This is a genomic window from Nocardia implantans, from assembly GCF_035544775.1.
Lineage (GTDB): Bacteria > Actinomycetota > Actinomycetes > Mycobacteriales > Mycobacteriaceae > Nocardia > Nocardia implantans.
Genome location: NZ_JAYKYQ010000005.1, coordinates 285112 through 342782 on the forward strand (window position 1 = coordinate 285112; position 57671 = coordinate 342782).

Consider the following 57671-nt stretch of genomic DNA (forward strand, 5'->3'; position numbering starts at 1 on the left):
TCCGGATCGCTGGCCCAGCCGCCCGCGTCGCCGTCGGCCAGGCTGAGCGCGCCGCGGACGGTCAGCCAGCCCACCGCGTCGACGAACGCGTCGCGGTCGGCGGCCCGGTCGGTGGCCAGTTCCAGTCCATCCACCCGGTTGGCGTAGGCGGCGACCTGATCGGCCAGCTCCGACAGCGTGATCTGATCCCCGGCGCGCCCCAGCGCGGCGAGCGCGAGGGCGAGGTAGGCGTAGCGGCGGCGGTCGAAGACTCGCTCGGCAGGTGTGCGTGCGGGCCTGCCCGTGTCCAAGCGGTCGATGACCGGGAAGACCCGCGCGGTGGTCTCGGTGACTTCCAGTCGGTAGCCGAACAATTCGGCCAGGTCCTCGCGCAACTCGGTGGCCCAGCGGCGGATCAGCGGCAGTGCGATCCGGTCCGGATAGGTGCGGGTCACCAGGTGATTGGCCAGGATCACCCGGGCGGCGCGTTGATAATTGTCCAGCGTGAGCGCATCGATGGTGCGTGCGTGCATCAGGGCCGCTCCCCGTGCGGGCGTGACCGTGCCCCGGTCGTCTGCTCGATCTTCAGCGAGCGGTTGTTCAATCGCAGCAGCCCGCGGGTGGTGCGCACGACGGTCGGACCGTCGTGCTCGGACACCGTCAGGGTGACGCCGCTGTCGGAACCGGTGGTGCCCGCCACCCGGCCCCGCACCGGAACCCACGCGGTCGAGGCGGCGTCCAGCAGCCGCAGCAGCACTTCGGTCTCCCGGTCGTCGAGCACACGTTCGTGCACGTCGCCGGAGGCCAGCGACCTGGCGGCCTCGGCGCGGGCCCGCTGCGCGTCCAACTGCGCCGAGCGCAGACGCCGGATGCCCGCGTCGTTGCGGTGGATACGGGCGGGCGCCCCGGCCGAGGGCGGGCGCCCGGTCTCGGCGAGCGTGCGCGAGATCTCCAACGGCGGTGCGTCCCACCAGGATCGAATCGCCGGGATCACGTCGGCGTCCGGGTGCTCCATCGCCAGGTGCCGCGGTTTGCCGAGCCCGAACACCGCGTCGAACAGCGCGTGGGCGCTGTCCACGGTGGGCGCCGCGGTGAACCAGCCGGCCAGATGCCGCAGCGCCGACTCCCGGCTGACCCCGCCGCGGCGCGTCTCGGTGACCCGCCGCAGCAACGACAGCACCGCGGCGATGGCGCTCATGGTGGCCTCGCGCAGCCGTTCGGCTTCCGTCGCCCCCGCCTGGTCACCGCCGCCGGAGGCCACGAACCAGGTCCGCAGTCCGTCCCACCTGGCCTGCCAATCCGACCGGCGTTCCTCGACGCTCAGCAGCACCCGCTCGTCGCAGCGCGCCGCGCGGACGATCAGGTCCTCGACGCCGGTCTCCTCGATCTCGGCGATCGCCGCGGCCAGCCGGGGGGTGAACCGGGCCAGGTCGAGGCTGAATTCCCGCATGTGCGCCAGCAGCGCGTCCTTGTGCGCGAGAAACGATTCCGGCGTGATCTCCGTGGTGCGGACCAGGTCGCCGAGTCCCAGATAGAAGTGCGCGGCGCGCGCGGCCAGGTCCGACAGCGCGGTGTCGAGACGGCGCAGCGTGCGGTAGACGCGCTCGGCGTCGCCCGCCCGGTTGACCTCGGCCAAAGTGTGCAGATCGGCCAGCAGCTCCGGCAGCACCAAGCGCGACAGCGATGCTTCGTCGAGACGGGCGCTGAGCACCCCGGCGACTGCCTGGTAGGCCTGGAAACCGGCCTGGGAGAACTGGTACACGTAGTGCCGATTGCGGTATTCGGCCAGCGTCGCGGCGCGGGTTCCGTCGTAACTGCGCTCCAGCACGCCCCACTGGTGCAGCTGGTCGAGCAGCGGGCCGATCTCCGCGGCGGTCAGCGGCGCCGCGGTCCGGCCGACAGCCGCCGGGGACGGGTCCGGCGCAGCGGTTTCCGGCTCGCCCTCGGGTGGACGGGTACGCGCCTGCGCCGAATCCACCCCGGTATTCGCGACCGGTTGGTTTGTGCCGACCGGCTCGGCCGGGTGCGGCGTGTTCCCGATGCGCTCGATCCACTCCGCGACGTCGTCGGCGTGCAACAGCACCACGTAGGCCGCCCGCGCGCCGTCGAACGCGCGCAGCACCCGGAGGTAATCGGCGCGGCGCTCGGCGGTGGCGAAGGAGAACAGCCGCAGCCGGTCGTCCCAGTGGGCGTCGGCCCAGCCGTCATCGGAGTCGGTCACCGGGAACAGGGTAGTAGCGGGCCGATCGCCACCCGCACGACGTTCCGGAGTCCGGCGTGGCCGCGTCCGGTTCGTCACCGTTCGCCGCGACCGCGGCGCAGGTCGGCTCACTCGACGGACAACGAACGCAACTGATCCAGGTACGCGCGGGTGCGCGGGTCACCGGGGAACCGCTCGATGATCTCGCGCGCGACTTCCCCCGCGATCCACATCAGCGAGGGCACCGACCGCCTGCTGCCCGCGAACGCGCGCATGCCCTCGGTCACCGCTAGTTCCAGGTCACGGTCGCGCACCGCGACCACGGCCAGGGTCAGATGCGCTTCGGAGACCCGCATCGGATTGCGCACGCTGCCGTCCGGGCGGGTGGCGTTGCGGATCACTTCCCGCGCGTAGGTTTCGGCGAGCCGATCCTCGCCCGCGACCCGGCAGCAGTCCATCGCGTAGAAGTCGAACTTGTTCGCGTCGATGACGAAATGGTTGTCCAGATTCGCCGGATGATCGAGTCGCTGCAAGATAGCTCGGCCCTCGTCGAGCGCCGCTTCCACCTCGCGCGGATTGCCCAGCCGCGCCCACGCTTTGGCGCGCTGGGCGGCGAGCTGCACACCGACGCGCAGATGCTGGCTTACTTCCAGCGTCGGCTGAACGGTCTCGATGACGCCGCGGTAGTTGCCCTGGGTCAGCGCGAACCATGCGGTCATTTCCGCTGCCCATGCGGCGATCTCGATGTTCTCCGCCTCCTGTGCCAGTGACTGGGCGGCGCGGCGAGTCGCCTCCGCGGCGGTGCGCCGGCCGAGGTCGTAGTCGACGCAGCCGACCAGCAGCGCCACCCATCCGGCGAGCACGAGGATCTCGCGATGCTGCGCGAGGGTCAGGCGACCGTCCAGCAACGAGGTGATCCTGCGCAGCCAGGCGGTGCCCTCGGTGTGCAGGTCGTGCGGGTCGGCGTAGGAGTACTCGCAGCACAGGCGTTCGGCGGTGATGCGGATGGCCTCCAGGGTCACCGAGGACACATCCGACATACGGAGGCGTCCGATGAACTCGAGGGTGTCCATGCCGGTCGCCGAGAGCAATTCGTCGTCCCGGTTCGGCCTGGCCTTGGGAAAGAACGCCGCGGTCACCGTGTCGAAGGTGGCGGCGATGATGGGCGCGTAGAAGTCGTCGGGGCGTGATTCGCCCGATTCCCAACGGCGCCAGTTGCGTAGGAGAGTACTGTCGGTCGGCAGGTTGTGCGAAGACTTTCCACGCATCACGCGAACAGCGTCGGCTTGCGACCACCCCCTCGCGTCACGCTCGGAACGCATTCGGACTGCCCAGACGGGTCGATCGTCGGTAGCGGCCACGTCTGTAGTATCGCACCAGTTAACGTTCGGTGGCCCGAAGAGGGCAGGCAGATGTCCGTGTGTTGCCAGCTACTTTCGCCGGCCCGCGTTGTGCATGCTTGAACTGGCGCCAGAAGTTTGCCAGCCCCTCCTGTAAGAGCAGTTGCAAGTACATCTGCTCTTGCACGAAGCGCAAATACCCCGTAAAACGGGTGGATCCACATAAGAGAACAGCGATCCCAATCCAACGGAGGTTCGGGTGGAAGCGTTGATCTATGGATACTTGCGTGACGATCTGGCCGACGGCCACAGCAAGGAGCTCGAGGCCGCGATGAGCAGCCTCGCCCGGGAGGAAGGGCTGTGCTTCGCCGCAACGTTCCATGAATCGACCGGCGGTGACGGGACGGCTTTCGCCGAGCTCACGGCGGAGCTCAAGCGCGCGGACGCGCACCATGTCGTGGTTCCCTCACTCGATCACTTTGCCGGCCAGACGATTCCGCGCGACATCCTGATCGCCAAACTGGCTCAGGAGGCGGCGGCGCGGGTGTGGACCGTGGAGAGCTGACCGTCGCGACCGAAACGCCCGATACCGCACCGACCCCCAGCGTCGCAGCCCGGTCACCGCGCCGGTGACGAGTACACCCGCTGCCAGGGAAGCGAGCAGCCCCGCCAACCGGTGCTGTTCGAACAGCGGGTATACCTGCCAGTGCAACAGATAGACGAACAGCGAGCCGTCGGCCAGCACCGCCGCGCAGACGGCGACGACGCCGGGGACCCGGACCGCGGACAACCACACCAGCGCGAGCAGACCCGCCATGATCAACCGTTCCCGCTCGGGAACACCGAAATAGCCGGGCACCGTGATCAGTACGACGGCGCTGACCGTCATCCGCTGCCACATCGACGTCGCCTTCGCCGCCGCCCAGCCGAGCGCGAACAGCCACACCGCCAGCGGAGAGAACGGAACATCCTTCGCCGAATACAGACCGAACGCCTGGTATCGAAAGACGAGGCTCAGCGCGACCAGCGCCATCGCGAACCAGAACGGCTCGGCCCGCTGCCACCGGTCCACCAGGGGAATCCGGATGAGCAGCCCGGCCGCCAGCATGAAATACACCAGCACCTCGAGAAACCACAGGTGCCCGGCGGTGGCGCTGTCGTGCGGGCCGAGGATCTTGTTCAGTAACAGGACATTCTGCCAGCCGTAATAGTCGGTGCGGGTCAGGGTCAGCGCGACCCAGACCGCCGTGGGCACCGCGATGTATCCCACGGCGCGCATGGTGTGGCGCCATCGCTCGGCAGGCGGCGCGGCGGTGACGCCGAACCGGGCGAAGTTGAAGCCGGCCACGCCGAGCAGCACGTGCGCCGCGCCCCAGAGCACGAACACTCCGGCGTGCGAGCTCACGATGAGCACGATGCCGATCGCGCGCAGCAGCGTCCCGGTGTCGAGCGCGCGCCCGAAACGCCTCCGCCCCGCCGGTATCCGTTCCAATTCCGCTACGGACGTGTTCGGCCAGTCCGTGGGCAGGCGGCCGAGCGCCCGCTCCAGGCGTGCCGCGGTGGTCACGTAGGTGAGCGAGTTCCCGCCGAGGTCGACGAACGTGCTGTCCGGGTGGATCCGCGCGGGATCTATGCCGAGCGTCGTGGCGTAGACGGCGCGGATGTCGCGCACCTGCGGCGCGGCTTCGGCCAAGCGGCGGATAGCGGGGTAGTCGGGTTTGCCGTTCGGTAGCCGAGGGATTCGTCCGACCGAGTGGACCCGGATGGCGGCTGCGGGCAGCCCGGACAGCCGGGCGGCGAGTTCGGTGGGATCGGACCGGGAGGCCTCCACGGCGACGACGAGGTGGGCGTCGTCGTCGGTGCAGCACGCCGTGCAACCGGCCTCCGCGAGCCCGGATTCGAGACGCTCCAGATCGATGCGCAGTCCGAAGATCTTGGCGAACCGGCTACGCCTGCCGACCACCTGATACAGGCCCTCGGGTGTGCGCCGGGCCAGGTCGCCGGTGCGCAGGGCATCGACCGTACGGCCGAGTGCGAGGTCGGCGGCGGACGTCGCGTACCCCATCATCACATTGGCCCCGCGATAGACCAGTTCGCGCGATTCGTCCCCGTCGTCGGCTTCTTCGACCGGCTCGAGGGTGAATTCACCGCCCGGGATCGGGATTCCGATGCAGTCGGGGTGCGCGTCGGCCAGATGCGCGGGCAGATAGGCCATCCGGGCGGTGGCCTCGGTCTGGCCGTACATGACGACGAACTCCCAGCCGCGTTCCCGGCCGAGCGCGGCGTATTCCCGTACCCGCTCGGGCGCGAGCCGCCCACCGGCCTGGGTGACATAGCGCAGGTGCGGCAGGTCCATGCGGGCGAAACCGATACGGTCGAGCAGATCGATGGTGTAAGGAACAGCGGCGAACGACGTTGCGCGACAGTCCCGGAAGGCGTGCCAGAACTGGGTATCCAATACCGACTGGTCGGTGAGCATGAGGCTCGCCCCACGCCACAGGTGGCTGTGCACCACCGACAGTCCGTAGCAGTAGAACATCGGCAAGGTGGTGGCCGCGCAGTCGTCCGGTCCGATGGCCAGGTACTCGGCGATGGCCGCCGCGTTCGAGCGCAGGTTCGTCGCCGACAGCCGGACCAGCTTGGGCGATCCGGTGGACCCCGAGGTGCTCAGCAGCAGCGCGAGATCCGGATGCAGGCGATGCGCCGAGTGCTGCCGGACCACTCGGGTGCGTCCGTCCTCGATGAGCACGTCCGGGTCGTAGGCGTCCCGCAACTCCGCAGTGATCCGCTCGGTCAGCAAGACGACGCATCCGGCGTCGAGCGCTGCGAGGTAGGCGACGAGCGAGGCGAGATCGTTGCGCGCGGCGAGCGCGACGAGGCGGCGGGCGGGGCCGAGTTCGGTGGCGAAGGCTTCGACGAGCGACGCAAGCCGAGCGTAGGTCACCTGCCGGGGGACCGAGGCCCGGTCGCCGCCGTTCGCGCCCGCGCGGTCGGGGCACCGGACGGCGATCCGCTCGTCGAAGGTGCGCAGACGCTCGACGATCGGATGGGCGGTCACCGGCGAAAGTGTAGGAGGCGGTCGTTCCGACCCGGAGGTGGCCCCCCGGCGAACTTCCGGTGAACCCGGCGGGCGGCGCCGAACGCGCCGCCGCGCAACCGATCAGAGACCGAAGCTGCCCGGACCCCGTCTGCGCAGGTACTTCTCGAATTCCGCCGCGATGGCGTCGCCGTCGATCTTGGCCATCGCCTCGTTCACGTCGACCGCCGCGTCGCCGCGCTCCTCCAGCGAGCGCACGTACTCGCTGATCTCCTCGTCGCCCACGGTCATCTCGTTCACCGCGGTCTCCCAGTCCTCGGCCTGCTTGGGCAGCTCACCCAGCGGCACCTCGATGTCGAGCACGTCCTCCACCCGGTGCAGCAGCGCGATGGTCGCCTTCGGATTGGGCGGCTGGGAGACATAGTGCGGGACGGCGGCCCAGAACGACACCGCGGGGACCCCCGCCTTCACGCACTGGTCCTGCAGCACGCCGGTGATCCCGGTCGGACCCTCGTACCTGGTCTGTTCCAGGTTGAACCGCTCGGCCGCCTCCTTGCTGTAGGCCGAGCCCGTCACCGGCACCGGGCGGGTGTGCGGAGTGTCCGCCAGCAGCGCGCCGAGAATGACCACGGTCTGCACCCCGAGCTGTTCGATGAACTCCAGCAGGTCGCCGCAGAAGCTGCGCCAGCGCATATTCGGTTCGATGCCGCGCAGCAGGACCACGTCGCGGTCGCTGCCGGGCGGCGAGCAGACCGACAGCATTGTCGACGGCCACTGGATTTCCCTGGTCACACCGTCCACCTGACGCACCGTCGGCCGGTTGACCTGATAGTCGTAGTAGTCCTCGGAGTCGAGCTCGGCCAACGGCTCGGCGTCCCAGATCAGTTCCAGATGCTCGACGGCGCCGCTGGCCGCGTCACCGGCGTCGTTCCACCCCTCGAAGGCGGCGACCAGTACCGGATCCCGCAACGTCGGCAGTTCCGGATCGGGAGTTTCACTGGCGTTCACTCGGTCAGCCTACGGCGTGCGGCGAAATGGCGTGTCGTATGACGGCCGGACCGGGTGGCGTGTTTCCGCGCGCGGACAGGGCGGCGCCGCACGGCGCGTGTGGTCCAGGACACCGAGGCGCGACGCCGTGGCCTGGATCGTCGGCCCCGCCCACTACGCTGGAGCGCATGTCTGCGTCCATCCCCGCCGAGTTCGACACCACGCTACTCGACACGCTGCGCCGCCGTGTCGTCATCGGCGACGGTGCGATGGGCACCATGCTGCAAGCGGCCGATCTGACCCTGGACGATTTCCGCGGGTTGGAGGGCTGTAACGAGATCCTCAACGACACCCGCCCCGACGTGCTGCGCGGTATCCACCGCGCCTACTTCGAAGCGGGCGCCGACGCGGTCGAGACCAACACCTTCGGCTGCAACCTGCCCAACCTCGCCGACTACGACATCGCCGACCGGATCCGCGACCTCTCCGAGCGTGGCACCAGGCTGGCCCGCGAGGTCGCCGACGAGATGGGGCCGTCCTCCGACGGTACGCCACGCTATGTGCTCGGCTCGATGGGGCCGGGCACCAAGCTGCCCACGCTCGGTCACGCCCCGTTCGCCGCGCTGCGCGACGCCTACACCGAGGCCGCCCTCGGCATGCTGGACGGCGGCGCCGACGCCATCCTCATCGAGACCTGCCAGGACCTGCTGCAGGTCAAGGCGGCGGTGACCGGCAGCAAGCGCGCGATGGCGAAGCTGGGCCGCCGGATCCCGATCATCACGCACGTCACGGTGGAGACCACCGGCACCATGCTGGTCGGCAGCGAGATCGGCGCGGCGCTGACCGCGCTGGAACCGCTCGGCATCGACATGATCGGCCTGAACTGCGCGACCGGCCCGGACGAGATGAGCGAGCACCTGCGCCACCTGTCGCGGCACGCGCAGGTGCCGGTCTCGGTGATGCCGAACGCCGGCCTGCCCGTGCTCGGCGCCGACGGGGCGGTCTACCCGCTCACCCCCGAGGAACTGGCCGTGGCGCTGCGCGGGTTCGTCACCGAGTTCGGCCTCGCCCTGGTCGGCGGCTGCTGCGGGACCACGCCCGAGCACATCCGCCAGGTCACCGCCGCGGTGCGCGAGGTGGAGCCGACCCTGCCGCCGATCGCCGAGCGGCGCGCGCCGGTGCACGAGCCGAGCGTGTCCAGCATGTACACCGCGGTGCCGTTCGAGCAGGACGCCTCGGTGCTGATGATCGGCGAGCGGACGAACGCGAACGGTTCCAAAGCGTTCCGCGAGGCCATGCTCGCCGGGGACTGGCAGAAGTGCCTGGACATCGCCAAGGACCAGACCCGCGACGGCGCGCACATGCTCGACCTGTGCGTCGACTACGTCGGCCGCGACGGCACCCGCGACATGGCGGAGCTGGCGAGCAGGCTGGCCACCGCCTCGACGTTGCCGATCATGCTCGACTCCACCGAGACCCCGGTGCTGCGGGCCGGGCTGGAACACCTCGGCGGGCGGTGCGCGGTCAACTCGGTGAACTACGAGGACGGCGCCGGTCCCGATTCGCGTTTCCAGCAGACCATGCGCCTGGTGGCCGAGCACGGCGCGGCGGTGGTCGCGCTGACCATCGATGAGGAGGGCCAGGCCCGCACCGCGGCGAAGAAGGTGGAGATCGCCGAACGGCTGATCGCCGACATCACCGGCAACTGGGGGCTGGCGGAGAGCGACATCATCATCGACACGCTCACCTTCACCCTCGGCACCGGCCAGGAGGAGTCGCGCCGCGACGGGCTGGAGACCATCGAGGCCATCCGCGAGCTCAAGCGCCGCCATCCTCGGGTGCAGACCACTTTGGGCCTGTCCAATATCTCCTTCGGCCTCAATCCGGCCGCCCGGCAGGTGCTCAATTCGGTCTTCATGCACGAATGCGTCCAGGCCGGTCTGGATTCCGCGATCGTGCACGCCTCCAAGATCCTGCCGATCAGCCGCATTCCGGAGGAACAGCGGGAGGTCGCGCTGGATCTGGTGTACGACCGCCGCGCGGAGGGTTACGACCCGCTGCAGAAACTGATGGCCCTGTTCGAAGGCGTGTCCACCTCCTCGTCGAAGGCCTCGCGTGCGGAGGAACTGGCCGCGCTTCCGCTGTTCGAGCGGCTGGAGCGGCGCATCGTCGACGGTGAACGCGCCGGGATGGAAGCCGACCTGGACGCGGCGATGACCGAGGTGCCGCCGCTGCAGATCATCAACGAGACCCTGCTCGCCGGGATGAAGACGGTCGGCGAGCTGTTCGGGTCCGGACAGATGCAGCTGCCGTTCGTGTTGCAGTCCGCCGAGGTGATGAAGGCCGCCGTCGCCTACCTCGAGCCGCACATGGAGGCCACCGACGACAGCGGCAAGGGCCGCATCGTGCTGGCCACGGTGAAGGGCGACGTGCACGACATCGGCAAGAACCTGGTCGACATCATCCTGTCGAACAACGGCTACGAAGTGGTCAACCTCGGCATCAAACAGCCGATCGGCACCATCCTGGACGCCGCGGTGGACAAGAAGGCCGACGTCATCGGCATGTCCGGGCTGCTGGTCAAGTCGACCGTGGTGATGAAGGAGAACCTCGAGGAGCTCAACGCCAAAGGCGTGGCCGATCAGTTCCCGGTGCTGCTCGGCGGTGCGGCGCTCACCCGCTCCTACGTGGAGAACGACCTGGCCGACGTATACGAGGGCGACGTGCACTACGCGCGCGACGCGTTCGAGGGACTGCGGCTGATGGACGACATCATGACCCGTAAGCGCGGCGGCGACCTCGACCCGGACAGCCCCGAGGCCATCGCCGAGCGGGAGAAGGCGGCCGAGCGCAAAGCGCGCCACGAGCGCTCCAAGCGGATCGCCGCGGAACGCCGGGCGGCCGAGGTGCCCGTCGTGGTGCCGGAGCGCTCCGACGTCGCGGCCGACCTGCCCGTGCCGGTACCGCCGTTCTGGGGCACCCGCGTGGTGAAAGGCCTCGCGGTGCACGAGTATTCGGGTCTGCTGGACGAGCGGGCGCTGTTCCTGGGGCAGTGGGGCCTGCGTGGGCAGCGCGGCGGCGACGGACCCGGCTACGAGGAATTGGTGGAGACCGAGGGCAGGCCGCGGCTGCGCGCCTGGCTGGACCGGTTGAGCACCGAGGGCGTGTTGCAGCATGCCGCGGTGGTGTACGGCTACTTCCCCGCGGTGTCCGAAGGCGATGACGTCATCGTGCTCACCGAACCGGACCCCGACGCGCCGGAACGGCACCGGTTCACCTTCCCGCGTCAGCAGCGCGACCGGTTCCTGTGCATCGCCGACTTCATCCGTTCGCGGGACTACGCCCGAACGACCGGCCAGGTGGATGTGCTGCCGTTCCAGCTGGTCACGATGGGTCAGCCGATCGCCGACTTCGCCAACGAGCTGTTCGCGGGCGACAGCTACCGCGACTACCTCGAGGTGCACGGCATCGGCGTCCAGCTCACCGAGGCGCTCGCCGAGTACTGGCACCGCCGCATCCGTGAGGAACTCGTCCTCGACGGCCACGCGGTCGCCGACTCCGACCCGGCGGACGTGCAGGAGTACTTCAAGCTCGGCTATCGCGGCGCGCGGTACTCCTTCGGCTACGGCGCCTGCCCGGAGTTGGAGGACCGCGCCAAACTGGTCGACCTGCTCGAGGCCGGTCGCATCGGCGTCGAACTCTCCGAGGAGCTGCAGCTGCATCCGGAGCAGTCCACGGACGCCTTCGTCCTGCTGCATCCGGAGGCGAAGTACTTCAACGCGTAAGCCTTGGCCTGCCGGTCATAGCGAAATGCTCTCGCGTCAAGGGCCTTCGCTACCTGGCCGGATGCGGCGTCACGCACCGCCCGGCGCGCTCGTCGGCGCGTCATCGTGGGTGGGCGCGCGCTGCTGACCTGCGAGATCACCGGTGCCGGCGTGGGGAGGTGGATGTCTGTCGGGTGGATGTGCCATTGTCGAAGGCGTTGTAACTGCATCCGGGGCAGTCGGCGGATGCGTTCGCGTCACTGCTCAGTGGTGCAAAGCACCTCGGCGCGTACGCTTTCGGAGTCCCTCCCGGCTTGCGCGTGGAGTGCGGAACGGCTAGGCGCGCAAGTAGGAGAGGCACACCACCATGACGGCGGATCGACTGATCGCGGGACGGTATCGGCTCACGGATCCGATCGGCACCGGCGCCATGGGTGTGGTCTGGCGGGCCACCGACGTCCGGCTGCAGCGCACCGTCGCGGTCAAACAGGTGCTGCTCGGTCCAGGACTCACCGGATCGGCTGCGCTGGAGGCGAAACGGCGTGCGATGCGGGAAGGGCGGATCGCCGCGCGGCTGCACCACCCGAACGCCATCACCGTGTTCGACGTGGCCGAGGACGACGGCCAGCCCTGGCTGGTCATGGAGTACATGGACGCGCCGAGCCTGGCGACCAAACTGTCGGGCGATCGCACGCTGCCGCCGCTCGAGGTCGCGCGGATCGGCGCGCAGGCGGCGAGCGCCTTGGCCGCCGCGCACGACGCGGGGATCATGCACCGGGACGTGAAGCCGGCGAACCTGCTGGTCGCCGACGACGGCACGGTCAAGATCACCGATTTCGGCATCTCCAGGGCGGTCGGCGACGTGACGGTCACGGCCACCGGCTTCCTCGCCGGGACACCGGCCTATCTCTCACCCGAGGTCGCCCGCGGCGAGGACCCGGAACCGGCGTCGGACGTCTTCGCGCTCGGTTCCACGCTGTACGCGGCGGTGCAGGGCACCCCGCCCTTCGGTGAGGGGGACAACCCGCTCGCCCTGCTGCACGCGGTCGCGCAGGCCGAGATCCCGGCGCCGGAGGGCGCGGGCGCGCTGGGGCCGGTGCTGATGTACCTGCTCGCCCCGTCCGTCGCCGACCGTCCGACCATGCGCGAGGCGAAAGAGGCCCTGGAAGCCGTTGCGGCGGGACGGGATCCCCAGGTGCCCGCGCCGGTGACGAAGGTGATCCCCGCGCCGGGAACGGCTGCCGCCGCGACGACCATCCTGCCGAACCGAGCCGCCACGGTTTCGCCGGAGCGGCCGGACGAGACCGGAGTCACCGCGGTCGTGCCGGGTAGGTCCGCGCCGCAACCCGTTACGCCACCGCCGGCGCCTAAGCGAGCGGCCGGGCTGGTGGCGACGTTGCCGGGCGTTCTGCGCGTCCGGCAGCGCGGCCGGCTGATCGCCGTGGAAGCCGCCGCGGTGGTCGCGGTGCTGATCCTGGTCGCCGTCATCGCGACGCTGACCAGAGCGGACGGCGAGGGTGACGCCGCGCCGACGTCCTCGGTGGCGCCTCCGGCTGCCGTGGCGCCCGAGAACACGGTGGCACCGTCCGGCGCGGCCGGCCCGGAGCCACGACAGGCCCCGGCACAAGCTCCCGCCCAAACCCCGCCGCAGGCTTCGGCTTCCCCAGCGCCCACCTCCGGGGCCGTGCCGGGGCCCGCGGCCACGTCCGTGGGCGTCCCACCGCCTCCGCCGGCCCCGGGAGCCACCGCGCCGGCGCCGACGACGAACCCTGTCCCGAACACCACCACTCCGCCGCCCAGCAGCACGCCGCAGCCCACCACCTCCAGCCCGGCCCCGACCACGACCGGCCCGACCGCCACCGCGACGACCACCCCGTCCGCGCCGACATCCGACCGGATCGCCTCGTTCATCCAGGGCTACTACGGCATGCTGCCCGCCAACGTGTCCGGCGCGTGGACCCAGCTCGCACCCGGATACCAGGCGCAGACCGGTTACGACTCCTACGTGAACTTCTGGGGCACGATTCGGTCGGTGCGCGTGGGCTCGGTCACGCAGAACGGTGCGAACCGGGCGGTGGTCGCGCTGACCTATACCCTGAAGAACGGCACGACGACCTCCGAGAACCGCTGGATCGAGGTCGTCGGCGACAGTGCCAAACTGCAGATCGCCGCATCGGGCACCTAGGGGTGAAGTCCAGAGGTCGGCCGGGTGCCCGGTGGCAGACCTCCGATGGCACGGGTTCGGTACGTTCGTCCGGCCGCTTCGGCGGCCGGGGCCGAGCCGTGCCCGTAACCGTGGACATGATCTAGGAGAAGGACCGAAACGTGACAGCGCGACTGGCTGGAGTGCTCTGGGACATGGACGGCACGCTGCTCGACTCGGAGAAGCTCTGGGACGTCGCGGTGCGGGAGCTGGCGCGCGAGCACGGCCACGAGATGACCGACGCGATCCGGCACGCGCTGATCGGGGCGTCCGGCCCGAACGCGCTGCGGATCATGTTCACCGGTCTCGGCATCGAGCCGACCCCCGATTCGCTGCGTGCGGCGGGGAAGTTCCTGGAGCGGCGGGTGACCGAATTGATGACCGGCCCCATCCCGTGGCGGCCGGGTGCGAAAGACGCGCTCGCCATGGTGCGTGCCGCGGGGTTGTCCAGCGCGCTCGTCACCAATACCAAGCGGTCGCTCACGGAGTTCGGTCTGGACACGCTGGGGCGTGACTTCTTCGACGTCTCGGTCTGCGGCGACGAGGTGGCGCACGGCAAGCCGGAGCCGGACGTCTACCTGCGCGCCGCCGGGCTGCTCGGGCTCGATCCGAGGCAGTGTGTGGCGGTGGAGGATTCGCCGACCGGTGCGCGTGCGGCGCAGGCGGCGGGTTGCGCCGTGCTGGTCGTCCCGTGCGAGATCCCCGTGCCGGACGCGCCGCGGCGGGTGTTCCGGGATTCGCTGATCGGACTGACCGTCGCGGATCTCGAACACGCTCTGCGCGTGCGGGGTTGAGTCGACAGGGTGATCGCGCCGCCCCCTGAGTTCGTCGAGAGTTACTGTGCCGCAACGGGTGTGCGCGCAGATGATAGGTGTGACCGTGATCACCGGCAATCTCGCCGAATCCCGGGCGTGTCGGCGAGCGCTCCACCAAAATGACGCCATGGCAGCGTTGGGCGTCCTCGACGAGATCGTTGATACCGCACAATATCCCCTGGCGGACCCGGAAGGACCCGCGCTGCGGGAAGCGATCCGGCGCGCCCGTGCCGAGCTGGCCGAGACCGGTTGCACGGTGCTACGTGGATTCATCCGTCCCGAACTGACCGAAACCCTGCGGGCGCAGGGCGAGCTGATGGCCCCGCACGCGCACTACGAGGTCGAGCGGGTCAACGCCTACAACATTCCCCTGGACGCCGACCTGCCGCAGGACCACCCCGGCCGGATCGTGCTGGAACGGGGCAACGCCTTCGTCCCCCGCGACCGCATTCCCGCCGACGCGCTGATCCACCGGCTCTACACCGACGAACTGTTCCAGCGCTTCGTCGCCGACTGCTTCGGCCTGTCCGAACTGCACGAGTTCGCCGATCCCCTGGCGGGACTGTGCCTCAACGTCGTCGCGCCGGGAATGTCGCATCCCTGGCATTTCGACACCAACGAATTCACCGTCTCGATGCTCACCCAGCCCGCCGAGGACGGTGGCGTCTTCGAGTACTGCCCCAATATCCGCACACCCGAGGCGGAACATCTCGACGACGTCCGCGCCGTGCTCACCGGCACCGGCGAACGATTCGTCCAGCGGCTCGAACTGCGTCCGGGCGACCTGCAGCTGTTCCAGGGTCGCTTCTCGTTGCACCGCGTCTCACCCGTCGGCGGTGCGCGCCAGCGCCATTCGGCCATTTTCGCCTACACCGATCGTCCCGGGATGGTCGGCACGGTGGAACGCACCCGGCAGTTGTTCGGCCGCGTGCTACCCGACCACCTAGCCGCCGCGGCCGACGCCGTCCGGGGCGATCGACTGCTCGACTGAGCCGAACGGCTCGACTGACCGAGCTCGACCCGAGAGGACCGACAGTGCCAGTGCCGTTAGACACCACCGGGAAAGCGTCTTTCGACGATATCTACGTCCGCCCGGATCCACGCGCTTACTACACGCGCATGTCCGAACTGGACTACCGCATTCCGGAACTGGCGAAACCGCTCTTCCAGCAGCAGATCCGGGAGTTCCGCGCCTCCGCCCGGGTCGGCGTGCCGACCGTGCTCGATCTCGGGTGCTCCTACGGCGTCAACGCCGCGCTGCTGCGTCTGGACACCACCATCGGCGAGCTGGCCGAGCACTACGCCGCCGCGGACGCCGACCGCGCCGATCTGATCCGGCGCGATCGAGCCCGCGTCGCGGCGCGGGCCGAGGCCGAGGACGTCCGCTTCATCGGGATGGACGCCGCGCGCCCGGCCCTCGAGTACGCGCGCGAGGCCGGGCTCCTGCACGAGGCGGTACACGCCGACCTGGAGTCCGGCGAACCGACCGACGAGCAGCGCGCCCTGCTGGCGACCGCCGATCTGGTCGTCTCCACCGGTTGCGTCGGCTACATCACCGAGAAGACTTTGACCCGAGTGGCCACCGCGCACCCGCGCAGGCGGCCGTGGATGGCACACTTCGTACTGCGCATGTTCGACTTCGCACCGATCGAGGCGGAACTCGCCGCGCTCGGCTACCGGACCGAGCAGGCGCCGGGGTTGTACCAGCAACGCCGGTTCGCCTCCGCGGCCGAACAGGCGCAGGTGCTGAACACCCTGTCCGCCAACGGGATCGACACGACCGGCCGGGAAGATCAGGGCTGGCTGTATGCCAACCTGTATGTCTCCAGGCCGCTGCCGAAACATCACGCCGACACCGAGGACTCGCATTGACCGAACGCACCTTCGCCGCCGACGACCACCTACCCCGGGTGCCCCTGCCGACGCTGGAGGACAGCTGTAGCCGGTTCCTGCAGTGGTGCGAGCCGCTGCTGACCGCCGACGAGATCGCCGCCACCCGGGCCGCGGTCGACGACCTGCTGCGGCCCGACGGGCCGGGGCGCACGCTGCACGCGGCGCTCGCGGAGTACGACGCGACGCCCGGCGTCGGCAGCTGGCTCGACCTGTTCTGGCCGTCGCGGTATCTGGGCAGGCGCGACCGGATCGCCCTGAACGCGAACTTCTTCTTCCTGTTCCAGGACGACACCCCACTGGCCGCGTCCACCGCCGCGACCCAGGTGGACCGTGCGGCGGGCATCATCTCCGCCGCCGTCGACTACAAGCTGGCGCTCGACCGGGAGGCCATCCCGCCGGTGACCCAGCGCGGGCAGCAACTGTCCATGTGGCAGAACAAGTACCTGTTCTCCGAGACCAGGATCCCCGGCGTGGAGCAGGACACGGTGCGCGTGCCCTACAGCGCGGAATGGCCGGGCCCGTCGCAGGCCCGGCACATCGTGGTGTTCTTCCACGGCAGCACGTTCCGGATGGACGTGATCGGTCCGGACGGAGCGCCGTACTCGCCGGAGGATCTCGCCGACGGGCTGCGCGCGGTGCTGAAGGCTGGCGCGCGCCCGGCACGCACCGACACCGCCGTGGGGCACCTCACCACCAAGGCTCGCGCGGAATGGGCGCAGAGCAGGCAGCGGCTGCTGGCCGAGCCGGCGAACGCGGCGGCGCTGGACACCATCGAGACCGCGCTGTTCGCCGTCTGCCTGGAGGACTTCGCTCCGCGCGACGAGCTGCACGCCTGCGACGAGCTGCTGCACGGCGACAGCGCGAACCGGTGGTTCGACAAGTCGGTGTCCTTCATCGTCTTCGCCGACGGACAGGCCGGCATCAACGTCGAGCACTGCGGGCTGGACGGCACCACCATCCTGTCGTTCGTGGACACCCTGCTGGAGACCACGGTGCAGGAGCACGCCGCCCACTCCGGCGCGCAGGCGCAGGGGCTGCCCGCGGTGGAGGCGGTCGAGTTCGTGCTGGACGAGGCACAGCGCAGCGATATCGCCGCGGCGGGCGCGGCCTTCGCCCAGTACGCGGCGGCGAACGCCACCCAGACGGTGTCGTTCCCGGATTTCGGCACCGCCAAGGCCAAGCAGCTGGGCATCTCGCCGGACGCGTTCGCGCAGCTGAGCTACCAGTTGGCCCACCGGCGCAGCAAGGGGCTCACCGGCGCGACCTACGAGTCCATCGCCACCAGGCAGTACCGCAACGGCCGCACCGAGGCCATGCGGGTGATCACCCCGGAGATGATCGCCTTCGTGGACGCGATGCAGGACCAGGACGCGAGCGCCGAGGCGAAGCTCGCCGCGGCGCGCACCGCCGCGGCCGCGCACGTGGAGCGGGCCAAGCAGTGCCAGGCCGGGGACGCACCCGAGCAGCACCTGTGGGAGTTGCAGTGGATCCAGCGGCGCCGCGGCGCGGAACTGGGCGTCACCGACCCGATCCCGCTCTACGACAGCCCCGGCTGGACGATCATGCGGGACGACTACCTGAGCACCAGCTCGGCGCCGTCGGTCAACATCCGTTACTTCGGCTTCGGCTCCACCAGCTCCCGCTGCATCGGCATCGCCTACGTCCTGCTGCCGGACCGCTGGAATCTCTACCTCGCCACCCCGAAACCGGTCGCCGACCAGATGTACGCCTTCGCCGACCACCTCCGCACGGCCGTCGCCGATCTGCAGGCGCTGCTCGCCGGAAACTAGCGTTCTCCGCCCGGTGCGCCCGCCACGGCAAGGGGCGGGCGCACCGGGCGGTTGCCTTCACCGGCCTTCGTGGGCCGGAGCAACAGGCCCGCATCCGGGTCTGAAACAATGGCTCATCGTGAAGAACTTCGAATCCCTGTTCGCCGAGCTGCAGGATCGTGCGGTCAACCGCCCCGAGGGGTCCGGAACCGTTGCCGCGCTGGACGCAGGCGTGCATACCCAGGGTAAGAAGGTGCTCGAAGAGGCCGGCGAGGTGTGGCTGGCCGCCGAACACGAGAGCGACGAGTCGCTCGCCGAGGAGATCTCCCAGCTGCTGTATTGGGTGCAGGTGCTGATGGTGGGTCGCGGGCTGAAGCTCGAGGACGTGTACCGACATCTGTGACGGCACGTCCGACACCCGTTACACCTCCCGAAAGGACTCCCTCCATGCTGCGCGTCGCAGTCCCCAACAAAGGCGCCCTCTCCGAATCCGCCGTCTCGATCCTCGCGGAGGCGGGATACCGCAAGCGCACCGATTCGCGCGACCTCACCGTGCTGGACCCGGCCAATCAGGTCGAGTTCTTCTTCCTGCGGCCCAAGGACATCGCGATCTACGTCGGTTCCGGCGAACTGGATCTCGGCATCACCGGACGTGATCTGGCCCTCGACTCCGGCGCGCCGGTGCAGGAACGGCTCGCGCTCGGCTTCGGCCGCTCCACCTTCCGCTACGCGGCCCCGGCCGGACGCGAATGGAAGGTCGACGACCTGCGTGACAAGCGCATCGCGACGTCCTACCCGAACCTGGTGCTCGCTGATCTGCGCCGCCGCGGCATCGAGGCCGAGGTGATCCGCCTCGACGGCGCGGTGGAGATCTCCATCCAGCTCGGCGTCGCCGACGCCATCGCCGACGTGGTCGGCTCGGGGCGCACGCTGCGCCAGCACAACCTGGTCGCGTTCGGTGAATCGCTGTGCGACTCCGAGGGCGTGCTGGTCGAGCGCGAGGACGCCGATCGCGGCGACCGGGCGCGCAATCAGCTCGTCGCCAGGATCCAGGGCGTGGTGTTCGCCCAGCAGTACGTCATGCTCGACTACGACTGCCCGAAGAACCTGCTCGACGAGGCGGTCGTGATCACCCCCGGGCTGGAGTCGCCGACCGTGGCGCCGCTGGCCGACACCGGATGGGTGGCGGTGCGCGCGATGGTTCCGCGCAAGCAGAGCAACGAGCTGATGGACAAGCTGGCAGATCTGGGCGCGAAAGCCATCCTGGCCACGGACATCCGCTCCTGCCGGGCATTCTGAACGCCGGATTCGCCCGATCCGCCTGATCCGTTCAGGCTGAGCGCAATCGGTGTGCGCTGTGACCGGGTGTTGCTACCGTGCGGCCTCTCGATGAGGAAACGCAAGGAGCCCCCGTGTCACAGTCACCACCCGATGAGCAGTCGGGCAGCACATTCACCTGGAACGAGGACTGGCTGGCGGCGATCGCCGGGCTGGTCTTGATCGCGCTGGTCCTGCTCGGCGCGATTCCGGATTGGCTGGTGCCGTGATGGCCGAGACCGGAGCCGGAGCGGCGAAGGAACCGGAAACGCTGGCCGACAACCGATCTGCGGCCGACGCGCCGTCCGGGCTGCCCTCGTCGGAGACCGAGGTGGTGCAGGCGACGTCCCGGCCGACCATCGCGGCCATCGCCGCCGGTGTCGCGGTCGTGCTGGTACTGGGCGCTCTCACCCGCTACTTCGAGACACACGTCCCGCGGTGGTCGGTGGACACCCCGTTCCAGCGGGTCGCCAAGTCGATCGAATTCCCGGTGTACGCCATCGCCCTCGGCCTGCTCGGCAATCTCGTACTGAGCAAACTCGGACTGCGGGACCGGCTTTCGGCGGGCTTCCGCACCGAGTTCTTCATCAAGACCGGCGTGGTGCTGCTCGGCGCATCGATCAACCTGAAGGTGCTGGTCACCGCGGCGGGCCCGTCGATCCTGCAAGCGCTGCTGCTGATCACCACCGTGTTCGGTTTCACCTGGTGGCTGGGCGGACGTCTCGGGCTGGACGACAAGCTGCGCGCGCTGCTGTCCTCGGCGGTGTCGATCTGCGGTGTCAGCGCGGCCATCGCCGCGGCGGGCGCGGTGCAGGCGCGGCGCGAGCAGATCGCCTACGCGGCCTCGCTGGTGATCGTCTTCGCGCTGCCGTCGATCTTCCTGCTGCCCTGGCTGGCGGAGGTGCTCGGGCTCTCGGACGAGGTCGCGGGCGCCTGGATCGGCGGCAATATAGACACCACGGCGGCGGTCGCGGCCTCGGGCGCGATCGCGGGGGAGAAGGCGCTGCAGATCGCCACGATCGTCAAGACCACGCAGAACGCGCTGATCGGCGTGGTCGCCATCGCGCTGACCGCGTACTTCACGTTGCGTGTCGAGCGCACGCCCGGTGCGGTGCGGCCGTCGCCGCGCCAGTTCTGGGAGCGGTTCCCGAAGTTCGTGCTCGGCTTCGTCGCCGCATCGATCATCGGCACGCTGTACCTGCAGGCGGTGGACAAGAAGTCCGGCGCGGCGCACATCGCGATCGTCAACGATCTGCGCACCTGGTTCCTGATCTTCGCGTTCGTCTCCATCGGCCTGGAGTTCTCGCTGCGCGGGCTGCGGGAAGCGGGCTGGCGGCCGGTCGTGGTGTTCGGATCGGCCGCGGTCGTGAATCTCGCGGTGGGGCTCGGGCTCTCGGTGCTGCTGTTCCGCGATTTCACCGCCTGAAGCCGGCTGCGGTGGATACGCAACCGAAACCTGGGCACGCGGTGTCGCTCGCTCCTGGACTCCGGTAGCGGGCGGCCCGCCGTTGGAGAAACGTTCACCGGCCGGTTTCGCGGGTCGGTTCGAAACCACCGGGCTCACCGGGAAGGCTGTCGGTCGTGCCGGACAGGATCGACGACCAGAAGGCCGCGGCGGAGCCGGGTCTGCGAGCGAGCGCCCCGGCGGACGACGGTGCCTCCGGGAACGGCGCGGCGTAGACGCGCATTCGCGATCTGTTGATCGTCGCGGGTGACGCGGTTCTGGTCGCGGTCCTGATCGTGGCGGTTCTCCTGCTCGGCGAGCGCGGGACCTCATCGGACTTCCTGTGACCGCTCTGGGCCACTAGAACGTCAGTCCGAGACGGCTTCGGCGAGGGTCTCGTCCGGGGATTCGGTGACGCCCTCGCGCGGCCAGCCGGGATAGGGCGGTGGCGTGCCGCCGAACGCCGGGCACAGTGGCTTGTAGTCGCAGTAGGAGCACAACCAGCCGGTGTTCGGCTGGAAGTCCCCGGTGCGCCCCGCCTCGAGGATGGCCGCCCACAGCGCCGAAAGCGTGCGTTCGAAGCGCAGCAACTCCTGCTCATCGGGGGCGTAGGTGAGGATCTGCTCGTCGGCCAGGTAGATCAGCCGTAGCTGGGCGGGCACGAGGCCGCGGGTGCGCAGCACCACCAGCGCGTAGAACTTCAGCTGGAACAGCGCCTTGGTCTCTTGCGTCGGTCCGGGTACTCGGCCGGTCTTGTAGTCCACGACGCGCAGGGCACCGTTCGGCGCGATGTCGATCCGGTCGACGAATCCGCGCAGCGGCGCGCCGTCGGCCAGTTCCACCTCGACCCGCGCTTCCCGCGATTCCGGATCGAACCGGGTCGGATCCTCCAGCCGGTAGTACCGCCGCACCAGTGCGCGCACCTCGTCGAGGAACGCCTCGAGTTGCCCGGCTGCGATCAGTTCCGCCACCTCCGGCTGTTGCGCGTGCACCCGCGCCCAGGACGACGGCACCAGGGCCTCGGCGCGCTCGGGCACCCGCTCGGCGGCGGGCAGCCCGTAGAGATCCTCCAGCACCGCGTGCACCACCGTGCCGCGCACCGCGTGCACCGACGGCCGCTCCGGTATCCGATCGATCGCGCGGAACCGGTATTTCAGCGGACACTGCTTGAAATCCATTGCCCGGGAGGGCGACAGCGCGGGCCTGGCGCGGCGGGCCGTCGCATCGGGCTGGGAGGTCCGCGCGTCGTCGGCAGGGGGCGTGGACACGGGCGAGCACATACCTGGCAGGCTATCCGGCGGCACCGACACTCCGGTGCCGGACAGCACGGAACCCAACGAGCGGGACGGAGATTCATGACGGCCAGACGGACCGGGCCATTCACCATCGGTGACCGGGTGCAGCTGACCGATGCCAAAGGGCGCCTGTACACGGTGGTCTTGGAGCCGGGCAAGGAATTCCACACCCATCGCGGCGGAATCAAGCACGACAGCCTGATCGGCGCCGACGAGGGCAGCGTGGTGCATTCCACCAACGGCACGCCCTACCTCGCGCTGCGTCCGCTGCTGATCGACTACGTGCTGTCCATGCCGCGCGGCGCCGCGGTCATCTATCCGAAGGACGCCGCGCAGATCGTGCACGAGGGCGACATGTTCCCCGGCGCGCGCGTGCTGGAAGCCGGCGCCGGATCCGGTGCGCTGACCTGCTCGCTGCTGCGGGCAGTGGGTCCGCAGGGGCAGGTGGTGTCCTACGAGATCCGCGACGATCACGCCGAGCACGCGATCCGCAACGTCGAGACGTTCTTCGGCGAGCGGCCGGCGAACTGGTCGCTGACCGTGGGCGACGTGGCCGGCTACACCGGGGAGCCGGTCGATCGCGCCGTGCTGGACATGCTCGCGCCGTGGGACGCGCTACCGGCGGTGTCCAAGGCGCTGGTGCCGGGCGGCGTGCTGATCGTCTATGTCGCCACCGTCACCCAGCTGTCGAAGGTGGTCGAAGCGCTGCGCGAGCAGGAGTGCTGGACCGAGCCGCGCTCCTGGGAGTCGCTGGTGCGGCCGTGGCACGTGGTCGGCCTCGCGGTGCGGCCCGAACATCGCATGCAGGGCCACACCGCCTTCCTGGTCAGCGCCCGCAGGCTGGCCGAGGGCACCGTCACGCCCAAGCCGCAGCGCAGGCCGTCGAAGGGCTGAGCGCGGCCGGGCGGGCGAAAGGGCGTGGCCGCCGGGCCCGACTCAGGCCGGGACGCAGGGCGCCTGCGCGAAGCCGAGCAGCAGGCAGCCGCTCGCGTCCGACAGCTTCCAGGTGCCGTCGACGTTTTCCCAGCTCAGCGGCACGGCGGGCGCGGAGCCGTGCGGGGAGGTGATGGTCACCTGCGCGTTCGCGGTGTTGCCCTGGGTGGTGATGTCGGCGACGGCGAAGGTGAGCGCGTAACCCTGCAGGCCCTTGTTCATCTGGTCGATGTTCGCCGTGCGCTTCTCACCGTCGACGATCAGCTCGGTCTTCTCCGCGGTGGGTACAGTCGGATCGGCGAGCTTCACCAGCACGGCCTGCAGGGTCTCGGCGGTCGGCGCACCGGTCGCATGGGCGGAGTGATCGTGGGTACCCGACGCGGCGGCGCTGGTGGTGGCCGAGCTCGCCGCGCCGGTGGAGTCGTCGTCGGAGCCGCACGCCGCCACCGCGCCGGAAATGGCCACCGCCGCCGCGGCGGTGACAAGGGAAAGACGCAAGGTTCTCGCGGGAAGGAGCATGGTCGGCAACCTTTCGGCTCGGCGGCGAGCACGCTCGCCATGGTCGGGTTAGGGCAGGCTAACATGGTGGTCCGGCCGCCGATCGCGGCCCAGATGTGATCACCACGAAACCATGTCGGAAAGCGAGAACGGGTCGCGCCCGGTAGCGTTGATAGACCGGGACTGGGAGGAGCAGCACATGAGCCCCATCGAGAATTCGGATTCGGCGGCCTGGAGAGAGCTCGAGGCGGTACGCGCCGAGGCGGCTGCACTCCGAAGGCAACTCGCCGACTCGCCGGATCGCACACGGGAATTGGAAGCCCGCATCGATTCGCTGACCATTCGCAACACGAAGCTGATGGACACACTCAAGGAAGCGCGCCAGCAACTGGTCGCGCTCCGCGAGGAGGTCGATCGGCTGGGTCAGCCGCCGAGCGGATACGGCATTCTGATCGGTGTGTACGACGATCAGACGGTCGACGTGTTCACTTCGGGTCGCAAGATGCGGTTGACGTGTTCACCGAACATCGAGACCTCGACGCTCGAATACGGTCAGACCGTCCGCCTCAACGAGGCGCTCACGGTCGTCGAGGCCGGGCACTACGACGCGGTCGGCGAGATCGGCACTCTCCGGGAGATCCTCGACGACGGGCGTCGCGCCCTGGTCGTCGGCCATGCCGACGAGGAGCGCGTGGTGTGGCTGGCGGGCCCGCTGGCGAAGGTCGCCGAGATGGACGATCTGGACGATCCCGATTCCCCCATCCGCAAGCTGCGGCCGGGCGACTCGCTGCTGGTGGACACGAAGGCCGGATTCGCCTTCGAGCGCATCCCCAAGGCCGAGGTCGAGGATCTCGTGCTGGAAGAGGTGCCCGACGTCGACTACAGCGACATCGGCGGTCTCGGCAGGCAGATCGAGCAGATCCGCGACGCGGTGGAGCTGCCGTTCCTGCACAAGGACCTGTTCCGCGAGTACGCGCTGCGTCCGCCGAAGGGCGTGCTGCTCTACGGTCCGCCCGGCTGCGGTAAGACGCTCATCGCCAAGGCGGTGGCCAACTCGCTGGCCAAGAAGATCGCCGAGGCGCGCGGTGAGGATGCCAAGGAAGCCAAGTCGTACTTCCTGAACATCAAGGGCCCCGAGCTGCTCAACAAGTTCGTGGGCGAGACCGAGCGCCACATCAGGATCATCTTCCAGCGGGCCAGGGAGAAGGCCTCCGAGGGCACGCCGGTGATCGTGTTCTTCGACGAGATGGACTCGATCTTCCGCACCCGCGGCTCCGGCGTCTCCTCGGACGTCGAGACCACGGTGGTGCCGCAGCTGCTGTCGGAGATCGACGGTGTCGAGGGCTTGGAGAACGTCATCGTGATCGGCGCCTCCAACCGTGAGGACATGATCGATCCGGCGATCCTGCGGCCGGGCCGCCTGGATGTGAAGATCAAGATCGAGCGTCCGGACGCGGAGTCGGCGCAGGACATCTTCTCGAAGTACCTCACCGAGGACCTGCCGCTGCACGACGACGATCTGGCCGAGTTCGGCGGCGACAAGGTCTTGTGCATCAACGCCATGATCGAACGCGTCGTCGACCGGATGTACGCCGAGAGCGAGGACAACCGCTTCCTGGAGGTCACCTACGCCAACGGTGACAAGGAGGTCCTGTACTTCAAGGACTTCAACTCCGGCGCCATGATCCAGAACATCGTGGACCGCTCCAAGAAGTACGCGATCAAGTCGGTGCTCGACACGGGCAGCCCCGGTCTGCGCATCCAGCATCTCTACGATTCGATCGTGGACGAGTTCTCCGAGAACGAGGATCTGCCCAACACGACGAATCCGGACGACTGGGCACGCATCTCCGGCAAGAAGGGCGAGCGGATCGTCTACATCCGCACGCTGGTCACCGGCAAGAACGCCAGCGCCAGCCGCGCCATCGACACCGAGTCGAACACCGGCCAGTACCTGTAAGGTCGCGCCGGCCACGAAGGGCCGCGTCTCTCCGGAGGCGCGGCCCTTTCGCTGCCCGGGTGCGGGTCATGCCGGTGACGGGCCGGTCGCCAGCTGCGGGGGAAGCCCGAACCGGGGATAGAGGGCGTCGAGATGGAAGCGGGTGATTGCGCTGATGCGGTCGCCGGCGGAGGCGAGCACGAGCAGGCCGGCCGGGGTGGCGACCGGCCGGAACGAGTCGTCGAGATAGGTGCCGAACGCGGGCAGCCCGTTGGCGTGCGTCGGCAGCAGGTGGGCGCGGCGTGCGCCGCGGTAGGCGAAGGAGGCCGACAGGAACGCCGCGATCGCGGCGCGGCCCTGGTACTCGTGCGGCGCTGGGGGCATCGACAGCCAGGCGTCATCGGTGAGCAGTGCGACGACACCGTCGATGTCGCCCGCGAGGTAGGCCACGGCGAAGCGGCGGGCGAGGTCGTGCTCGTCGGGTGTGGCCTGCCGCGGGACGCGGTGCCCGCGATGGCGGTCCAGCGATGCTCGTGCGCGTTGCAGGTTCCCCTTGACCGCGACGGGCGTGACGCCGAGCAGTTCGGCCACTTCGGCGACCGGGAAGCCGAGCACGTCGCGCAGCACGAGGCACGCGGCTTGCCGGGGCGGCAGCCGCTGCAACCCCATGACGAAGGCGAGTTCGACGGCTTCGGCGGCCGCGTAGCGGGCTTCCGGGCCGGGCGCGGTATCGGCGAGCTCGGCTTCGCCGAGCGGGTACGGCTGCAACCAGCGGATTCCGTCCCTGCGGGTGGGTTCGGGCGGCGCGAACGGCGGCACCGGCTCCGGTGGGAGGCGGCGACGGGCGTCGCGCAACGCGTTGAGGCAGCGATTGGTGGCGATGCGGTAGAGCCAGGAGCGTAGCGAGGACCGCTGCTGGAACCCGGGCAAGCCGCGCCAGGCCGCCAGCAAGGTCTCCTGGAGCATGTCCTCCGCGTCGGTCAGCGAGCCGAGCAGCCGGTAGCAATGCAGCTCCAGTTCGCGCCGGTACGGGTCGGTGAGGGCGCGAAACGCCGTCTCGTCGCCCGCCCGCGCCCGTTCCAGGATGCTCTGCCGCACGCCGCCGATGTTGCCAGTTCGCGGGCTCTTCCACACGGCGCGTTCCCTCGCGGCCGTTCGCGGTGTCACTACCTACAGCACGGCGACGCGCCGATGCCTACTGGAAGGAGACATCATGTCGGACCGAACCGCCCTCGGGACCTCGCTGGCGTTCTACCACGCCTGGACCGGGCACGACTTCGCCGCGGCGATGACCTATGTCGCCGAGGAGATCGTCTGCGACGCGCCCGCCGGGCGGATCGTCGGAGCCGCGGCCTTCCGCGAATTCCTCGAACCGTTCAGCCGGATCCTGACCGGCGCGACGTTGCTCGCGTCGTTCGGTGACGACCGCACCGCGCTGCTGATGTACGACACCACGACGGTTCCGGTCGCACACGCGCCGGGTGCGGAGTGGCACACGGTGGTCGACGGTCGCATCACCTATATCCGGATCGTCTTCGACCGCGCGCCGTTCGACGCCGCCAGGGCCGCGGCCAGCTGACGTACCGCGCCTGGCCGTCCGTGCTAAATTTTGACCATGCGGCCAGAAAGTAGCACGGGCGGCCAGCGGAGGTCGTTCATCGAGGAGGCGCGGCGGCGGCAGATCATCGCCGCCGCCGTCGAGGTGATCTCCGAGGGCGGGTACGCGAATGCTTCACTGGCGCGGATCGCCGAGCGCGCGGGCATCTCCAAAGGCGTCATCTCCTACCACTTCGAGGGCAAAGACGATCTGATGACGCAGTTGGTGGTGCAGCTGTACGTCTCGGCCGCGGAGTACATCGCGCCGCGGGTCGCCGCGGCGGCCGGACCGCGCGCAGGCCTGCTGGCCTATCTCGAATCGAATCTCGGCTTCATCGACGCCAACACCACGTACGTGGCGGCTCTGGTCGAGGTGGTGACCAATCTGCGGGACGCGGACGGCAACCCCAAGTTCAGCTCCGCCGACGGCGAGCGCGACATCATCGCGCCCCTGGCCGACATCCTCGCCGAAGGGCAGCGCGGCGGCGAGTTCGGCGAGTTCGACCCGCTGTTGATGGCCAAGTCCATTCGTGACGCCATCGACGGCGCGGCCGGGCGGGCGGTACGGGAACCGGATTTCGCGATGGACGCGTATGCGTCGCACCTGTGCAGGCTGTTCGACGCGGCCACCCGGAAGGGATAAGGATGACTGAAGTACTGGGCGGCCGGCGGCGCCCGGATGATCACGCCGAACCGTTGCCCCCGTTCGCCTTCGGCGGGGTCGCGGCGGTGGCGGCATCGGCCGCCGTGGCGCTGCTGGCCTCGATCGGGCGATACGGATTCTTCGGCGACGAACTGTATTTCGTCGCGGCGGGCCGCAGGCTCACGGTCGGTTACGCCGATCAGGGACCGTTGCTGCCCGCGATCGCGCGGGCGATGGATCTGCTCGCCCCGGATTCGCTGGTGGCGCTGCGTCTTCCGGCCGTGCTCGTCACGGTGGCCGCGGTGGTGCTGACCGCCCAGATCGCCAGGGAGTTCGGGGGCGACCGGCCGGCGCAGGTGCTGGCCGCCGCAGCCTACGCCACCTCACCGTTCCTGCTGGTGCAGGGTACTTTGCTGGCCACGAACACGATCGACACGGCGTTGTGGGTGGTGGTGAGCTGGCTGGTGATTCGCTGGGTGCGCACCCGCCGCGACGGCTTGCTGCTGGCCGCTGCGCTGGTCACCGCCGTGGACATGCAGGTGAAGTGGCTGATCCCATTCTTCTGGATCGCGCTCGCGATCGGGGTGGCGATCTACGGACCCCGCGAGCTGCTGCGCCGCCCCGCCCTGTGGTGGGGCGGCGCGATCGTCGTCGTCACGTCGGCGCCCAGCCTCGTGTGGCAGGCGGAACGTGACTGGCCGCAGCTGCGTCTGGGTGGGGTGGTCGCCGCGGAACAAGCCACGATCGGCGGGCGCTACAGCTGGCTGCCGCTGGCCCTCGCCTCCGCCGGTGTGATCGGCGGACTGCTGCTGGTGTATGGAGTGTGGGCGCTGCTGCGCGCCGAAAGTCTGCGGCCCTACCGGTTTCTCGGGCTGATGCCGGTGGTCCTGGCCGTGATCTTCATCGTGACCGGCGGACGGCCGTATTACGCGGCGGGCTGCTACGGAGCGCTGATCGCGGTCGGTGCGGTGCGGTGGATGGAGAACCGGCGGCGCTCGCGCCTGCTGCTCACCGCTGCGGTGGCCGCGTTGTCCGTTGCCGCGGTTGTCTTCTCGCTGCCCTTGCGTCCGGAGTCCGACATCGAGCCGGTCGACACCCAGGCTCAGGCGGGATTCGAGATCGCGATCTACGGGCGGTTCGGCTGGTCGGAACTCGCGGCCGGGACGGCGGCGGCCTACGCGGCGCTGCCGGAGCACGAGCGGGCCTCGGCCGTGGTGATCGCCGATTCCTATTGGCAGGCAAGCGCTTTGGACCTCGCCCGCGCGTCCTATGGTCTGCCCGCCAGCTATAGCCCCAATCGCGGTTTCGGCTACTTCGGCACCCCGCCGGACACGGCGACGACGGTGCTGTGGGTAGGCGGCGCCGAGACCGACGTGCGCGCGCACTGCGCCCAGGTGAGCGCGGCCGGGCAGGTCGACGCCCGGCTCGGATATCCGGGAGTCACCCGGGGCGTCACCGTCTGGCGCTGCGCGCAACCGCTCGTGCCGTGGTCGCGCGCCTGGCCGGACATGTTGCGGCTGAACTGATCCGTTCGCGCTCTCACCACCAGCCGAGGATCGGCGACAAGTGCCTGCCCAGTTCCGGCGCCAGCGACCGCGAATAGCTGGCCGTGAGGTGGTGCTCGTCGTGATAGATGAGGACGTTGCCCTCGCTGACCGCGCAGACGTCGCGTTCACACAGCGCGTCGGACAGATCCAGCGGAAAAACGTTGGGGAACGAGGCGGCGAACTCCAGCGCCGGGTTCACCTCGTCCAGCGCGGCCGCGCGTGGCATCCCGCAACTGATCCGGTCGCCGTGCTGGGCCAGGCAATCGATGGCCCGGTACCGCACGCCGTCGCGGCGCAGCCACGGCGTATCGCGGATGGCGAGCACATTGAGTCCACGATCGGCCAGCCGCGTCCAGACTTCTGGATAGTCGGGCGGGGTCTCGTCGCCCGCGCCGTCGCGAGGCCGGGTCGCCGTCGTGAAGACCCACTCCGGGCGTTCGAGGCCGAGGCGGTCGATCACCTCCACGGACCAGTCGCGGCAGTCCGGATTCGCCTCACCCTTGTACATCGGTTCCGCCGCCACCGTCAGCGGGCAGCCCATCTTCAGGTACACCTCGACCCGGAAGGCGTGCTCACGGGCGAGCAGATCGAGCGCGGGCACCCAGTGCTCGGCGTGCGAGCTGCCCACCACCGCGATGGTGCGCTGCGCGTCCGCGTCACCATAGGTGCAGGTGACGACGTCGCGGGTGTCCCAGTCCGCGATGCAGCCGTCGCGCGAGGGGTAGGCGGCGTCGGCGGGCGCTTCGTACACGCTCGGCCGCATCGGTGCCTCGGGCGTACTCGCGCCGTTGACCAGCGCTTCCGCGCCGGGATAGTGCCCTGGATCGAGCACGGCCACCGCCCGCGGCGGATTCGCCCTTGTCGCGACCTGCTCGCCGACCGCCACCGCCAGCACCGCGACACCGAGCGCCGCGACCAACCGGCCGGTGCGGACGGCGCGGGCGGGCGGCTGCGCGACCGGACGGCCCGACCGCATCCGCAGCGGCTCCTCGACGAACCGGTTCGTCAGATAGGCGAGCACCAGCGACGCCCCGATGACACCCAGGCCGACGCCCAGCCCCGCGGTCGCGGCTCCGGTGCGCGCCAGCACGAAGATCAGGATCGGCCAATGCCACAGATACAGCGCGTAGGACAGCTCGCCGAGACGCACCATGGCGGGCGCGCCGAGCAGCCGGTTGGGCAGCGGCTGCTGGGCGGCGGCGAGATCGCCGCCCGCGACGATGAGCGCCACCGTGGCGCCGACGGGTACCAGCGCGGCCGGACCGGGGAACCGATCGGCGCCGTCGATCAGCCAACCGCAGGTGAGCACCGCGACCGCGCCGAGGACCGCCGCCGCGACCCGCGCCGAGCGTGGCGGCGACAGCAAGGGGGCGACGATGGCCAGCAGTGCCCCGGCGAAGAGTTCCCAGGCGCGGGCGAAGCTGTCGTAGTAGTTCCAGCCCTGATGGGCCGCGGCGCCGTGCGCGGCGTAGAGGAACGAGGCCACCGCGCCGATGCCGAGCAGGATCGCCAGGACCGGGCGCACCGCGCCGGGACGGGCGAAACGCAGGCACAGGCGTGCGACCGCCGCCACGGCGACGAGCGCGAGCAGGTAGAACTGCGTCTGCACCGCCATCGACCACAAGTGCTGCAACGGGCTCACCGACGGATCGGCGGCGAGGTAGTCCGACCAGGACAACGCCAGATACCAGTTCTGGTAGTACAGCAGCGACGCCAGCGTCTGCGCCGCCATCTCGCCCCACTGGGTGAACGGGCGCAGCAGCACGGTCGCCACGATCACGGCCGCCAACAGCGTCACCAGGGCGGGCAGCAACCTTCGTGCCAGCCTGCGCGCCGTGCGCACGACGCGGACCGTGCCGGTGGCCGCCACGCCGCGCAGCAGCGAGCCCGTGAAGAAGTACCCCGACAGCACCAGGAACACGTCCACCCCGCCCGACACCCGGCCGAACCAGATGTGGAACGCGACGACCAGCGCTATCGCCACGCCGCGCAGCCCGTCCAGATCGTGCCGGTACTCGGCGGCCCCCGCCCGCGGCGCCGCCGCGGTGGCGACCGCGCCCGGCCGGAGCAACCGGTTCACCGCTCGCGAGACGGTCACCGGACTCGCACGGCGCGTTCGTCGCGGCGACGGAACGCGACGGCTCGGCGACGGAGGCGGGTACGGGACACGTCATTTCTCTTACCATGGGCGGTGAACCGCGGTCCAACTCGCCGGGCCGGAGTGGCGTGCGGAAACGGCGGATAATACGGACAATTCGGGCACCTGTCCGTCATGCGCGGCGGGCCGGTCGATAGGGTGGGATCGTGAATGTCGAGGTGACACCCCTGCCGGGTATCGGTGTACGCAAGGATTTCCCGCTGACCAATACACGACGCCGGATAGGGGTGATCGACCATCGCGACGGCACGATGGATCTCATCGTGAGCAAGCCGGACAACCCCGACGAGACCGAACAGGTACCGCTGTCGGGCAAGGAGGCGGCCGTGCTGGCCAGCCTGCTCGGCGCGCCGCAACTGGTCGAGCAACTGCGCGAAGAGCACCGCGCGTTCACCGGATTGACCACCCGGCAGCTGTCCATCCCGGACCGCTCCCGTTTCGACGGCCGCAGGCTGGGGGAGACCCAGATGCGCACCAGGACGAAAGCGTCCATCGTCGCTGTGGTCCGCAGCGGGCAGCCGATCCCGTCGCCGGGGCCGGACTTCACCTTCACCGCCGGGGACGTGCTCGTCGTCGTCGGCACGGTCGATGGCCTCGAGGCCGCCGCCAAGATCCTGTTAGACGGCTGAGCGCATGGTGGCACACGAGACCGCGCTCGCGCTGATCCAGCTGGGCGCGGTGTTCTTCGGCCTGGGCCTGCTCGGCCGGATCGCCGCGCGCATCGGCATGTCGCCCATTCCGCTGTATCTGATCGGCGGGCTGGTGTTCGGCACCGGCGGCTTGGTCGAGCTGCGGCAGGTCGACGATTTCATCCATCTCGCCAGCGAAATCGGCGTCGTCCTGCTGTTGCTGCTGCTCGGCCTGGAATACAGCGCGCCGGAGCTGGTCACCGGCATGCGCCGATCATGGGCCGCCGGCGTGGTGGACATCGTGCTCAACGCGACGCCGGGTGTCCTCGTTGCGCTCGTCCTCGGCTGGGGGTTCACCGGCGCCATCGCGATGGCCGGGGTCACCTACATCTCGTCCTCGGGCATCGTCGCGAAGGTGCTCAACGATCTGGGCAGGCTGGGTAACCGGGAGACGCCGGTGATCCTGTCCATCCTGGTGTTCGAAGACCTGGTGATGGCCGGATACCTGCCGGTGCTGACCGCGGTGCTGGCCGGCGTGGGCTTCCTGGCCGGACTGAAGACGCTCGGCATCGCCTTGGCGGCGGTCACCGTGGTGCTGATCGTCGCGCTGCGGTACGGCCGCTACGTCTCCGCGATCGTCGACAGCGCCGACCGCGAGATCTTCCTGTTGAAGCTGCTCGGCTCCGCGTTGCTGGTTGCGGGCGCGGCCTCGGCGGTGCAGGTGTCCGCTGCGGTCGGCGCGTTCCTGCTCGGCATCGCGATCTCGGACTCGACCGCGCACAACGCGACCAAGCTGCTGGAACCGCTGCGCGATCTGTTCGCCGCGCTGTTCTTCGTCCTGTTCGGCCTGAGCACCGACCCGGCGAGCATCCCACCGGTGCTGGGCTGGGCGTGCCTGCTGGCGCTGGTCACCACGGCCAGCAAGATCGCCACCGGATGGTGGGCGGCCAAGCGGGCCGGTGCCGGCCGCTTGGGCCGGGCGCGCGCGGGCACCGCCTTGGTCGCCCACGGCGAGTTCTCGATCGTCATCGCGGGGCTCGCGGTGGCCGCGGGCGCGGTCCCCGCCGAATTCGCCGCGCTGGCGACCACGTACGTGCTGCTGATGGCGGTTCTCGGACCGGTCGTGAGCCGGTTCGTCGAACCGGCGATGGCGCTGCTGCTGCGGCGGCGCGCCGCGGTGTCCTGACGCTCACGGTGGCGGCACGCGATCGTCGCCGCCACCGTGGGCCGCCCGGAATTCAGTTGCGCACGGCGACGGAATCGAGCACCACGTCGACGGCCGGCTCGCCGTCGGACGAGCCGTCCTTCACCCCGGCGGCGGCGATGGCGTCGAGCACGTCCATGCCCGCGGTGACCCGGCCGAACGGGGTGTAGCTCGGCGGCAGCGGCGCGTCCCGGTAGACGAGGAAGAACTGGCTGCCGTTGGTGCCGGGGCCCGCGTTGGCCATCGCGATCGTGCCCGCCGGGTAGGTCGCGCCCGCCAGGTTCTCGTCCGGGAATTGGTAGCCGGGCCCGCCCATGCCGGTCGCGGTGGGGTCGCCGCATTGCAGGACGTAGATGCCGTCGGTGGTGATCCGATGGCACCTCGTGTGGTCGAAATACCGTTCCCCGGCCAGGAAAGCGAAGGAGTTGACCGTGCGCGGCGCGCGGGCGGCGTCCAGGGCGACGGTCACGGTGCCGCAAGTGGTGATCAGCGTCGCGGTGTAGTGCGCGGTGGGATCGATGGTCATGCCCGGTTCGGCGGGCCACTGCTTGCCGTTCGGCTGCCCCGCCGCAGGCACGCCACAGCCCGCCGGGCCCTGCTCCCGAGCCGGTGACGGAGTCGCCGAGACGACGCCCGTCGCGGACGCCACCAGCGCCACGCCGACGGCGAGGACCCCGAGCAGCCGCAGCGATCGCCACGGTAGGCTCCGGCGCCCCGCCCGCCGGCCGTCGACGAGTTCTCGCGCTTGCACTTCGCTGCTCACCGCTGGAAATCTCCTTCACTCGGGGTTGCGCACCGGACGATGCAGCGCGAATCATTCCACCTCGCCCGGCTCCGCAGGGGAGTACCGCTCGATTGGCAGGGCGCGCACGGCCCCTGGGACGTCGGTGTATCGGTTGCCACGGATTGGCTACAAAACACTTATCGGCACTTTTCGAGCCACGTAGCCGGTTGCCGTTGACGTATAACGGGGCATGGGAATCGTTCGAGCAGCGCTGGTCCAGACGAACTGGACCGGCGACAAGGAGTCGATGCTCGCGGCGCACGAGGACTACGCGCGCCGCGCCGCCGCGCACGGGGCCGCGGTGATCTGCTTCCAAGAGCTGTTCTACGCGCCGTATTTCTGCCAGCGCCAGGACGCGCGGTTCTACGACTACGCCGAATCCGTCCCGGGGCCCACGACCGAGCGGTTCGCCGTACTCGCGAGGGAACTGGGCCTGGTCATGATCCTGCCGGTGTACGAGCAGGAACAGCCGGGTCTGCTGTACAACACCGCGGCGGTGATCGACGCCGACGGCAGCTATCTCGGCAAGTACCGCAAACACCACCTGCCGCACGTGCGCGGATTCTGGGAGAAGTTCTATTTCCGGCCGGGCAATCTCGGCTGGCCGGTGTTCGACACCGCGGTGGGCAAGCTCGGCGTGTACATCTGCTACGACCGGCACTTCCCGGAGGGGTGGCGCGCGCTGGCCCTCGCCGGCGCGGAACTCGTGTTCAATCCGTCGGCCACGTCGCGGGGCCTGTCCGGCTACCTCTGGCGACTGGAACAACCGGCGGCCGCGGTGGCCAACGAGTACTACATCGGCGCCATCAACCGGGTGGGCGCCGAGGAGTACGGCGACGACGATTTCTACGGCACCAGCTATTTCGTCGATCCAGAGGGCAAGTTCGTCGGCGATGTCGCCTCCGACAGCGACCCGGAGCTGGTCGTCCGCGATCTGGACATGGATCTGATCAAGGTGGTGCGCGACCGCTGGGCCTTCTACCGCGACCGCCGCCCCGACGCCTACGGGCCGCTGGTGGCCCCCTGAGACCGGGAAGATCGACATGGCGCGCACTTTCATCCACGGCGGCACGGTGGTCTCCGCCACCGGAGCGCAGCCGCTCGACGTGCTCGTCGACGGCGAGACCATCGCCGCCGTCCTGCGGCCGGGATCCGTCGGGCTGGGCGCGGACCTCGCCGCGTCCGCCGATCACGTGCTCGACGCGACCGGCAGATACGTCCTGCCGGGCGGCGTGGACGGCCACACTCACATGCAGATGCCCTTCGGCGGGACGGAAGCCTCCGACACCTTCGAGACCGGCACCCGCGCGGCCGCCTGGGGCGGCACCACCACCATCATCGACTTCGTCGTCCAGCGGCACGGCGAACGGGTCCAGGACACCCTGGCCGCCTGGCACGAGAAGGCGGCCGGGCAGTGCGCCATCGACTACGGCTTCCATCAGATCATCGGCGACGTCGACGACGAGTCCCTGAAGGCCATGAGCGAACTGATGGCCGAAGGCGTCACCAGCTTCAAACTCTTCATGGCCTACCCGGGTGTCTTCTACTCCACCGACGGCCAGATACTGCGCGCCATGCAGACCGCGGCGGAGCTGGGCGCGCTGGTGATGATGCACGCGGAGAACGGGATCGCCATCGACGTGCTGGTCGAGCAGGCGCTCGCGCGAGGCGACACCGCGCCGTACTTCCACGGCACGACCAGACCGTGGCAGCTCGAGGAGGAAGCCACCCACCGCGCGATCATGCTGGCGGAGCTGACCGGTGTGCCGCTCTACGTCGTGCACGTGTCGGCCAAGCAGGCGCTGGCCCGGATCGCCGCCGCCCGCGACGCCGGGCGCAACGTCTTCGGCGAGACCTGCCCCCAGTACTTGTATCTGTCGCTCGAAGACCAACTCGGCGCACCGGGATTCGAAGGCGCCAAATGGGTGTGCTCCACGCCGCTGCGGTCGAAGGCCGAAGGGCATCAGGACGAGTTGTGGCGCTACCTGCGCACCGGCGACGTCACGGCGGTGGGCACCGATCACTGCCCGTTCTGCCTGAAGGACCAGAAGGAGATGGGGCTCGGCGACTTCAGCAAGATCCCCAACGGCATCGGGGGCGTCGAACATCGGATGGACCTGATGTTCCAGGGCGTCCGGTCCGGCCGGATCCCGCTGGAACGCTGGATCGACGTCTGCTGCACCACACCGGCCCGGATGTTCGGCATGTACCCGCGCAAAGGGGTGATCAGCCCGGGTGCGGACGCCGACATCGTCATCTACGACCCGGACGGCCACACCAGCATCGGTCTCGGCAAGACCCATCACATGAACATGGACTACTCGGCCTATGAGGGATTCGAGATCGAGGGTCATGTCGACACGGTGCTGTCGCGGGGCCGGGTGATCGTGGACGACGGCGTCTACCTCGGACGCGCCGGGCACGGTCGTTTCGTCACGCGTGGACTCGCGCAGAACCTGATCTGACCTTCGATCCTCGAAACGGAGAAGTGCCCGCATGGACATCGGTGTGGTGCTGCAATGCACGCCCCCCGCCTCGCGCGTGATCGAACTGGCCAGGCTCGCGGAGACCTACGGGTTCTCCCACGTCTGGACCTTCGACTCGCATCTGCTCTGGCAGGAGCCCTACGTCATCTACAGCCAGATTTTGGCCGCCACCCGCAAGGTCGTGGTCGGTCCGATGGTGACCAACCCGGCCACCAGGGATTGGACGGTGACCGCGTCGACCTTCGCCACGCTCAACGAGATGTTCGGCAACCGCACCGTCTGCGGGATCGGCCGCGGCGACTCGGCCGTGCGCACGCTGGGCGGCAAGCCCGCCACGCTGGCGACGCTGCGGCAAGCGATCGAGGTGATCCGCGAGCTGGGCAACGGTCGCAGCGCGCGGGTGGACGACACCGTCGTGCGGTTGCCGTGGGCGTCCGGCTCCCGGCTGGAGGTGTGGGCGGCGGGCTACGGGCCGCGCGCGCTCGAGCTGACCGGCGCCGTCGCCGACGGATTCATCCTGCAACTGGCCGACCCGGACATCGCGGCATGGACCATCGCCAGGGTGCGCGCCGCGGCCGAGCGCGCGGGCCGGGACCCGGCGACGGTCCGGATCTGCGTCGCCGCACCCGCGTACGTCACCGACGGCACGGACGCGGCGCTGGCGCACGCGCGGCAACAATGCCGGTGGTTCGGCGGGATGGTCGGCAACCACGTGGCGGAGATGGTGGCGAGATACGGTACCGCTGGCGAAATCCCGGCCGCCCTCACCGACTACGTCGAAGGCAGGCGCGGCTACGACTACAACCTGCACGGACGCGCGGACAATGTGCACGCCGAATTCGTGCCCGACGCCATCGTGGACCGCTTCTGCCTGCTGGGCACACCCGACGAGCACCTGTCCCGGCTGCGCGAGCTGGAGGGGCTCGGCGTGCACCAATTCGCCGTGTATCTCCAGCACGACGCGAAGAACGCGACGTTGGCGGCGTACGGTGAATCGGTGCTGCCAAGTCTCGCCTCCCTCGTCACCGCGACCCGATCGAACGAAGGGAGCGACTAGCGTGGCCGATCACGTCTTCTATCCCTGGAGCGCGCAGGCCGAGTTGGACCCGGCTCCGATCACCGGGGCGTTCGGTTCCTACTTCTGGGACGACACCGGCAAGCGCTACCTGGATTTCTCCTCCCAGCTGGTCAATGTGAACATCGGCCACCAGCATCCGGACATCGTCGCGGCGATCGTCGCGCAGGCGCAGCGGTTGGCGACGATCTCGCCGACGGTCGGCAACGACGTGCGCAGCGAACTGGCCCGGCTGATCGTCGAGCGGGCTCCCGGCGACCTGAACCGGATCTTGTTCACCACCGGCGGCGCCGAGGCCGTCGAGCACGCGGTGCGTCTGGCGCGCAGCTACACCGGCCGAACGAAGATGCTCGCCGCCTACCGCTCCTACCACGGCGGTACGGGCGTCGCGATCGGCCTGACCGGGGAACCGCGCCGCTGGGGCGCGGAACCGACCAATGTCGACGTGGTGCGGTTCTTCGGGCCCTACCCGTACCGGTCACCGTGGGGCACGGCGACTCCCGAGGAGGAGACGGCCGCCGCGCTGCGGCACCTGCGGCAGGTCATCGAACTGGAGGGGCCGCAGCACATCGCGGGACTGATCCTGGAGACGGTGGTCGGCACCAACGGTGTGCTCGTCCCGCCGCCCGGTTACCTCGCCGGCGTGCGGGCGCTGTGCGACGAGTTCGGCATCGTCTACATCGCCGACGAGGTGATGGTCGGGTTCGGCCGGGTCGGCGAATGGTTCGCGGTGCAGGCGTTCGGCGTCGAGCCGGACATCATCACCTTCGCCAAGGGGGTGAACTCCGGCTACGTCCCGCTCGGCGGCGTGCTCATGGCCGAGCGGATCGCGCAGCGCTACGACCATGTGGCGTATCCGGGCGGACTCACCTACGCGGGTCACCCGCTGGCCTGCGCGGCGGGCGTCGCCTCGATCGCGGTGTTCGAGCGGGAGGGCATCCTCGATCACGTGCGGGCGGTGGGCGCCGATGTGCTCGGCAAAGGTCTGCGCGAACTGGCCGGTCGTCATCCGAGCGTCGGCGAGGTGCGCGGGCTGGGCTTCTTCTGGGCGCTGGAACTGGTCCGGGACCAGCGCGACAGGCAGCCGCTGATCCCATACGCGGCGACGGGCGCGGACGCCGAACCGATGACCGCGGTCACCGCGGCGGCGAAGGCGCGCGGGCTGTGGCCGTTCAACGCGGGCAACCGCTTCCAGATCGCGCCGCCGCTGACCACGACGGCCGACGAACTGCGCACCGGCCTGGAGATCGTCGACGAAGTGCTCGACGTCGCCGACGGCTACCTCGGCAGCTGAGCCGCTCGGTGCGGCGTCAGTTCCACCACCACGCCGCCCTGCTGCCAGGTCTGGTAGATATCGGCCTTGGAGGGCGAACCGTCGGCGGTGAAGCCGATGCCGTTGTACTTGGCGTTCTGCTTGTTGTCCCGCGCGACGATCTCGTAGAGCCGCAGCACCTCTGCCTCGCCTGTGTGCACCACCGGGTCGAAGGTGCGCGGCTCGCCGCCGAAGGAGGCCCGCACCGGATCGCCCGCCTTCAGGTTCTTGACCCACGGACGCAGGGCGGTGCCGATCAGCAGACTGTCACCGTGCCGGGTGTAGGCCACCGGCACGTCGTAGACCTTCCCCGACTTGCGCCCGACGACGTGCAGGATCATCAGCCGCTTGCCGACGATGCCCGACAGGCCGGGCACGTGCAGCAGCGTGCGCACGACCCGATTCATCACGCCCTGATAGGCGGGAATGCGTTCGGGACCGTAGGTGGTCGGTGTGCCGTAAGGGTTTTCGGGCGACGCGTGCTCAGTCATGGCTTCCAGTATCGGAGCACGCGCCGCGCTCGGCGCTACGAAGTCCGAGATCCGCCAGTGGACGCGCGGCGGACGAGGACGCGCGCCCTCGGTACCCTGCGTGCATGACTTCCGGGCAGACCGAAATCTGGCACAACCCGCGGTGCAGCAAGAGCCGCAACGCCACCGCGTTCCTGAACGAGGCCGGTGTCGACTACACCGTGCGCAAGTATCTGGACCAGCCGCCGACGGCCGCCGAACTGCGTGAGGTGTTGCGCCGGCTGGACGCCGAACCGTGGGAGATCACCCGCACCGGCGAGCAGGTCGCCAAGGATCTCGGCATGGCGAGCTGGCCGCGGACCGCCGCGGACCGGGACCGCTGGATCGACGCGCTGGTCGAACATCCAGCGCTGATCCAACGGCCGATCGTGCTCACCGCCGACGGCGGCGCGGTGCTGGCCCGCGACGACGCCGCACTGCGCGATCTGCTCTGAGTCGCGTTCCCGCCGTATGGAACCCGGCGGTAGGGTCGGCGGACATGAAGGTACAACTGCGCCACAGTCCCGCCGCCGCCGTCGCGCGGTGCTTCCTCGCCGGGGGCGAGCCGATGCGGGTCGAGAGCGGCGCCATGGTGGCGCACTCGGCGGGAGTCACGTTGCAGGCCAAGGCCGAGGGCGGCATCCTGGCCGGACTCAAGCGGTCGGTGCTGGCGGGGGAATCGTTCTTCGTCTCGACGTTCACCGCGCCGCCGCAGGGCGGATGGGTCGACGTGGCGCCCGCGCTTCCCGGCGACATGCTCAATTTGCAGATCACGCCGGACCGGCCGTTCTTCATCAGCCGAGGGGGTTGGATCGCCAACTCGCACGGCGTGCAGGTGGAGAGCAAGTGGGGCGGTTTCGCCAATCTGTTCGGCGGCGAGGGCGGGTTCGGTCTGCGCGCGCACGGCGAGGGCGAGATCGTGGTCGGCGTGTTCGGCGCGATCGACGTGATCGATCTGCAACCGGGCGAGCCGATCACGATCGACACCGGGCACGTGGTCGCCTACGACCTGGCGATGAATTTCAGCATCCGGCGAGCGGTGTCGGGTCGATCGATCCAATCGTTGAAATCCGGCGAGGGCTTCGTCTTCGATTTCACCGGTCCCGGCCGGGTGCTGTTGCAGACGCGCAACCCCGGTGCGTTCGCCGCCTGGGCGGCGTCCGTCGCGTCGTCCAGCTGATCAGGGTCGCGTCCCGGCGTCCTCCGGTGGCCGTGCGCAGCTCAGCAGATCGGTGATGAGCAGGCGGGTGTCCGGGACGAACGGCCAGTCCGGATCGGCCAGACGCGCCAGCAGCTCGGCGTCGGTCCACCACCATCCCGCGGCGATTTCGTCGGGTTGGTGGCGGATCGGCCCGTCGTAGCGCGCCTCGTACGCGAACAGGTGACAGCGCATCGGCCGCCCGGCCCACTCACCGTCCCAGGAGACCGTCGCCAGCGGTTGTGGGGAGACGGCGGCGAGGTCGGGCGTGACGCCCAGTTCCTCGGCCAGTTCGCGCACGGCCGTCCCGCGTGGCGCTTCGCCCGGCGCGACCACACCACCGGCGAGGCAGTCGTGCATGCCCGCGAAAACGAGCTTGGACTCGGTGCGGCGGTGCACGTAGACGCGCTCGCCGTCACCGGACCGCAGGAGCACGCCCGCGCTGGCGTGCCACAATCCGTCGCGGTAGACCGTTGACCGCTCGGCGGCGCCCACCGGGTTGCCCGCCGCATCGTAGACCGCGATCGTTTCGCCGCCCGGATCTCCGGCGTGGGGCGGCTCGCGATGACACGGCGGAGCGGACATGGGTCGAGAGTAACGTGAACACCGCACGCCACAGGGAGAGAGGATCGCCGCCCATGGTGCTTCCGCACGCACTGGCGAATTTCAACCGGCATGTCACCAACCCCACCGCGGGCCTGGTCGCGGGACGCGCGCCCGGCTTCGGCATCGTGCTGCACAAGGGCAGGAAGTCGGGACGGGCCTACCGCACCCCGGTCATGGTCTTCGAGCAGGACGGCGCCTACCGGATCGCGCTGACCTACGGCCGGGATGTCGACTGGGTCAAGAACATCCGCGCCGCGGGCGGTTTCGCCCTGGAAACCCGCGGCCATGTCGTCGAGCTGACCGACCCGGTCGTGCGGCATGACCCGTCCGCCGCGTGGGCGCCGCTCGGTGTGCGCCAGGTGCTGAAGACGATCTCGGCGGACTACTACGTCGAGGCCCGTCCGGCGGACTGATCCCGTCCCCGCTTGTCCGCCGTGCACCGGCAACAGCGTCATCGCCGCACCGCGCTCCCATCGCGCGGGTGCGTCTATTCGCCGGTGTGGCTCAGCACCGCGGGAGACAACCCGAACGTCCGGCGGCAGGTGCGGGTGAGGTCAGCGCCGTCGGAGAAGCCCGCCGCGTGCGCGGCCGTCGTGAGATCGTCTCCGGCCAGCGCGCGGGTGCGCGCGATGTGCAGCCGCAGCCACAGGATGTAGCGACGCAACGGAATTCCCATCTGCTCGGTGAACAGGTGGGACAGCCGGGGCGCGGGAATGCCCAACTGCCGTGCGACATCCGCGCCGCGCACCGACCCCGTGCGCACCAGAGCGGGCAGCAGTTGCAGGGCCGCCGTGATCACCGCGTGCCGCTCGCCCGGGCCCGCGGCGCCGTCCTGGGGCAGCAGATCGTCGACGACCGCGGTGACCTGCGCGGTCAGATCCCCGCCACCGGCGGTGATGCCCAGGTTGTCGGCGTCGTCGACCCAGCCGTTGAGGTGGGCCCTGCGATCGGCCGCCGCGCCCGCGGCCGTCTCGGGGTCGAGGTAGACGGCCGTGCCGTGCGCGGCGCCCACGTCGATCCGGTGCGGCGCGTCGGTCGGCACGATGACGTGGGTGCCCTGCCTGCGGACACCGCTACCGTCCACCACCACGATCGGCGTGCTCGCGGCGACGATCTGCACCGCGTGATGCGCGTGCAACTCCGTGGGACCGATCGATCCGGCGAAGGCCAGCACCCCCGGCCGCAGCAGCGCGAGACCCGCCCGCGCCGGTTCGTCCGCCGCGCTCCCCGGCGCCGTCGAGAAGCCGTTGGTGACCAGAGCCTTCATCATGGGATGCTCCCGGCTGAGACACTCGCGCTGAATCCTGGGATGAGCGTATCGGTTTCAGCCGGGTGGTATTCCCGATTCCTCCGATTACCGCCGGTCAGCTCTCGGTGACCTCGACGCCGCGCCAGAACGCGACGTAATCCTTGATCTGTGCCGCCTTGGTCTTCGGCTCCGGGTAGTACCAGGCGGCGTCGGGGTTGCTGTCTCCGTCGACCACCACGGTGTAGTAGCTGGCGGTGCCCTTCCACGGGCAGTAGCTGTGCGTGTCGGAGGGCTGGAAGAACTCGGGCCGGATCGAGTCCGGCGGGAAGTAGTGATTGCCCTCGACGATGATGGTGTCATTGCTGGTCGCGAGGACGCGGCCGTGCCAAGTTGCCGTTGCCATACTTCGATTCTGCCCCGGTCCTACCGGTGGGCGGTGGCCGAGCAGGTGCGGCCGGAGGCCGAGATCACTCGCGATGGCCGGGCCGGTGGAGTTCGACGGCCAATGCCACGAGTTCGCTCAGGTACGCGCCGTCCGATCCGGCCCGCCGCGTCGCTTCGGCCAAGGGGAAGGTACGCACCTCGAGGATCTGCTCGGCGTCGTCCGGATTGGTCGGGTCGGAGTCGAGCACCACATCCGCGGTGCACCACAGCCACGCCTTGTGCGGATGCGGCTGCCACTCGCGACGCGGTGCGCACCTGTTGCTCGTCGCGTGATGCGCGCCGATCCATCGGATCGGCCCCACCGGGCGTGCTCCCGCCTCCTCCCGCAGTTCGCGGCGCACGCACGCGTCGATCGACTCGCCGCGTTCCCTGGTGCCGCCAGGGATCAGCCAGACATCGCGGTCGTCACGGCACAGCACGATCTCGTCGCCGACGAAACAGACGACGTGGATATTGGTGACCAGTTCGTCGGACGGGAGCGTGGTGGAGAACCGCACATCCAGGTCGCCCCACGCCCAGTGGGCCGGTGTGTGCAGCAAGGGGTAGCGATCGGCGAGCGTCACAGCACGACGGTAGCGGTCGCCGAGCGACGTGTCCGCCGGATCGCCGCGGCTGCGACTAGTGCAGGGCCGCAAGGGAATCGGCCTGTCCGCATCCCCGTGTTCAGCGTTCCCTGGCCAGCGCCCGGTAACTCACGTTCCAGAACCACTCCACCGGTCCCCGCTCGAAGCGTCGCAGCCACAGGTGCGCTCCGGACGCGATGATCAGCGCCACCAGCACGTAGACACCGATGGTGAACGGGACGCGGTCGTCGGCCGAGACGCGCGTGGCGAGTCCGAAACCCCAGCCGTAGCAGAGCATCGATGCCACCAGGTTCTGCAGGATGTAGCAGCTGAGCGCGGTGCGGCCGATCTCGGCGAAACGCCGCCCGGCGAAACCGGGGCGGGGGCGTCGCAGGTACCACTCGGCGACCGCGGCCAGAATGCCGAGCGCGACGAACGGGGCGCTGCCGTACCGGGTGAACAGGATGAGGTCGCCACCGCCCAGGATCCCGACGCCGAGGTCGATCGGCGCGGCTATCCCGAAGCCGAGGACCATCAGCCGCTTGCGCAGCCGCGCGCCATCCGGGGCGAACACACCCGCCCGGAACAGCCGCGCGCCGGTCAGGAACAGCGCGACCGACATCGCGAAGACGAAGATCGTCTCCGCCCGGAACAGCCCGGCGTTGCCGAGGCGGAACAGCGCCAGCTCCCAGAACGAGCCGTCGGCATAGGGATTCGGGTCCAGCGCACGACGCGCCGCAGCACCCTGTCGCGGCGCGAACGCCAGAGCGAGCGCGATCAGCGTCAGCAGCGCCACGTGCACGGCCGCCGCGCCGACCAGCCAGCGCCGCCGCGCCCGCTCACCGGTGGCGAGCACGAACGCGACCACGAGCCCGGTCACCGCGTAACCCATCAGGACGTCGAACTCGGCGACGAAGACGAAATTGACCAGACCGTCCAGAAACAGCAGTCCCGCGCGCCAGGGATACTTCCCCGGCCAGCGGCGCCCTGCCTTGCCGGCCGAGCGTTGCTGGATGGCGAGGCCGATGCCGAACATGATGGTGAGCAGCCCGAGGAACTTGCCCTGCGCCAGCTGCTGGAGCACGCGCTCGGTCCAGGTCCATCCACCGGCCGGCGCACCCAGATCGTGCAGATAGCCGATCAGCCCCTCCGGGTTGGTGACGATCCAGATGTTGGTGGCGAGCGTGCCGAGGATCGCGATCCCGCGCAGCACGTCCAACGCGACGAGCCGGGCGGGTTCCTGCGGCGGCTCGAGCGGCGGACGGCGCTGCTCGGTGGTCTCGACGGGGCGGGCTGCGGTCGACTCGGACATGTCCCGACTATCGCGCCGACCTGCGCCGCGACGAGTCCTCCGGAAGTACCACCTGCGGTATGACATTGGACTCCGCCGGTCGCGGCGGGTCCGGCCGGGTGCGTGACCTAGGCTCGATGCCATGCAGCGCATCATCGGAATAGAGGTCGAATACGGCATCTCGACCCCGACCGAGCCGTCGGCCAACCCGATCCTCACCTCGACCCAGGCGGTCCTGGCCTACGCCGCGGCCGAGGGCGTGCCGCGCGCCAAGCGCACCCGATGGGACTACGAGGTGGAGTCGCCGCTGCGCGACGCGCGCGGATTCGACCTGAGCCGGATGAACGGGCCCGCGCCGGTGATCGACGCCGACGAGGTGGGCGCGGCGAACATGATCCTCACCAACGGCGCCCGGCTCTACGTCGACCACGCCCACCCGGAGTACTCCGCGCCCGAGGTCACCGACCCGCTGGACGCGGTGATCTGGGACAAGGCGGGCGAGCGGGTGATGGAGGCCGCCGCGCGGCACGCCTCCAGCGTGCCGGGGGCCCCGCGGCTGCAGCTGTACAAGAACAACGTGGACGGCAAGGGCGCCTCCTACGGCACCCACGAGAACTACCTGATGAGCCGGGACACGCCGTTCAACCAGATCATCGTCGGGCTCACGCCGTTCTTCGTGTCCCGCCAGGTGGTGTGCGGGTCCGGCCGGGTCGGCATCGGCCAGTCCGGCGACCACGCCGGCTTCCAGCTGTCCCAGCGCTCGGACTACATCGAGGTCGAAGTCGGCCTGGAGACCACGCTCAAGCGGGGCATCATCAACACCCGCGACGAGCCGCACGCCGACGCCGACAAGTACCGCAGGCTGCACGTCATCATCGGCGACGCCAACCTGGCCGAGATGTCGACCTACCTGAAGGTCGGCACCACCGCCCTGGTCCTCGACCTGATCGAAGCGGGCGAGGACCTGTCGGATCTGCAGCTGGCGCGCCCGGTCACCGCGGTGCACACGATCAGCCACGACCCCACGCTGCGGGCGACCGTCGCGCTCGCCGACGGCCGCGAACTCACCGGCCTCGCGTTGCAGCGTGTGTACCTGGACCGGGTGATCAAGTTCGTCGACCGCACCGGCAACGACGACAAGCGCGTGCAGGACATCATCGAGAACTGGGCCATGGTGCTCGACCTGCTCGAACGCGACCCGATGGAGTGCGCGAACCTGCTCGACTGGCCCGCCAAGCTGCGCCTGCTCGAGGGCATGCGCAGCCGCGAGGGCCTCGGCTGGGCGGCCCCCAAGCTGCACCTGATGGACCTGCAGTACTCCGACGTGCGCTTGGACAAGGGTCTCTACAACCGCCTGGTCGCGCGCGGCTCGATGAAGCGGCTGATCACCGAGCAGCAGGTCCTCGACGCCATGACCAATCCGCCCACCGACACCCGCGCCTACTTCCGCGGCGAGTGCCTGCGCCGCTTCGGCGCCGACATCGCGGCGGCCAGCTGGGACTCGGTGATCTTCGACCTGGGCGGCGACTCCCTGGTCCGCATCCCCACCCTGGAACCGCGCCGCGGCACCAAGGCCCACGTCGGCAAACTCCTCGACGGGGTGACCACCGCCGCCGACCTGGTGGAGCAGCTGACGACGTAAACCACACGGGCACCACCGCGGGTTTCGAGCGAAGCGAGATCGGGCATTGTCCGTTCGCGGCTCGAGCCACAAGGGGGCCGCGAACACTCGGCGCCGCAGTCGCTGCAAAATCGACACAGCGCCGAAGGCGCTGCCGAACCAACACCGCACACAAAATAGGCACGCTGTCGGTGCTGGTAGGTAGTGTTGAGGGACGAGCACGGACAATGCTCATGATCGGGATCGTGCTCACCATGTGTTCCGGTCATGATGAGGACAGAGGAGGTCGGCTGCCATGGCACAAGAGCAGACCAAGCGCGCCGGGGGTGGCGACGAGGACGAGGGCCCCGACGGTGTAGACGCCGCCGGTCAGGAGCGCCGCGAGAAGCTGGCGGAGGAAACCGACGACCTGCTCGACGAGATCGATGACGTGCTCGAGGAGAACGCCGAGGACTTCGTCCGCGCGTACGTGCAGAAAGGTGGCCAGTGACAGTCGGTGACCCCTCGCGTCTCCACCTGGGGTACGCCCTTTCTTCCTTCTCCGACTATCTCCGTATGCATGCACCGGATCTGTTGCCAGGCAACAGGTTCGCCCAGGGTGCCGCCGGAATCCCCGGCGGCACTTCCGCGAAGGAGATCGCTCCGCACGGCACCACCATCGTCGCGGTGAGTTATCGCGGCGGTGTGCTGATCGCCGGCGACCGGCGCGCCACGCAGGGGAACCTGCTGGCCAGCCGGGATATCGAGAAGGTGTACATCACCGACAGCTATTCCGCGGCAGGCATCGCAGGCACCGCGGGTATGGCGGTGGAGATGGTGCGGATCTTCGCGGTGGAGCTGGAGCACTACGAGAAGTTGGAGGGCGTGCCGCTGACCTTCGACGGCAAGGCCAACAAGCTGTCGAAGATGGTGCGCGAGAATCTGCCCGCGGCCCTGCAGGGTCTGGCGGTGGTGCCGATGCTGGTCGGCTACGATCTGGACGCCACCGATCCGGACAAGGCGGGCCGCATCGTTTCGTTCGATGTGGTGGGTGGACGCAGCGAGGAGCGTTTCGGGTACGCCGCGGTCGGTTCCGGCTCGATGTTCGCGAAGTCTTCGCTGAAGAAGCTGTACGCCAAGGGACTCGATCAGGACCGCGCGTTGCGCATCGCCGTCGAGTCGCTGTTCGACGCGGCCGACGACGACACCGCGACGGGTGGCCCGGATCTGGTGCGCGGCATCTTCCCGACGGCGATCGTGATCGACGAGGAGGGTGCGGTCGAGGTGGCCGAGTCGCGGCTGGCGGAGATCACCCGCGGCATCGTCGCCGACCGCGAGGCCGCCGAAGAAGGGAGCGCCTGATCATGACGTTGCCGTACTACGCGTCGGCCGAGCAGATCATGCGCGACAAGACCGAGCTCGCGCGCAAGGGCATCGCTCGGGGGCGCAGCGTCGTGGTCTTGACGTATGACAAGGGTGTGCTGTTCGTCGCCGAGAACCCCTCCGCGACGCTGCACAAGGTGAGTGAACTCTACGACCGCATCGGGTTCGCCGCGGTCGGGAAGTACAACGAGTTCGAGAATCTGCGCAGGGGCGGCATCCTGCAGGCCGACATCCGGGGGTATCAGTACGACCGCCGCGATGTCACCGGCCGCGCGTTGGCCAACGCCTACGCGCAGACTCTCGGCACGATCTTCACCGATCAGCTCAAGCCCTACGAGGTGGAGATCTGTGTGGCGGAGGTCGGTTATCCGGAACAGGCCGCGCAATCGGTGCTGTACCGGATCACCTTCGACGGGTCGATCGTGGACGAGCGGGAGTTCGTGGTGATGGGCGGCACGACCGAGCCGATCGTCACCGCGTTGAAGTCGTCCTACCAACCGGGCCTCGACCTGGCGTCGGCGGTCGGCGTCGCGGTGCGCGCGCTGCAAGCGGGCGTCCCGGAAGGCGCGGAGAAGGAGAAGCGGGTGCTGGGTGTGAGCTCGCTCGAGGTCGCGACCTTGGAGCAGGCGCGTCCACGCCGGGCGTTCCGGCGGGTGCCCAACGCGGCGCTGGAGCGTTTGCTGAACCCGGCGGAAGCCGCCGAGCAGCCCGCTGCGGACCAGTCCGGCTCCGAGTCGGAGCAGGACAAGCCGTCGGCGAAGGAGACTCCGTCAGCGGAGTGATCCGGCGGGAGTGATCCCAGCGGCGACGAGTTCGACGGCCCGCGAACCACGGCAGGTTCGCGGGCCGTATCGACATGTCCGGTACCGGACCGAACCGTGCATCCTCCGGTGAAACCGGCGTTCCACCCGGCCGAATTCCGACAAAGCGGGCCAAATCGTTGTGAAGACGTATGCATCCGGGTTGTTCGGTGCCCCACGCAACACGCCGACATGGCTGTAATGTCGATGGTGTGCAGCGACGAATTATGGGGATCGAGACCGAGTTCGGTGTGACATGCACCTTCCACGGTCACCGTCGACTGTCCCCCGACGAGGTGGCCCGGTATCTGTTCCGCCGGGTGGTGTCCTGGGGCCGTAGCTCGAACGTGTTCCTCCGCAACGGTGCCCGGCTCTACCTCGACGTCGGGTCGCATCCGGAGTACGCGACCGCGGAATGCGACAACCTGGCGCAATTGGTGACCCACGACCGTGCGGGCGAGCGGGTCCTCGAAGAGTTGCTGATCGACGCCGAGCAGCGTCTGGCCGAAGAAGGCATCGGCGGCGACATCTACCTGTTCAAGAACAACACCGACTCCGCGGGCAACTCCTACGGCTGCCACGAGAACTTCCTGGTGGTGCGGGCGGGGGAGTTCTCCCGGATCTCCGACGTGCTGCTGCCGTTCCTGGTCACCCGCCAGCTGATCTGCGGCGCGGGCAAGGTGCTGCAGACCCCGAAGGCCGCCACCTTCTGCCTGTCGCAGCGTGCCGAGCACATCTGGGAGGGCGTCTCCTCGGCGACCACGCGCTCGCGGCCGATCATCAACACCCGCGACGAGCCACACGCCGACGCGGAGAAGTACCGCCGCCTGCACGTGATCGTCGGCGACTCGAACATGTCCGAGACCACCACCATGCTCAAGGTCGGCACGGCCGCCCTGGTGCTGGAGATGATCGAGGCGGGCGTCTCGTTCCGCGACTTCGCGCTGGACAATCCGATCCGCGCGATCCGCGAGGTCAGCCACGACCTGACCGGTCGTCGTCCGGTGCGCCTGGCGGGCGGCCGGCAGGCCAGCGCCCTGGACATCCAGCGCGAGTACTACGCCCGCGCCGTGGAGCACCTGCGCAATCGGGACCGCGATCCGCAGATCGACCAGGTGGTGGACCTGTGGGGCCGCACCTTGGACGCGGTCGAGGCGCAGGACTTCGCGAAGGTCGACACCGAGATCGACTGGGTGATCAAGCGCAAGCTGTTCCAGCGCTACCAGGACCGCTACGGCATGGAACTGTCCGATCCCAAGATCGCCCAGCTGGATCTGGCCTATCACGACATCAAGCGCGGACGCGGCGTCTTCGACCTGCTGCAGCGCAAGGGCCTGGCCAAGCGCGTCACCGAGGACGAGGCCGTGGACGCCGCCGTCGACACCCCGCCGCAGACCACCAGGGCGAAGCTGCGCGGTGACTTCATCACCGCCGCCCAGGAGGCCGGCCGCGACTTCACCGTCGACTGGGTGCACCTGAAGCTGAACGACCAGGCGCAGCGCACCGTGCTGTGCAAGGATCCGTTCCGCTCGGTCGACGAGCGCGTCGATCGCCTGATCGCGTCGATGTAATCCCCAGCGCCTGCGGCGCTGGGTGTCGCGGCCCTCTTGTGGCTCGCGTGTGCGCGGCGCCGGGCCGGGAACGGCGGATGCTCGGTCTCGCTTCGCTCGAAGGTCGTCGTTGGGGTGCGCTGGGGCTTCGGTGCCTGAGGTTGCGCCTGCGTGCATGATCGAGACATGATCATCGCCTTCTCCGTCACACCGCTCGGGACCGGCGTCGACGTCGGGCGCGCCGTCGCGGAGGCGGTCCGCGTGGTGCGTGCCAGTGGACTGCCCAATCGCACCGACGCCATGTTCACCACCATCGAGGGCGAATGGGACGAGGTGATGGCCGTGGTGAAACAGGCGACCGACGCCATCCTCGCCGTCGCGCCGCGCTGCAGCCTGGTGCTGAAGGCCGACATCCGCCCCGGCGTGACGGACGCGATGACCGCCAAGGTGGAGAAAGTGGAGCGCTACCTGGCCGAAGGCTGAGGACCCGCGCGTTCCAGCCGAGCCGATGGTCCACCTCCGCAGCGCGGTACCGACCCTTGTCGCTGCCGCGCCCGGTCCGCTCCTCGGACGCGAATCCAAGGCCAAGGCCGCCACCGCGAAGTCGTATTCCAGCCGAAACGATTGCCCGAGGGGCAAACGCCGAAGTCGGGACATGCATCTTCCAGCGTGCCCAACGCACCTCGACTACGCCTTTCGAGCGAAGCGAGACCGAGCCTGTTCCGTTCGCGGCCCGGCTCGCGTGTGCGCGGTCGCCGCGTACGCGACGAAGGAGCAAGCGGCGGTCGCGCACACGCGAGCCATAAAGGGGCCGCGAACACGCCGCGACGAAGTCGCGGCCAAAACAACACAGCCTGGCCGCGCAGATTACCCTCTATCGGGTGGCGATATCCAAGGTCGAGCGGCTGATGAATCTGGTCATCGCGCTGCTGTCGACCCGGCAGTTCCTGACCGCCGAGCGGATCCGGGAGAGCGTGGCCGGCTACGAGGACTCCGCCAGCGACGAGGCCTTCAGCCGCATGTTCGAGCGGGACAAGAACGAACTGCGTGATCTGGGCATCCCGCTGGAGGTCGGTCCGGTGAGCCGGTACTCGACGGTGGAGGGTTACCGGATCAACCGCGACGCCTACGAGCTACCCGACATCGACCTGACCGACCAGGAGGCCGCCGCCGTCGCGGTGGCCGTGCAGATGTGGGAATCGCCGGAATTGGCCGCCGCCGCGGAAGGCGCGCTGCTCAAGCTGCGCGCGGCGGGCGTGCACGTGGAAACCGACGCCGCCGTGGCATCGGTGCCCGCGGTTCCGGCCCGCGCTCGCGGCTCGGAACCCGTGCTCGGCAAACTCCTCGCCGCGATCGACGCGGGCCAGGCGGTGCGGTTCGAGCACCGCGGCGCGATCAACGCCCCCTATCTGATGCGCGACGTCGAACCCTGGGGCGTCGTCACCCATCACGGCCGCTGGTACCTCGTCGGGCACGACCGGGACCGGGACGCGGTGCGCAGCTTCCGGCTGTCGCGCATCGGCGACGATGTCACTCCGTACGGCCCGCGCAACGCCGTCCACAAGCCGGAGGATCTCGATCTGCGCGCCATCGTCGACCAGGTCACCAGCACCGCGCCGGTCAGCGGCACGGCAACGGTGTGGGTGGCCGAAGGGCGCGGACGGGAGATCCGCAGGCTCGGCCAGGTGACCGGGGAGCGCGTCGTCGGTGGCCGTGCGGGCACCGTGGTCGAGCTTCCGGTGCGATCCCGGGATTGGGTGGCCCGGCTGATCACCGGGCTGGGCCCGGACGCCGTGGTGCTCGCCCCCGAGTCGCTGCGTGCCGATGTCATCGCGCGGCTGCGTTCGGTCTTCGACCGCACGGAGGTGCGGGCATGAGTTCACGGCTGTCGGTCCGGCTGTCCCGGTTGCTGAACATGATCCCGTACTTCATCGCCCACCCGGGCATCAGCGCCGCCGAGGCCGCCGCCGATCTGGGCGTGACCACCAAGCAGTTGATGAGCGATCTCAATCAGCTGTGGATGTGCGGACTGCCCGGGTACGGCCCGGGTGACCTGATCGACTTGTCGTTTTCCGAGGAGAGCATCGAGGTCACCTTCTCCGCGGGCATCGATCGTCCGCTGCGACTGACCTCCACCGAGGCGACCGCCCTGCTGGTGGCGTTGCGCTCGATCGTCGACATGCCCGGCATGGTCGACCCGACCGCGGCCCACGCGGCCATCGCGAAGATCGAAGCGGCGATCGCGGGCGGCGCGGAATCCGCCGGGAACGGGAGGTCCCGCACCCCGCCGCAGGAAGCGCCCGCGGTGGCCGCCGTGCGGTCGGCGCTGGCGCTGGCCCGGGCGCTGCGGCTGGTGTACTACTCCGCCAGTCGTGACGTGGTGTCCGAACGCATCGTCGATCCGATCCGCATCGTCCTCGTGGACGACAACAGCTATCTGCAGGCCTGGTGCCGACAGGCCGAGGGAGTGCGGCTGTTCCGCTTCGACCGGATCGAGGCCGCGACCGAACTGGCGGAGCCGGCCCGGCCGCCCGTGCACGCCACCGACGCGACGGCGGGCCTGGACCTGTTCCAGGACGATCCGGCGGTTCCTCTGGCGCGTTTGCGGATTCACGCCGACTACGCGTGGGTTCTGGATCAGTATCCGATGCACCGGCTGGCGGTGCATCCCGACGGCAGCCTGGAGGCGACCATGCGGTTCGCCACGTTGGACTGGATGGCCCGCCTGCTGCTCGGTTTCGGCGCAGGCGTCACCGTCCTCGGCCCGCCGGAGCTGGTGGCGGCGGTGCGCGAGCGGTCGAACGCCGCGCTGGCCGCCTACGAGGAAGCCGGATATCCGGAGGCCGGATGAGGAAGGCACAGGCCCTCCCGGCATGAACAGTCGTGTGCTGGTGGTGGGCGCGGGCAGCATCGGCAATTTCGTCGGCGGCAAGCTCGGCGTGGCGGGCGCGGAGGTCACCCTGGTCGGCCGCAAGCGGGTGCTGGACGAGGTCGGCGCGTCCGGGCTCCGGCTCACCGACCTCGACGGCGGTGACGAGGCGCTGCCGCCGGACCGATTCCATCGCGCGACCGAACCCGACGACGCCGGCTCGGCGGACCTGGTGCTGGTCACGGTGAAATCGGCGGCGACGGCGGAGGCGGTGCGCGAGCTGGCGGGCAAGATCCGGCCCGGCACCGTGGTGCTCAGCCTGCAGAACGGCATCGGCAACGACTCGGTGATCCGGGAGATCCTGCCGCACTGCGTGGTGCTGGCCGGAATGGTGATGTTCAACGTCGTGCACCACCCCGGCGGGCATTTCCATCGGGGCACCGAAGGCGGTCTCGCGGTACAGGACGATCCGGCCCTGGCGCCGTTCCTCGACGTGTTCGAGCGAGCGCGGCTCGGCTTGCGCCGGTACCCCGACCTGCGCCCGGTGCAGTGGGCGAAGCTGCTGCTGAACCTCAACAACCCGATCAACGCGCTGTCGGGGCTCCCGCTGCGGGAGGAACTCGCCGACCGGGACTACCGCCGCTGTCTCGCGCTGACCCAGCGCGAAGCGCTCGCGGTGATGAACAAGGCGCGAATTCGCCCCGCCCGGCTGACGCCGCTGCCGCCTCGGGTGATGGCGGCGCTGCTGACTGTGCCCGACGGCTTGTTCCGGCGGGTAGCCGGCCAGGTGCTGGCGATCGATCCGGTGGCGCGTTCGTCCATGGCCGACGACCTCGAACTGGGCCGAAAGACCGAAATCTCCTGGCTGTGCGGGGAAATCGTCGAACTGGGCGCGATGGTCGGGATGCCGACGCCGGTGAATCAGCGGCTGACCGAATTGATCGTCGCGGCCGAGCTTGGCGGCAGGCGCGTGTGGAGCGGAGGGGAGCTGCTCGGCCAGTTGCGGACCGCCACGGCGGGCGGCGGGCCCGAACGCGGGACGAACGAGCGGTGACGGCGGCGTTCGCGCACGTCACCCTCCGGTAGCATCGAAACATCACAGTCTTGGGAGGTAGATCATGGGCAGTCTGAGCATCTGGCACTGGCTGATCATTGCGGTGGTCTTCGTGATGTTCTTCGGCGCGAAGCGGATGCCCGACGCGGCCCGCAGCTTGGGCCGGTCGTTGCGCATCTTCAAGAGCGAAGTCAGTCAGATGCAGAACGAGAGCAACGCGCCCGCGGGCGGCGCGCAGGCTCAGCAGCCCGCGCCGCAGTTGCCCGCCGCACAGCAGTCGACGCCGCAGGCCACCGAGTCCCGCACCGAGCAGAAGTCGGTCTGAGCGGAGCCGCTCGCGCCGGAGTGAGGAACAGCTCACTCCGGACTCAGTGCTGTTGCCGAGCCGTGCGAGGCACGTGACCCCAGGGGCGATCACCAACCATGCGAATCCCGTTCGATCCGCGGCGCAGTAAGCGCAGGACCAATCCCGACGGCACCATGTCGTTGGTCGAGCATCTGCAGGAGCTGCGGTACCGGTTGCTGGTGTCGATCGCGGCGGTGATCGCGACGACGGTGCTGGGGTTCCTGTGGTACGCGCACGGGTTCCTGGGGATCGAGAGCCTCGGTGAGATCCTGCGCGGGCCGTATTGCTCGCTGCCCTCGTCGGCCCGTGCGTCGCTGACCCCGGACGGCGAATGCCGTCTGCTCGCGACCGCGCCGTTCGAGCAGTTCACGCTGCGATTGAAGGTCGGCTTGACCGCGGGCGTGGTGCTGGCGGCGCCGATCTGGCTGTATCAATTGTGGGCGTTCATCACCCCCGGGCTGTACGCGAAGGAACGCAAGTACGCGATCGGGTTCGTGTCCTCGGGCACGGTGTTGTTCGCCGCGGGAGCGGTGCTGGCCTATGTGGTGATCGCGCACGCGTTGAGCTTCTTGCTCACCATCGGCGACAACGTGCAGATCACGGCGCTGAGCGGGTCGCAGTACTTCTCGTTCATCATTCAGTTGCTGATCATCTTCGGGGTCAGCTTCGAGACGCCGTTGCTGATCGTCGGGCTGAACCTGGTGGGCGTCCTGACCTACGAGCGCCTCAAGGCGTGGCGGCGGGGGATCACCTTCGGCTTGTTCGTGTTCGCGGCGATCGTGACGCCGCAGGATCCGTTCTCGATGCTGGCGCTGGCCTTGGCGCTGACGGTGTTGTTCGAGGTGGCGATCCAGTTCTCCCGCGTCAACGACCTGCGCAGGGCGCGCAAGGAGCGCGAGGATCTGGCCGCGCTGTCGGACGAGGAGGCCTCCGAACTCGGCGCACCGGAGCCGATCGATCCGGCGGGGTCGATCGGTACGCCCGCGGAGAAATCCACACGACCGGTGTCGGACTACTCCGATACGCTCTGACGAGTGACAGTTGACCGGTCGCAGACGGGCGAGTTGGCCGTATTCTCCGCCGAACTGAAGTTCCGGCTGGATCCGTTTCAGCGCGACGCCTGTGCGGCGCTCGAAGAAGGCCACAGTGTCCTGGTCTGCGCTCCCACGGGCGCGGGTAAGACGGTGGTCGGCGAGTTCGCCGTTCACCTGGCGCTGGCGGCGGGCGGGAAGTGCTTCTACACCACGCCGATCAAGGCGCTGTCGAACCAGAAGTTCGCCGACCTCACCGAGCGCCACGGCCGCGACAAGGTCGGACTGCTGACCGGCGACCAATCGATCAATCCGGACGCGCCGGTGGTCGTGATGACCACCGAGGTGCTGCGCAACATGCTCTACGCCTCCTCCGACGCGCTGCGCGGGTTGTCCTATGTCGTGATGGACGAGGTGCACTACCTCGCCGACCGGTTCCGCGGCGCCGTGTGGGAAGAGGTCATCCTGCACCTGTCCCCGGATGTGCGGCTGGTCAGTCTCTCGGCCACGGTGAGCAACGCCGAGGAGTTCGGCGCCTGGATGGAGACCGTGCGCGGCGACACCGCCGTTGTGGTCGACGAGACCAGGCCCGTGCCGCTGTGGCAGCACGTCATGGTGGGACGGCGGATGTTCGACCTGTTCGACACCAAATCCACCGAGCAGAAGGTCCTCGTCGACGAAGACCTGGTGCGGTTCATCCGCCACCGCGAGGCGGCCGACCGGATGAACAGCTGGGGCTCCCCGCGCAACGGTCGCGGCGGCCCGCGCCGGGATTTCCGCCCGTTGCCGCGGCCGGAGGTGCTCGCCAAGCTGGACGAAGAGGGCCTGCTGCCCGCGATCACGTTCATCTTCAGCCGGGCGGGTTGCGACGGCGCGCTCGCGCAGTGCGTGCGCTCGCGGCTGGACCTGAGCCGTCCGGAGGAGCGCGACGAGGTCGACGCGATCATCGACAAGCACACCGGCGATCTGCCCAAGACCGATCTGGAGGTGCTCGGCTATTGGGAGTGGCGCGAGGCGCTGCACCGCGGTCTCGCGGCGCATCACGCCGGGATGCTGCCCGCGTTCCGGCACACCGTCGAGGAACTGTTCGTCAACGGGCTGGTGCGCGCGGTCTTCGCCACCGAGACGCTGGCGCTCGGCATCAACATGCCCGCCCGCACCGTGGTGCTGGAACGGCTGGTCAAGTTCAACGGGGAGTCACACGCGGAGCTCACGCCGGGGGAGTACACCCAGCTGACCGGGCGTGCGGGGCGGCGCGGCATCGACGTCGAAGGCCACGCGGTGGTGCTGTGGCAGCCCGAGGTGGACACCAGCGCGGTCGCGGGCCTGGCCTCGACGCGCACCTATCCGCTGCGCAGCTCGTTCCGGCCGGGCTACAACATGTCGATCAACCTCATCGATCGGATGGGCGCCGACGAGTCGCGCGCCCTGCTGGAGCGATCGTTCGCCCAGTTCCAGGCGGACCGTTCGGTGGTCGGGCTGGTGCGCGGCATCGAACGCAACGAGGGGGCCCTGCGCAAGCTGCGCGGCCAGCTCGGCGGCGCCGAAGGCGGATTCCTCGAGTACCTGTCGCTGCGTGAGCGGATCAAGCAGCGGGAGCGGCAGCTGGCCCAGCAGAGCCGTGCCGACCGGCGTGGCGCGGCGGTGGACGCGCTGGGCGCACTGCGGCGCGGTGACGTGGTGGCGATTCCGTCCGGCCGCCGCGCCGGGCTGGCGGTGATCCTGGAGCCGGACGCGACGCCGGGCGATCCGCGTCCGCTGGTGCTCACCGAGGACAAGTGGGCCGGACGGGTTTCGGTCGCCGATTTCCCGGTGCCCGCCGAAGCGCTCGGGCACATGCGGCTGCCGCGCCGGGTGGATCACCGTACCGCGCGCACCCGCCGCGATCTGGCCTCGGCGCTGCGCAGCACGGGCATCTCGGTGCCGGGCAGGCCACGCCGCGGCAGGCACTCCGCCGCGGCCGACGACCGCGAACTTGCCACGTTGCGCCGCAGTCTGCGCGCGCATCCGGCGCACTCCCGGCCCGATCGCGAGCAACTGGCCCGGATCGGCGAGCGCTACAACCGGCTGCTGCGCGAGACGGAGGCGATGCGCCAGAAGGTTGCCGCGACCACCAACTCGCTGGCGCGCACGTTCGACCGGATTCTCGGTCTGCTGGAGGAACGCGGATTCGTGCACGAGAGCGAGGTGACCGCGGATGGACGCCGGTTGGCGCGCATCTACGCCGAAAGCGATCTGCTGGTCGCCGAATGCCTCCGGAAGGGACTGTGGCGCGGCCTCGGCCCGGCGGAGCTGGCGGGTGTGGTCTCGATCCTGGTGTACGAATCCCGC

The 57671-nt window shown here is 69.5% G+C and carries 54 protein-coding genes (2 of these 54 only partly in view); 37 read left to right on the top strand and 17 right to left on the bottom strand.

Going from position 1 to position 57671, the window contains the following annotated elements; all coding sequences use genetic code 11:
* The 3 genes from U3653_RS14550 to U3653_RS14560 form a co-directional block, all read right to left on the bottom strand.
* Positions 1-512 carry the beginning of a TIGR02678 family protein gene (locus U3653_RS14550; protein WP_195080071.1) on the bottom strand. It extends 904 nt beyond the left edge of the window, so only the first 512 of its 1416 coding nucleotides appear in the window; the start codon lies at positions 510-512; the stop codon falls past the left edge of the window.
* Complete coding sequence (locus tag U3653_RS14555; protein WP_323124033.1) at positions 512-2152, bottom strand: TIGR02677 family protein; 1641 nt, start codon at positions 2150-2152, stop codon at positions 512-514. Before U3653_RS14555 ends, U3653_RS14550 begins: the two co-directional genes overlap by 1 nt.
* A 155-nt stretch (positions 2153-2307) precedes the next feature.
* Positions 2308-3447: an NsdA family TPR-like regulatory protein gene (locus tag U3653_RS14560; RefSeq protein ID WP_195080070.1), complete on the bottom strand. Its 1140-nt coding sequence runs from the start codon at positions 3445-3447 to the stop codon at positions 2308-2310.
* 331 nt (positions 3448-3778) lie between these two features.
* On the opposite strand from U3653_RS14560, the gene U3653_RS14565 reads away from it, so the two are divergent.
* On the top strand, positions 3779-4084 hold the full coding sequence (locus U3653_RS14565; protein WP_083887588.1) for a hypothetical protein: 306 nt from the start codon (positions 3779-3781) through the stop codon (positions 4082-4084).
* On the opposite strand, the gene U3653_RS14570 is transcribed toward U3653_RS14565, so the two are convergent.
* Positions 3986-6577 (bottom strand): AMP-binding protein, encoded by a 2592-nt coding sequence (locus U3653_RS14570; RefSeq protein WP_195080069.1) that lies wholly within the window; start codon positions 6575-6577, stop codon positions 3986-3988. The two genes, U3653_RS14565 and U3653_RS14570, sit on opposite strands and share 99 nt — an antisense overlap.
* A 102-nt stretch (positions 6578-6679) precedes the next feature.
* A complete protein-coding gene (locus tag U3653_RS14575; protein WP_039798445.1) occupies positions 6680-7564 on the bottom strand; it encodes a PAC2 family protein in 885 nt (294 codons plus the stop codon).
* A gap of 167 nt (positions 7565-7731) precedes the next feature.
* Between U3653_RS14575 and metH the strand changes: the two genes are divergently transcribed.
* From metH to U3653_RS14625, 10 genes are all read left to right on the top strand, one after another.
* Positions 7732-11328, top strand: a complete 3597-nt coding sequence (metH, locus tag U3653_RS14580; protein WP_195080068.1) for a methionine synthase — start codon at positions 7732-7734, stop codon at positions 11326-11328.
* A gap of 346 nt (positions 11329-11674) precedes the next feature.
* A complete protein-coding gene (locus tag U3653_RS14585; RefSeq protein WP_195080067.1) occupies positions 11675-13492 on the top strand; it encodes a serine/threonine-protein kinase in 1818 nt (605 codons plus the stop codon).
* A 140-nt stretch (positions 13493-13632) separates the two neighbouring features.
* On the top strand, positions 13633-14304 hold the full coding sequence (locus U3653_RS14590) for an HAD family hydrolase (RefSeq protein WP_323123997.1): 672 nt from the start codon (positions 13633-13635) through the stop codon (positions 14302-14304).
* 148 nt (positions 14305-14452) lie between these two features.
* On the top strand, positions 14453-15316 hold the full coding sequence (locus tag U3653_RS14595) for a HalD/BesD family halogenase (protein WP_195080066.1): 864 nt from the start codon (positions 14453-14455) through the stop codon (positions 15314-15316).
* A gap of 128 nt (positions 15317-15444) precedes the next feature.
* Positions 15445-16197: a class I SAM-dependent methyltransferase gene (locus U3653_RS14600; RefSeq protein ID WP_323123998.1), complete on the top strand. Its 753-nt coding sequence runs from the start codon at positions 15445-15447 to the stop codon at positions 16195-16197.
* Positions 16194-18008: a choline/carnitine O-acyltransferase gene (locus tag U3653_RS14605; RefSeq protein ID WP_195080064.1), complete on the top strand. Its 1815-nt coding sequence runs from the start codon at positions 16194-16196 to the stop codon at positions 18006-18008. The genes U3653_RS14600 and U3653_RS14605 overlap by 4 nt, the downstream gene beginning before the upstream one ends.
* A gap of 100 nt (positions 18009-18108) precedes the next feature.
* Positions 18109-18390: a phosphoribosyl-ATP diphosphatase gene (locus U3653_RS14610; RefSeq protein ID WP_174315390.1), complete on the top strand. Its 282-nt coding sequence runs from the start codon at positions 18109-18111 to the stop codon at positions 18388-18390.
* Between the two features lie 44 nt (positions 18391-18434).
* Entirely contained in the window at positions 18435-19286 is an 852-nt protein-coding gene (gene hisG, locus U3653_RS14615) for an ATP phosphoribosyltransferase (RefSeq protein WP_195080063.1), read from the top strand.
* Positions 19287-19399: 113 nt separating this feature from the next.
* Positions 19400-19534 carry a hypothetical protein gene (locus tag U3653_RS14620; RefSeq protein ID WP_323123999.1) on the top strand — a complete coding sequence of 45 codons (135 nt, stop codon included), beginning with the start codon at positions 19400-19402 and terminating at the stop codon, positions 19532-19534.
* A complete protein-coding gene (locus U3653_RS14625) occupies positions 19534-20730 on the top strand; it encodes a YeiH family protein (protein ID WP_195080062.1) in 1197 nt (398 codons plus the stop codon). The genes U3653_RS14620 and U3653_RS14625 overlap by 1 nt, the downstream gene beginning before the upstream one ends.
* A gap of 94 nt (positions 20731-20824) precedes the next feature.
* Here U3653_RS14625 and U3653_RS14630 read toward each other — a convergent pair whose 3' ends face one another.
* Together U3653_RS14630 and U3653_RS14635 are read right to left on the bottom strand one after the other, a co-directional pair.
* Entirely contained in the window at positions 20825-20992 is a 168-nt protein-coding gene (locus U3653_RS14630; RefSeq protein ID WP_195080061.1) for a hypothetical protein, read from the bottom strand.
* A gap of 124 nt (positions 20993-21116) precedes the next feature.
* Positions 21117-22028, bottom strand: coding sequence for a RecB family exonuclease (locus U3653_RS14635; RefSeq protein WP_195080060.1), 912 nt, complete (start codon positions 22026-22028; stop codon positions 21117-21119).
* 75 nt (positions 22029-22103) lie between these two features.
* Between U3653_RS14635 and U3653_RS14640 the strand changes: the two genes are divergently transcribed.
* A complete protein-coding gene (locus tag U3653_RS14640) occupies positions 22104-22937 on the top strand; it encodes a tRNA (adenine-N1)-methyltransferase (RefSeq protein ID WP_195080059.1) in 834 nt (277 codons plus the stop codon).
* Between the two features lie 42 nt (positions 22938-22979).
* Here the strand turns inward: U3653_RS14640 and U3653_RS14645 are convergent, their stop codons facing one another.
* On the bottom strand, positions 22980-23495 hold the full coding sequence (locus U3653_RS14645; protein ID WP_195080058.1) for a WKL family lipoprotein: 516 nt from the start codon (positions 23493-23495) through the stop codon (positions 22980-22982).
* Positions 23496-23673: 178 nt separating this feature from the next.
* On the opposite strand from U3653_RS14645, the gene arc reads away from it, so the two are divergent.
* Positions 23674-25434: a proteasome ATPase gene (gene arc / locus U3653_RS14650; RefSeq protein WP_195080057.1), complete on the top strand. Its 1761-nt coding sequence runs from the start codon at positions 23674-23676 to the stop codon at positions 25432-25434.
* A gap of 66 nt (positions 25435-25500) precedes the next feature.
* Here the strand turns inward: arc and U3653_RS14655 are convergent, their stop codons facing one another.
* The gene (locus U3653_RS14655) at positions 25501-26511 is read right to left on the bottom strand and encodes an RNA polymerase subunit sigma-70 (RefSeq protein WP_195080056.1); all 1011 of its coding nucleotides are present in this window, start codon (positions 26509-26511) and stop codon (positions 25501-25503) included.
* A 115-nt stretch (positions 26512-26626) separates the two neighbouring features.
* Here U3653_RS14655 and U3653_RS14660 point away from each other — a divergent pair, with 115 nt between their 5' ends.
* Genes U3653_RS14660 through U3653_RS14670 form a run of 3 tightly spaced genes read left to right on the top strand, consistent with a single transcriptional unit; the run spans position 26627 to position 29178 of the window.
* Positions 26627-26992 (top strand): nuclear transport factor 2 family protein, encoded by a 366-nt coding sequence (locus U3653_RS14660; RefSeq protein WP_195080055.1) that lies wholly within the window; start codon positions 26627-26629, stop codon positions 26990-26992.
* A 36-nt stretch (positions 26993-27028) separates the two neighbouring features.
* A complete protein-coding gene (locus U3653_RS14665) occupies positions 27029-27652 on the top strand; it encodes a TetR/AcrR family transcriptional regulator (protein WP_195080054.1) in 624 nt (207 codons plus the stop codon).
* Between the two features lie 2 nt (positions 27653-27654).
* On the top strand, positions 27655-29178 hold the full coding sequence (locus U3653_RS14670) for a glycosyltransferase family 39 protein (protein WP_195080053.1): 1524 nt from the start codon (positions 27655-27657) through the stop codon (positions 29176-29178).
* Positions 29179-29191: 13 nt separating this feature from the next.
* Here the strand turns inward: U3653_RS14670 and U3653_RS14675 are convergent, their stop codons facing one another.
* Complete coding sequence (locus U3653_RS14675; protein ID WP_323124000.1) at positions 29192-31297, bottom strand: acyltransferase family protein; 2106 nt, start codon at positions 31295-31297, stop codon at positions 29192-29194.
* 206 nt (positions 31298-31503) lie between these two features.
* Between U3653_RS14675 and U3653_RS14680 the strand changes: the two genes are divergently transcribed.
* Together U3653_RS14680 and U3653_RS14685 are read left to right on the top strand one after the other, a co-directional pair.
* Positions 31504-31986: a cation:proton antiporter regulatory subunit gene (locus U3653_RS14680; protein ID WP_195080052.1), complete on the top strand. Its 483-nt coding sequence runs from the start codon at positions 31504-31506 to the stop codon at positions 31984-31986.
* Positions 31987-31990: 4 nt separating this feature from the next.
* The gene (locus tag U3653_RS14685; protein WP_195080051.1) at positions 31991-33172 is read left to right on the top strand and encodes a cation:proton antiporter; all 1182 of its coding nucleotides are present in this window, start codon (positions 31991-31993) and stop codon (positions 33170-33172) included.
* A 52-nt stretch (positions 33173-33224) separates the two neighbouring features.
* Here the strand turns inward: U3653_RS14685 and U3653_RS14690 are convergent, their stop codons facing one another.
* Positions 33225-33953, bottom strand: coding sequence for a peptidylprolyl isomerase (locus U3653_RS14690; RefSeq protein ID WP_323124001.1), 729 nt, complete (start codon positions 33951-33953; stop codon positions 33225-33227).
* Between the two features lie 211 nt (positions 33954-34164).
* Between U3653_RS14690 and U3653_RS14695 the strand changes: the two genes are divergently transcribed.
* From U3653_RS14695 to U3653_RS14710, 4 genes are read left to right on the top strand one after another with little or no spacing between them, the layout of a single operon-like run.
* Complete coding sequence (locus U3653_RS14695; protein ID WP_195080050.1) at positions 34165-35001, top strand: nitrilase-related carbon-nitrogen hydrolase; 837 nt, start codon at positions 34165-34167, stop codon at positions 34999-35001.
* A 16-nt stretch (positions 35002-35017) separates the two neighbouring features.
* On the top strand, positions 35018-36439 hold the full coding sequence (gene hydA / locus U3653_RS14700; RefSeq protein ID WP_195080049.1) for a dihydropyrimidinase: 1422 nt from the start codon (positions 35018-35020) through the stop codon (positions 36437-36439).
* 31 nt (positions 36440-36470) lie between these two features.
* Entirely contained in the window at positions 36471-37517 is a 1047-nt protein-coding gene (locus tag U3653_RS14705) for a TIGR03842 family LLM class F420-dependent oxidoreductase (protein ID WP_195080048.1), read from the top strand.
* Between the two features lies 1 nt (position 37518).
* A complete protein-coding gene (locus U3653_RS14710) occupies positions 37519-38829 on the top strand; it encodes an aspartate aminotransferase family protein (RefSeq protein ID WP_195080047.1) in 1311 nt (436 codons plus the stop codon).
* Here U3653_RS14710 and U3653_RS14715 read toward each other — a convergent pair.
* Complete coding sequence (locus U3653_RS14715; RefSeq protein ID WP_195080046.1) at positions 38814-39338, bottom strand: nitroreductase/quinone reductase family protein; 525 nt, start codon at positions 39336-39338, stop codon at positions 38814-38816. The genes U3653_RS14710 and U3653_RS14715 overlap by 16 nt on opposite strands.
* Positions 39339-39442: 104 nt before the next feature.
* Between U3653_RS14715 and U3653_RS14720 the strand changes: the two genes are divergently transcribed.
* Positions 39443-39811, top strand: a complete 369-nt coding sequence (locus tag U3653_RS14720; protein ID WP_195080045.1) for an arsenate reductase family protein — start codon at positions 39443-39445, stop codon at positions 39809-39811.
* A gap of 44 nt (positions 39812-39855) precedes the next feature.
* The gene (locus U3653_RS14725; protein WP_195080044.1) at positions 39856-40536 is read left to right on the top strand and encodes a TIGR00266 family protein; all 681 of its coding nucleotides are present in this window, start codon (positions 39856-39858) and stop codon (positions 40534-40536) included.
* Here the strand turns inward: U3653_RS14725 and U3653_RS14730 are convergent, their stop codons facing one another.
* Positions 40537-41139, bottom strand: a complete 603-nt coding sequence (locus tag U3653_RS14730; protein WP_195080043.1) for an NUDIX hydrolase — start codon at positions 41137-41139, stop codon at positions 40537-40539.
* A gap of 53 nt (positions 41140-41192) precedes the next feature.
* Here U3653_RS14730 and U3653_RS14735 point away from each other — a divergent pair, with 53 nt between their 5' ends.
* Positions 41193-41573 (top strand): nitroreductase family deazaflavin-dependent oxidoreductase, encoded by a 381-nt coding sequence (locus tag U3653_RS14735; protein ID WP_195080042.1) that lies wholly within the window; start codon positions 41193-41195, stop codon positions 41571-41573.
* Between the two features lie 74 nt (positions 41574-41647).
* Here the strand turns inward: U3653_RS14735 and U3653_RS14740 are convergent, their stop codons facing one another.
* The 4 genes from U3653_RS14740 to U3653_RS14755 form a co-directional block, all read right to left on the bottom strand.
* Positions 41648-42430, bottom strand: a complete 783-nt coding sequence (locus U3653_RS14740; protein ID WP_324722381.1) for an AraC family transcriptional regulator — start codon at positions 42428-42430, stop codon at positions 41648-41650.
* A 94-nt stretch (positions 42431-42524) separates the two neighbouring features.
* Positions 42525-42812 (bottom strand): DUF427 domain-containing protein, encoded by a 288-nt coding sequence (locus tag U3653_RS14745; RefSeq protein ID WP_195080040.1) that lies wholly within the window; start codon positions 42810-42812, stop codon positions 42525-42527.
* A 64-nt stretch (positions 42813-42876) separates the two neighbouring features.
* Positions 42877-43416: an NUDIX hydrolase gene (locus U3653_RS14750; protein WP_323124002.1), complete on the bottom strand. Its 540-nt coding sequence runs from the start codon at positions 43414-43416 to the stop codon at positions 42877-42879.
* A 100-nt stretch (positions 43417-43516) separates the two neighbouring features.
* Positions 43517-44728, bottom strand: a complete 1212-nt coding sequence (locus U3653_RS14755; RefSeq protein WP_195080039.1) for a DUF418 domain-containing protein — start codon at positions 44726-44728, stop codon at positions 43517-43519.
* 121 nt (positions 44729-44849) lie between these two features.
* Here U3653_RS14755 and dop point away from each other — a divergent pair, with 121 nt between their 5' ends.
* The 12 genes from dop to U3653_RS14815 form a co-directional block, all read left to right on the top strand.
* Positions 44850-46349: a depupylase/deamidase Dop gene (dop, locus tag U3653_RS14760; protein WP_195080038.1), complete on the top strand. Its 1500-nt coding sequence runs from the start codon at positions 44850-44852 to the stop codon at positions 46347-46349.
* Between the two features lie 274 nt (positions 46350-46623).
* A complete protein-coding gene (locus U3653_RS14765) occupies positions 46624-46818 on the top strand; it encodes a ubiquitin-like protein Pup (RefSeq protein WP_014986166.1) in 195 nt (64 codons plus the stop codon).
* Positions 46815-47669, top strand: coding sequence for a proteasome subunit beta (prcB, locus tag U3653_RS14770; protein WP_195080037.1), 855 nt, complete (start codon positions 46815-46817; stop codon positions 47667-47669). Before U3653_RS14765 ends, prcB begins: the two co-directional genes overlap by 4 nt.
* Positions 47670-47671: 2 nt before the next feature.
* A complete protein-coding gene (gene prcA, locus U3653_RS14775) occupies positions 47672-48472 on the top strand; it encodes a proteasome subunit alpha (RefSeq protein WP_195080036.1) in 801 nt (266 codons plus the stop codon).
* A 230-nt stretch (positions 48473-48702) separates the two neighbouring features.
* Positions 48703-50061, top strand: coding sequence for a Pup--protein ligase (gene pafA / locus U3653_RS14780; RefSeq protein ID WP_174186519.1), 1359 nt, complete (start codon positions 48703-48705; stop codon positions 50059-50061).
* A gap of 165 nt (positions 50062-50226) precedes the next feature.
* Positions 50227-50523 carry an MTH1187 family thiamine-binding protein gene (locus U3653_RS14785; protein WP_195080298.1) on the top strand — a complete coding sequence of 99 codons (297 nt, stop codon included), beginning with the start codon at positions 50227-50229 and terminating at the stop codon, positions 50521-50523.
* Positions 50524-50921: 398 nt separating this feature from the next.
* Positions 50922-51917 (top strand): helix-turn-helix transcriptional regulator, encoded by a 996-nt coding sequence (locus U3653_RS14790; RefSeq protein ID WP_195080035.1) that lies wholly within the window; start codon positions 50922-50924, stop codon positions 51915-51917.
* Positions 51914-52891: a helix-turn-helix transcriptional regulator gene (locus U3653_RS14795; RefSeq protein WP_195080034.1), complete on the top strand. Its 978-nt coding sequence runs from the start codon at positions 51914-51916 to the stop codon at positions 52889-52891. Before U3653_RS14790 ends, U3653_RS14795 begins: the two co-directional genes overlap by 4 nt.
* Before the next feature lie 22 nt (positions 52892-52913).
* Positions 52914-53963: a 2-dehydropantoate 2-reductase gene (locus U3653_RS14800; RefSeq protein ID WP_195080033.1), complete on the top strand. Its 1050-nt coding sequence runs from the start codon at positions 52914-52916 to the stop codon at positions 53961-53963.
* 64 nt (positions 53964-54027) lie between these two features.
* The gene (gene tatA / locus U3653_RS14805) at positions 54028-54288 is read left to right on the top strand and encodes a Sec-independent protein translocase subunit TatA (protein WP_195080032.1); all 261 of its coding nucleotides are present in this window, start codon (positions 54028-54030) and stop codon (positions 54286-54288) included.
* Positions 54289-54386: 98 nt separating this feature from the next.
* Complete coding sequence (tatC, locus tag U3653_RS14810) at positions 54387-55340, top strand: twin-arginine translocase subunit TatC (protein ID WP_195080031.1); 954 nt, start codon at positions 54387-54389, stop codon at positions 55338-55340.
* Between the two features lie 3 nt (positions 55341-55343).
* Positions 55344-57671 carry the 5' portion of a DEAD/DEAH box helicase gene (locus U3653_RS14815; RefSeq protein WP_195080030.1) on the top strand. Its footprint extends 375 nt past the window's final position, so 2328 of the gene's 2703 nt are visible here — the first part of the coding sequence; the start codon lies at positions 55344-55346; its stop codon lies off the right edge, out of view.

Excerpts from the sequence above, each read along its gene's own strand:
- U3653_RS14560 (WP_195080070.1), bottom strand. The coding sequence starts at position 3,447 with ATGCGTGGAAAGTCTTCGCACAACCTGCCGACCGACAGTACTCTCCTA.
- metH (WP_195080068.1), top strand. The coding sequence starts at position 7,732 with ATGTCTGCGTCCATCCCCGCCGAGTTCGACACCACGCTACTCGACACG.
- U3653_RS14585 (WP_195080067.1), top strand. The coding sequence starts at position 11,675 with ATGACGGCGGATCGACTGATCGCGGGACGGTATCGGCTCACGGATCCG.
- U3653_RS14595 (WP_195080066.1), top strand. The coding sequence starts at position 14,453 with ATGGCAGCGTTGGGCGTCCTCGACGAGATCGTTGATACCGCACAATAT.
- U3653_RS14600 (WP_323123998.1), top strand. The coding sequence starts at position 15,445 with ATGTCCGAACTGGACTACCGCATTCCGGAACTGGCGAAACCGCTCTTC.
- hisG (WP_195080063.1), top strand. The coding sequence starts at position 18,435 with ATGCTGCGCGTCGCAGTCCCCAACAAAGGCGCCCTCTCCGAATCCGCC.
- U3653_RS14625 (WP_195080062.1), top strand. The coding sequence starts at position 19,534 with ATGGCCGAGACCGGAGCCGGAGCGGCGAAGGAACCGGAAACGCTGGCC.
- U3653_RS14630 (WP_195080061.1), bottom strand. The coding sequence starts at position 20,992 with ATGCGCGTCTACGCCGCGCCGTTCCCGGAGGCACCGTCGTCCGCCGGG.
- U3653_RS14635 (WP_195080060.1), bottom strand. The coding sequence starts at position 22,028 with ATGTGCTCGCCCGTGTCCACGCCCCCTGCCGACGACGCGCGGACCTCC.
- U3653_RS14640 (WP_195080059.1), top strand. The coding sequence starts at position 22,104 with ATGACGGCCAGACGGACCGGGCCATTCACCATCGGTGACCGGGTGCAG.
- U3653_RS14645 (WP_195080058.1), bottom strand. The coding sequence starts at position 23,495 with ATGCTCCTTCCCGCGAGAACCTTGCGTCTTTCCCTTGTCACCGCCGCG.
- arc (WP_195080057.1), top strand. The coding sequence starts at position 23,674 with ATGAGCCCCATCGAGAATTCGGATTCGGCGGCCTGGAGAGAGCTCGAG.
- U3653_RS14660 (WP_195080055.1), top strand. The coding sequence starts at position 26,627 with ATGTCGGACCGAACCGCCCTCGGGACCTCGCTGGCGTTCTACCACGCC.
- U3653_RS14665 (WP_195080054.1), top strand. The coding sequence starts at position 27,029 with ATGCGGCCAGAAAGTAGCACGGGCGGCCAGCGGAGGTCGTTCATCGAG.
- U3653_RS14670 (WP_195080053.1), top strand. The coding sequence starts at position 27,655 with ATGACTGAAGTACTGGGCGGCCGGCGGCGCCCGGATGATCACGCCGAA.
- U3653_RS14685 (WP_195080051.1), top strand. The coding sequence starts at position 31,991 with ATGGTGGCACACGAGACCGCGCTCGCGCTGATCCAGCTGGGCGCGGTG.
- U3653_RS14695 (WP_195080050.1), top strand. The coding sequence starts at position 34,165 with ATGGGAATCGTTCGAGCAGCGCTGGTCCAGACGAACTGGACCGGCGAC.
- hydA (WP_195080049.1), top strand. The coding sequence starts at position 35,018 with ATGGCGCGCACTTTCATCCACGGCGGCACGGTGGTCTCCGCCACCGGA.
- U3653_RS14705 (WP_195080048.1), top strand. The coding sequence starts at position 36,471 with ATGGACATCGGTGTGGTGCTGCAATGCACGCCCCCCGCCTCGCGCGTG.
- U3653_RS14715 (WP_195080046.1), bottom strand. The coding sequence starts at position 39,338 with ATGACTGAGCACGCGTCGCCCGAAAACCCTTACGGCACACCGACCACC.
- U3653_RS14720 (WP_195080045.1), top strand. The coding sequence starts at position 39,443 with ATGACTTCCGGGCAGACCGAAATCTGGCACAACCCGCGGTGCAGCAAG.
- U3653_RS14725 (WP_195080044.1), top strand. The coding sequence starts at position 39,856 with ATGAAGGTACAACTGCGCCACAGTCCCGCCGCCGCCGTCGCGCGGTGC.
- U3653_RS14730 (WP_195080043.1), bottom strand. The coding sequence starts at position 41,139 with ATGTCCGCTCCGCCGTGTCATCGCGAGCCGCCCCACGCCGGAGATCCG.
- U3653_RS14735 (WP_195080042.1), top strand. The coding sequence starts at position 41,193 with ATGGTGCTTCCGCACGCACTGGCGAATTTCAACCGGCATGTCACCAAC.
- U3653_RS14740 (WP_324722381.1), bottom strand. The coding sequence starts at position 42,430 with ATGATGAAGGCTCTGGTCACCAACGGCTTCTCGACGGCGCCGGGGAGC.
- U3653_RS14745 (WP_195080040.1), bottom strand. The coding sequence starts at position 42,812 with ATGGCAACGGCAACTTGGCACGGCCGCGTCCTCGCGACCAGCAATGAC.
- U3653_RS14755 (WP_195080039.1), bottom strand. The coding sequence starts at position 44,728 with ATGTCCGAGTCGACCGCAGCCCGCCCCGTCGAGACCACCGAGCAGCGC.
- dop (WP_195080038.1), top strand. The coding sequence starts at position 44,850 with ATGCAGCGCATCATCGGAATAGAGGTCGAATACGGCATCTCGACCCCG.
- U3653_RS14765 (WP_014986166.1), top strand. The coding sequence starts at position 46,624 with ATGGCACAAGAGCAGACCAAGCGCGCCGGGGGTGGCGACGAGGACGAG.
- prcA (WP_195080036.1), top strand. The coding sequence starts at position 47,672 with ATGACGTTGCCGTACTACGCGTCGGCCGAGCAGATCATGCGCGACAAG.
- U3653_RS14785 (WP_195080298.1), top strand. The coding sequence starts at position 50,227 with ATGATCATCGCCTTCTCCGTCACACCGCTCGGGACCGGCGTCGACGTC.
- U3653_RS14795 (WP_195080034.1), top strand. The coding sequence starts at position 51,914 with ATGAGTTCACGGCTGTCGGTCCGGCTGTCCCGGTTGCTGAACATGATC.
- U3653_RS14800 (WP_195080033.1), top strand. The coding sequence starts at position 52,914 with ATGAACAGTCGTGTGCTGGTGGTGGGCGCGGGCAGCATCGGCAATTTC.
- tatA (WP_195080032.1), top strand. The coding sequence starts at position 54,028 with ATGGGCAGTCTGAGCATCTGGCACTGGCTGATCATTGCGGTGGTCTTC.
- tatC (WP_195080031.1), top strand. The coding sequence starts at position 54,387 with ATGCGAATCCCGTTCGATCCGCGGCGCAGTAAGCGCAGGACCAATCCC.